The 56,392-nt window shown below is 72.4% G+C and carries 50 protein-coding genes, 2 pseudogenes and 1 riboswitch (1 of these 53 cut by a window edge); of the genes and pseudogenes, 31 read left to right on the top strand and 21 right to left on the bottom strand.

Going from position 1 to position 56,392, the window contains the following annotated elements:
* Both ACFZBU_RS28965 and ACFZBU_RS28960 read right to left on the bottom strand, forming a co-directional pair.
* A protein-coding gene (locus ACFZBU_RS28965; protein WP_391586620.1) for a cation-translocating P-type ATPase crosses the window boundary here: on the bottom strand, positions 1-523 show its 5' end (the start). It extends 1,826 nt beyond the left edge of the window; the window shows 523 of its 2,349 coding nt (coding positions 1-523); it begins with the start codon at positions 521-523; its stop codon lies off the left edge, out of view.
* Positions 524-612: 89 nt separating this feature from the next.
* On the bottom strand, positions 613-1,425 hold the full coding sequence (locus tag ACFZBU_RS28960) for a hypothetical protein (RefSeq protein ID WP_391586619.1): 813 nt from the start codon (positions 1,423-1,425) through the stop codon (positions 613-615).
* A gap of 179 nt (positions 1,426-1,604) precedes the next feature.
* Between ACFZBU_RS28960 and ACFZBU_RS28955 the strand changes: the two genes are divergently transcribed.
* The 4 genes from ACFZBU_RS28955 to ACFZBU_RS28940 all read left to right on the top strand — a co-directional run bounded on the left by ACFZBU_RS28955 (position 1,605) and on the right by ACFZBU_RS28940 (position 5,957).
* Positions 1,605-3,059, top strand: coding sequence for an NCS2 family permease (locus ACFZBU_RS28955; protein ID WP_391586618.1), 1,455 nt, complete (start codon positions 1,605-1,607; stop codon positions 3,057-3,059).
* A 167-nt stretch (positions 3,060-3,226) separates the two neighbouring features.
* Positions 3,227-3,658, top strand: a complete 432-nt coding sequence (locus tag ACFZBU_RS28950; protein ID WP_391586617.1) for a MarR family winged helix-turn-helix transcriptional regulator — start codon at positions 3,227-3,229, stop codon at positions 3,656-3,658.
* Between the two features lie 85 nt (positions 3,659-3,743).
* Positions 3,744-5,048: an MFS transporter gene (locus ACFZBU_RS28945; RefSeq protein WP_391586616.1), complete on the top strand. Its 1,305-nt coding sequence runs from the start codon at positions 3,744-3,746 to the stop codon at positions 5,046-5,048.
* A 108-nt stretch (positions 5,049-5,156) separates the two neighbouring features.
* Positions 5,157-5,957, top strand: coding sequence for a maleylpyruvate isomerase family mycothiol-dependent enzyme (locus ACFZBU_RS28940; protein ID WP_391586615.1), 801 nt, complete (start codon positions 5,157-5,159; stop codon positions 5,955-5,957).
* Positions 5,958-6,389: 432 nt separating this feature from the next.
* On the opposite strand, the gene ACFZBU_RS28935 is transcribed toward ACFZBU_RS28940, so the two are convergent.
* Complete coding sequence (locus tag ACFZBU_RS28935) at positions 6,390-7,136, bottom strand: 3-keto-5-aminohexanoate cleavage protein (protein WP_391586614.1); 747 nt, start codon at positions 7,134-7,136, stop codon at positions 6,390-6,392.
* 154 nt (positions 7,137-7,290) lie between these two features.
* Between ACFZBU_RS28935 and ACFZBU_RS28930 the strand changes: the two genes are divergently transcribed.
* Entirely contained in the window at positions 7,291-8,346 is a 1,056-nt protein-coding gene (locus ACFZBU_RS28930; RefSeq protein WP_391586613.1) for a hypothetical protein, read from the top strand.
* Between the two features lie 185 nt (positions 8,347-8,531).
* On the opposite strand, the gene serC is transcribed toward ACFZBU_RS28930, so the two are convergent.
* The gene (gene serC / locus ACFZBU_RS28925) at positions 8,532-9,650 is read right to left on the bottom strand and encodes a phosphoserine transaminase (protein WP_391586612.1); all 1,119 of its coding nucleotides are present in this window, start codon (positions 9,648-9,650) and stop codon (positions 8,532-8,534) included.
* Between the two features lie 220 nt (positions 9,651-9,870).
* On the opposite strand from serC, the gene ACFZBU_RS28920 reads away from it, so the two are divergent.
* On the top strand, positions 9,871-12,726 hold the full coding sequence (locus ACFZBU_RS28920; RefSeq protein ID WP_391586611.1) for an FAD-binding and (Fe-S)-binding domain-containing protein: 2,856 nt from the start codon (positions 9,871-9,873) through the stop codon (positions 12,724-12,726).
* A gap of 30 nt (positions 12,727-12,756) precedes the next feature.
* Complete coding sequence (locus ACFZBU_RS28915) at positions 12,757-13,188, top strand: PPOX class F420-dependent oxidoreductase (RefSeq protein WP_391586610.1); 432 nt, start codon at positions 12,757-12,759, stop codon at positions 13,186-13,188.
* A 121-nt stretch (positions 13,189-13,309) separates the two neighbouring features.
* Here ACFZBU_RS28915 and ACFZBU_RS28910 read toward each other — a convergent pair whose 3' ends face one another.
* Positions 13,310-16,384, bottom strand: a complete 3,075-nt coding sequence (locus ACFZBU_RS28910) for a sacsin N-terminal ATP-binding-like domain-containing protein (protein ID WP_391586609.1) — start codon at positions 16,382-16,384, stop codon at positions 13,310-13,312.
* Positions 16,385-16,598: 214 nt separating this feature from the next.
* Between ACFZBU_RS28910 and ACFZBU_RS28905 the strand changes: the two genes are divergently transcribed.
* Positions 16,599-16,856 (top strand): hypothetical protein, encoded by a 258-nt coding sequence (locus tag ACFZBU_RS28905; RefSeq protein ID WP_391586608.1) that lies wholly within the window; start codon positions 16,599-16,601, stop codon positions 16,854-16,856.
* A 121-nt stretch (positions 16,857-16,977) separates the two neighbouring features.
* Here the strand turns inward: ACFZBU_RS28905 and ACFZBU_RS28900 are convergent, their stop codons facing one another.
* Positions 16,978-17,829, bottom strand: a complete 852-nt coding sequence (locus ACFZBU_RS28900) for a DUF3027 domain-containing protein (protein WP_391586866.1) — start codon at positions 17,827-17,829, stop codon at positions 16,978-16,980.
* A gap of 134 nt (positions 17,830-17,963) precedes the next feature.
* On the opposite strand from ACFZBU_RS28900, the gene ACFZBU_RS28895 reads away from it, so the two are divergent.
* Genes ACFZBU_RS28895 through ACFZBU_RS28880 form a run of 4 tightly spaced genes read left to right on the top strand, consistent with a single transcriptional unit; the run spans position 17,964 to position 21,479 of the window.
* On the top strand, positions 17,964-19,523 hold the full coding sequence (locus ACFZBU_RS28895; protein ID WP_391586607.1) for an MFS transporter: 1,560 nt from the start codon (positions 17,964-17,966) through the stop codon (positions 19,521-19,523).
* Between the two features lie 10 nt (positions 19,524-19,533).
* Positions 19,534-19,992, top strand: a complete 459-nt coding sequence (locus ACFZBU_RS28890; RefSeq protein ID WP_391586606.1) for a DUF2771 domain-containing protein — start codon at positions 19,534-19,536, stop codon at positions 19,990-19,992.
* Between the two features lie 3 nt (positions 19,993-19,995).
* Complete coding sequence (locus ACFZBU_RS28885; RefSeq protein WP_391586605.1) at positions 19,996-20,646, top strand: futalosine hydrolase; 651 nt, start codon at positions 19,996-19,998, stop codon at positions 20,644-20,646.
* The gene (locus ACFZBU_RS28880) at positions 20,643-21,479 is read left to right on the top strand and encodes a 1,4-dihydroxy-6-naphthoate synthase (RefSeq protein ID WP_391586604.1); all 837 of its coding nucleotides are present in this window, start codon (positions 20,643-20,645) and stop codon (positions 21,477-21,479) included. The genes ACFZBU_RS28885 and ACFZBU_RS28880 overlap by 4 nt, the downstream gene beginning before the upstream one ends.
* Before the next feature lie 140 nt (positions 21,480-21,619).
* On the opposite strand, the gene ACFZBU_RS28875 is transcribed toward ACFZBU_RS28880, so the two are convergent.
* The gene (locus ACFZBU_RS28875; RefSeq protein WP_391586603.1) at positions 21,620-22,003 is read right to left on the bottom strand and encodes a cold-shock protein; all 384 of its coding nucleotides are present in this window, start codon (positions 22,001-22,003) and stop codon (positions 21,620-21,622) included.
* 203 nt (positions 22,004-22,206) lie between these two features.
* Between ACFZBU_RS28875 and ACFZBU_RS28870 the strand changes: the two genes are divergently transcribed.
* Positions 22,207-22,443: a hypothetical protein gene (locus tag ACFZBU_RS28870; protein ID WP_391586602.1), complete on the top strand. Its 237-nt coding sequence runs from the start codon at positions 22,207-22,209 to the stop codon at positions 22,441-22,443.
* A gap of 35 nt (positions 22,444-22,478) precedes the next feature.
* On the opposite strand, the pseudogene larE reads toward ACFZBU_RS28870, so the two are convergent.
* Both larE and ACFZBU_RS28860 read right to left on the bottom strand, forming a co-directional pair.
* A pseudogene (gene larE, locus ACFZBU_RS28865) lies at positions 22,479-23,255 on the bottom strand (ATP-dependent sacrificial sulfur transferase LarE); the annotation flags it as partial.
* A 60-nt stretch (positions 23,256-23,315) separates the two neighbouring features.
* Positions 23,316-23,903 (bottom strand): annotated as a pseudogene (locus ACFZBU_RS28860) (HAD family hydrolase); the annotation flags it as partial.
* 316 nt (positions 23,904-24,219) lie between these two features.
* On the opposite strand from ACFZBU_RS28860, the gene ACFZBU_RS28855 reads away from it, so the two are divergent.
* Positions 24,220-24,453: a hypothetical protein gene (locus tag ACFZBU_RS28855; protein ID WP_391586601.1), complete on the top strand. Its 234-nt coding sequence runs from the start codon at positions 24,220-24,222 to the stop codon at positions 24,451-24,453.
* A gap of 63 nt (positions 24,454-24,516) precedes the next feature.
* Positions 24,517-25,107 carry a VanZ family protein gene (locus ACFZBU_RS28850; RefSeq protein ID WP_391586600.1) on the top strand — a complete coding sequence of 197 codons (591 nt, stop codon included), beginning with the start codon at positions 24,517-24,519 and terminating at the stop codon, positions 25,105-25,107.
* 20 nt (positions 25,108-25,127) lie between these two features.
* Here the strand turns inward: ACFZBU_RS28850 and ACFZBU_RS28845 are convergent, their stop codons facing one another.
* Positions 25,128-26,792, bottom strand: a complete 1,665-nt coding sequence (locus ACFZBU_RS28845) for a DNA repair helicase XPB (protein ID WP_391586599.1) — start codon at positions 26,790-26,792, stop codon at positions 25,128-25,130.
* Between the two features lie 276 nt (positions 26,793-27,068).
* Between ACFZBU_RS28845 and ACFZBU_RS28840 the strand changes: the two genes are divergently transcribed.
* Together ACFZBU_RS28840 and ACFZBU_RS28835 are read left to right on the top strand one after the other, a co-directional pair.
* Complete coding sequence (locus ACFZBU_RS28840) at positions 27,069-27,953, top strand: ABC transporter ATP-binding protein (protein ID WP_391586598.1); 885 nt, start codon at positions 27,069-27,071, stop codon at positions 27,951-27,953.
* The gene (locus ACFZBU_RS28835; RefSeq protein WP_391586597.1) at positions 27,950-28,795 is read left to right on the top strand and encodes a hypothetical protein; all 846 of its coding nucleotides are present in this window, start codon (positions 27,950-27,952) and stop codon (positions 28,793-28,795) included. Before ACFZBU_RS28840 ends, ACFZBU_RS28835 begins: the two co-directional genes overlap by 4 nt.
* A 43-nt stretch (positions 28,796-28,838) precedes the next feature.
* Here ACFZBU_RS28835 and ACFZBU_RS28830 read toward each other — a convergent pair whose 3' ends face one another.
* Entirely contained in the window at positions 28,839-31,256 is a 2,418-nt protein-coding gene (locus ACFZBU_RS28830) for a helicase-associated domain-containing protein (RefSeq protein WP_391586596.1), read from the bottom strand.
* Positions 31,257-31,483: 227 nt separating this feature from the next.
* Between ACFZBU_RS28830 and ACFZBU_RS28825 the strand changes: the two genes are divergently transcribed.
* The 4 genes from ACFZBU_RS28825 (at position 31,484) to ACFZBU_RS28810 (ending at position 36,760) form a co-directional block, all read left to right on the top strand.
* Complete coding sequence (locus tag ACFZBU_RS28825) at positions 31,484-32,530, top strand: hypothetical protein (RefSeq protein WP_391586595.1); 1,047 nt, start codon at positions 31,484-31,486, stop codon at positions 32,528-32,530.
* 189 nt (positions 32,531-32,719) lie between these two features.
* Complete coding sequence (locus tag ACFZBU_RS28820; RefSeq protein ID WP_391586594.1) at positions 32,720-34,117, top strand: hypothetical protein; 1,398 nt, start codon at positions 32,720-32,722, stop codon at positions 34,115-34,117.
* 356 nt (positions 34,118-34,473) lie between these two features.
* Positions 34,474-35,535 (top strand): WxL protein peptidoglycan domain-containing protein, encoded by a 1,062-nt coding sequence (locus ACFZBU_RS28815; RefSeq protein WP_391586593.1) that lies wholly within the window; start codon positions 34,474-34,476, stop codon positions 35,533-35,535.
* Positions 35,536-35,581: 46 nt separating this feature from the next.
* On the top strand, positions 35,582-36,760 hold the full coding sequence (locus ACFZBU_RS28810; protein WP_391586592.1) for a hypothetical protein: 1,179 nt from the start codon (positions 35,582-35,584) through the stop codon (positions 36,758-36,760).
* A gap of 77 nt (positions 36,761-36,837) precedes the next feature.
* Here ACFZBU_RS28810 and ACFZBU_RS28805 read toward each other — a convergent pair whose 3' ends face one another.
* Positions 36,838-38,304: a trehalose-6-phosphate synthase gene (locus ACFZBU_RS28805; protein WP_391586591.1), complete on the bottom strand. Its 1,467-nt coding sequence runs from the start codon at positions 38,302-38,304 to the stop codon at positions 36,838-36,840.
* Between the two features lie 245 nt (positions 38,305-38,549).
* Here ACFZBU_RS28805 and ACFZBU_RS28800 point away from each other — a divergent pair, with 245 nt between their 5' ends.
* A complete protein-coding gene (locus ACFZBU_RS28800) occupies positions 38,550-38,954 on the top strand; it encodes a peptidase inhibitor family I36 protein (protein WP_391586590.1) in 405 nt (134 codons plus the stop codon).
* On the top strand, positions 38,939-39,883 hold the full coding sequence (locus ACFZBU_RS28795) for a hypothetical protein (RefSeq protein WP_391586589.1): 945 nt from the start codon (positions 38,939-38,941) through the stop codon (positions 39,881-39,883). Before ACFZBU_RS28800 ends, ACFZBU_RS28795 begins: the two co-directional genes overlap by 16 nt.
* 79 nt (positions 39,884-39,962) lie before the next feature.
* On the opposite strand, the gene ACFZBU_RS28790 is transcribed toward ACFZBU_RS28795, so the two are convergent.
* Complete coding sequence (locus ACFZBU_RS28790) at positions 39,963-40,940, bottom strand: glucosyl-3-phosphoglycerate synthase (protein WP_391586588.1); 978 nt, start codon at positions 40,938-40,940, stop codon at positions 39,963-39,965.
* Between the two features lie 192 nt (positions 40,941-41,132).
* Positions 41,133-41,285, top strand: a riboswitch (SAM riboswitch).
* 16 nt (positions 41,286-41,301) lie between these two features.
* Between ACFZBU_RS28790 and thrC the strand changes: the two genes are divergently transcribed.
* The 5 genes from thrC (at position 41,302) to ACFZBU_RS28765 (ending at position 46,358) form a co-directional block, all read left to right on the top strand.
* Positions 41,302-42,576 carry a threonine synthase gene (gene thrC / locus ACFZBU_RS28785; RefSeq protein WP_391586587.1) on the top strand — a complete coding sequence of 425 codons (1,275 nt, stop codon included), beginning with the start codon at positions 41,302-41,304 and terminating at the stop codon, positions 42,574-42,576.
* Complete coding sequence (locus tag ACFZBU_RS28780; protein ID WP_391586586.1) at positions 42,573-42,851, top strand: MoaD/ThiS family protein; 279 nt, start codon at positions 42,573-42,575, stop codon at positions 42,849-42,851. The genes thrC and ACFZBU_RS28780 overlap by 4 nt, the downstream gene beginning before the upstream one ends.
* Positions 42,852-43,274: 423 nt before the next feature.
* On the top strand, positions 43,275-43,478 hold the full coding sequence (locus tag ACFZBU_RS28775; RefSeq protein ID WP_020557826.1) for a cold-shock protein: 204 nt from the start codon (positions 43,275-43,277) through the stop codon (positions 43,476-43,478).
* Positions 43,479-43,951: 473 nt separating this feature from the next.
* Positions 43,952-45,580: a chaperonin GroEL gene (gene groL / locus ACFZBU_RS28770; RefSeq protein WP_391586585.1), complete on the top strand. Its 1,629-nt coding sequence runs from the start codon at positions 43,952-43,954 to the stop codon at positions 45,578-45,580.
* Between the two features lie 199 nt (positions 45,581-45,779).
* Complete coding sequence (locus ACFZBU_RS28765; RefSeq protein WP_391586584.1) at positions 45,780-46,358, top strand: Uma2 family endonuclease; 579 nt, start codon at positions 45,780-45,782, stop codon at positions 46,356-46,358.
* 193 nt (positions 46,359-46,551) lie between these two features.
* On the opposite strand, the gene ACFZBU_RS28760 is transcribed toward ACFZBU_RS28765, so the two are convergent.
* Complete coding sequence (locus ACFZBU_RS28760; protein WP_391586583.1) at positions 46,552-46,935, bottom strand: hypothetical protein; 384 nt, start codon at positions 46,933-46,935, stop codon at positions 46,552-46,554.
* 45 nt (positions 46,936-46,980) lie between these two features.
* On the opposite strand from ACFZBU_RS28760, the gene ACFZBU_RS28755 reads away from it, so the two are divergent.
* Positions 46,981-47,250, top strand: a complete 270-nt coding sequence (locus ACFZBU_RS28755; protein ID WP_391586582.1) for a DUF4031 domain-containing protein — start codon at positions 46,981-46,983, stop codon at positions 47,248-47,250.
* Positions 47,251-47,268: 18 nt separating this feature from the next.
* Here ACFZBU_RS28755 and ACFZBU_RS28750 read toward each other — a convergent pair whose 3' ends face one another.
* Positions 47,269-47,931, bottom strand: a complete 663-nt coding sequence (locus ACFZBU_RS28750) for a metal-dependent phosphohydrolase (protein WP_391586581.1) — start codon at positions 47,929-47,931, stop codon at positions 47,269-47,271.
* Positions 47,932-48,048: 117 nt separating this feature from the next.
* A complete protein-coding gene (locus tag ACFZBU_RS28745) occupies positions 48,049-50,166 on the bottom strand; it encodes a HelD family protein (RefSeq protein ID WP_391586580.1) in 2,118 nt (705 codons plus the stop codon).
* Between the two features lie 352 nt (positions 50,167-50,518).
* Here ACFZBU_RS28745 and ACFZBU_RS28740 point away from each other — a divergent pair, with 352 nt between their 5' ends.
* A complete protein-coding gene (locus ACFZBU_RS28740; protein WP_391586579.1) occupies positions 50,519-51,838 on the top strand; it encodes a M14 family metallocarboxypeptidase in 1,320 nt (439 codons plus the stop codon).
* Positions 51,839-51,898: 60 nt separating this feature from the next.
* Here ACFZBU_RS28740 and otsB read toward each other — a convergent pair whose 3' ends face one another.
* Genes otsB through ACFZBU_RS28725 form a run of 3 tightly spaced genes read right to left on the bottom strand, consistent with a single transcriptional unit; the run spans position 51,899 to position 53,804 of the window.
* Positions 51,899-52,753 (bottom strand): trehalose-phosphatase, encoded by an 855-nt coding sequence (gene otsB / locus ACFZBU_RS28735; protein ID WP_391586578.1) that lies wholly within the window; start codon positions 52,751-52,753, stop codon positions 51,899-51,901.
* A 10-nt stretch (positions 52,754-52,763) separates the two neighbouring features.
* Positions 52,764-53,456, bottom strand: a complete 693-nt coding sequence (locus ACFZBU_RS28730) for a LytR C-terminal domain-containing protein (RefSeq protein WP_391586577.1) — start codon at positions 53,454-53,456, stop codon at positions 52,764-52,766.
* A gap of 12 nt (positions 53,457-53,468) precedes the next feature.
* Positions 53,469-53,804, bottom strand: coding sequence for a DUF3263 domain-containing protein (locus tag ACFZBU_RS28725; RefSeq protein WP_391586576.1), 336 nt, complete (start codon positions 53,802-53,804; stop codon positions 53,469-53,471).
* 158 nt (positions 53,805-53,962) lie between these two features.
* On the opposite strand from ACFZBU_RS28725, the gene ACFZBU_RS28720 reads away from it, so the two are divergent.
* Complete coding sequence (locus ACFZBU_RS28720) at positions 53,963-54,307, top strand: cupin domain-containing protein (protein ID WP_391586575.1); 345 nt, start codon at positions 53,963-53,965, stop codon at positions 54,305-54,307.
* A 121-nt stretch (positions 54,308-54,428) separates the two neighbouring features.
* On the opposite strand, the gene ACFZBU_RS28715 is transcribed toward ACFZBU_RS28720, so the two are convergent.
* Entirely contained in the window at positions 54,429-55,355 is a 927-nt protein-coding gene (locus ACFZBU_RS28715; protein ID WP_391586574.1) for a carbohydrate ABC transporter permease, read from the bottom strand.
* Complete coding sequence (locus ACFZBU_RS28710; protein WP_020557696.1) at positions 55,352-56,263, bottom strand: carbohydrate ABC transporter permease; 912 nt, start codon at positions 56,261-56,263, stop codon at positions 55,352-55,354. The genes ACFZBU_RS28715 and ACFZBU_RS28710 overlap by 4 nt, the downstream gene beginning before the upstream one ends.
* Positions 56,264-56,392 lie beyond the last annotated feature (129 nt).

The following is a 56,392-nucleotide window of genomic DNA, read 5'->3' as shown; positions in this document are numbered from 1 at the left end:
CGGCCACGAAGCTGCCGGACATCACCTGGTCGCCGACCTTCTTGTGGACCGGATCGATCTCGCCGGTGAGCAGCGACTCGTCGAGTTCGAGTGCGTCCGCCTCCATCACCACACCGTCGACCAGGACCTGTTCGCCCGCGCCGAGTTCGCACACGTCGTCCAGGACCAGATCGCGCGCGGACAATTCGGCGGTGTGCCCGTCCCGGCGCACCCGCGGCTTGGCCTCGCCGACCACCGCCAGGGCGTCCAGGGTGCGCTTGGCGCGCAGCTCCTGGATGATGCCGATCGCCGTGTTGGCGACGATGACCAGGCCGAACAGGCCGTCCTGGATCGGGCCGACGATCAGGATCACCACGAACAACGTGCCGATGATCGCGTTGAACCTGGTGAAGACGTTGCCCCGGACGATCGCCGAGGTGCTGCGGCTGGACCGGGCCGGCACGTCGTTGACGCGGCCGTCCGCGACGCGTTCGGCGACCTCGGCGGTGGTCAGCCCGGTGATGGTGGCGGGGGCTTCGATCATGCCCTGAAGCTACGTCAGCGAATGTCGGATTTTGTGGCTATTCGCCATCAGTCGCGAGGATTGCTCGCACCGAGTGGCCGCCGCCCTGCTCAGTCCTCGTCGGCGCTTTGCAGTCGGCGGCAGTACCAGAGCCCGAACAGCCCGAGGCCCGACCCGGCCAGCGCACACCACGGCCACCAGCCCCGGTCGTCGTCCGCCAGCGTGTCGCGCATGAACCACGCGAGCACGAACAGCGCGAACCAGATCAGGCTGCCGACGGCGACGAGCCTGATGATGTTGCCCTCGTGCGGAGGCGGCGCGGGACGCATGCCGGTGTCCGCGTCGCGGGTCTCGGCGGGTCGGCGCTCGGCGGGTCGGTCCTCGGTGGACCGGCGCTCGACGGGCTCGGCCGGCTCGTCGACGACGGCGGCGAATTCGGCGGTCCCACCCATGAGCGCGGGATCGGTGGCCGGGTCGTAGGCACTCGCGCCGTAGCCGGCCGCGGGAGGCACCTCGGACGGGTACGACTCGCCCCCGCCGGGCGCCGGGTGGGCCGCGTAGCCGCCGGACTCGTACTCGGCGGGCTCGTACGCGTCCTGCGAGTACTGCGTCGGCTCGTGGTCCGCCTGCGCGTAGTCCCCCTGCGCGTAGTCCCCCTGCGCGTAGTCGGTCTGCGCGTGGTCCCCCTGCGCATGGTCGGTCTGCGCGTAGTCGGTCCGCGGATACGTCTGCGCTCCGTACGCCGCGTATTCGCCACTGCCGTACGGGCTCACGTCGTACTCGCCGCTGCCCGGGGAGCCCGCGTCGTACGCGTCCTCGACGTGCCCCGACGCCGGGTCCGCGGCCGCGCCCGGGTGCGGTGCGCCCGTGTCGTCCGGATCCGGCGAGGTGCGCCGTCGTTTCCCGCTCCCGTGCCTGCTCACGAAACCTAGGCTACTTGGCCGCCCGCACCGGCCCCGCGTGCGCCCCGACGAACGAACGCAGGGACCGGTTCCCGTTTTCGGTGTGGTGTCTGGCACCCTTTTCAGGGTCTCCCGGTACTTCGTCCCATCGTGCCGTGTGCGTGTCTCGACTACCCGTTCCCACGCTTCGAGGATTCCGCATGTCCCCCCAGGCCGCCGCCGCGACCACCCCCGAGGTCCCCGCCACGACGAGGAGCGGCCTCGACCGCTTCTTCAAGATCTCCGAGCGCGGTTCGTCGCCGCTGCGCGAGATACGCGGTGGTCTCGCCACGTTTTTTGCGATGGCCTACATCATCGTGCTGAACCCGATCATCCTCGGATCCGCGCACGACAAGTTCGGCAACCAGCTCTCCCAGCCGCAGCTGGTCACCGCCACCGTTCTGGTGGCCGCGGTGATGACCATCCTGATGGGCCTGATCGGCAACATGCCGCTCGCACTGGCCGCCGGGCTGGGCATCAATGCGATGGTCGCGTTCCAGATCGCGCCGCAGACCACGTGGGACGAGGCGATGGGCCTGGTCGTGCTGGAGGGCATCGGCCTGTTGATCCTGGCCGCCACCGGGCTGCGCGAGGCGATCATGAACGCCATCCCGCTGGTGCTCAAGCAGGCGATCGGGGTCGGCATCGGCCTGTTCGTGACCCTGGTCGGCCTGGTCAGCGCGGGTGTGGTGACCCGGGTGCCGGACAAGACGAACTCCACCGTGCCGGTCGCGCTCGGCAGTGGCGGCACGCTCCAGGGCTGGCCGGCCGTGGTCTTCTGCTTCGGCCTGGTGCTCACGTTCGTACTGGTCGTCCGCAAGGTGCCGGGCGCGATCCTGATCGGCATGGTCGCCTCGACCGTGCTCGCGGTGATCGTGCACCAGGCGGCCGGCCTGGACAAGGCGACCTGGGGCCTGACCGCCCCCGAGGCGAACGGTGTCGTGGACACCCCCGACTTCGGACTGATCGGCGACGTGGACCTGTTCGGCGCGTTCGGCCGGGTGGGCTTCATCACCGCGTCGCTGCTGATCTTCACGCTGCTGCTGTCGAACTTCTTCGACGGCATGGGCACCATCATCGGGGTCAGCCGCGAGGCCGGACTGCTCGACGAGCAGGGCAAGGTGCCGAACCTGGGCCGCATCCTCACCGTCGAATCGGTCGGCGCGATCGCCGGCGGCGGCACCTCGGCGTCCTCCAACACGGTCTTCGTCGAATCCACGGCGGGCGTCGGCGAAGGCGCCCGGACCGGGCTCGCCAATCTGGTCACCGGCGGCCTGTTCGCGCTCGCGCTGCTGTTCACGCCGCTGGCGAAGCTGGTGCCGGCGCAGGCCGCCACTCCCGCGCTGGTCGTGGTCGGCGCGTTGATGATGACGCAGGTCAAGCACATCGAGTGGGACGACATGACGGTCGCCGCGCCGGCGTTCGTGACGATCGCGCTGATGCCCTTCACGTACAGCATCACCACCGGGATCGGCGCGGGCTTCATCCTGTACGTGGTGCTGCGCACGGCGGTCGGCAGGGCTCGGGAGATCCCGCTGTTGTTGTGGATCGTGTCCGCGCTGTTCGTGGTGCACTTCGCGATCGACCCGATCGAGCAGGTGCTGGGCGTCAAGTAGCGCCGGGAGCGTGAGATGCCGGGTCGCCGTCGGGGGTGCGCATCTCCGTCGGGCCCGGGTGCGGCAGGCAGGTCACCGGCCCGATCGCGGCCCGGCGGCGGCCCCGGGAATATCCCCCGCGGGCAAACCATTGGAAGTTAGCGAGAGTAAAGAGTTAAGCTAACAACGTGTCCCCGTCCGAACCCGACCGTGCCACGGTGGCCGCCCTCCGTGCCTCGGTGCTGAAGCTCTCCCGTCGCCTGCGCAACCAGCGGGCCGACGAGACGCTGAGCCCCACCCAGCTCTCGGTGCTGACCGTGCTCGTCGTGCGCGGCGCCATGACCCCGGGCGAACTCGCCCGGCAGGAAAAGGTGCAGCCGCCGTCGATGACGCGGGTGATCGCCGGCCTGGAGGAGCGCGGCCTGGTGCGGCGCGAGCCGCACCCCGACGACCGCAGGCAGGTCGTGGTCTCCGCGACCGAGCCCGCCGCCGCCGTGGTGGAGGAGAACCGCAGGCTGGGCAACGCCTGGCTGGCGGAACACCTGTCCCGGCTCACGCCCGAGGAGAACGAGGCGTTGCGCGCGGCCCTGCCGGTGCTGGAGAAGTTGGCGCAGGCCTAGGCCGGCGCGGGAGCCCGCGTCGCGGTTCGGTTCGGGGACGGATGTTCATCCGGCCTCGGCCGACCGTACGACGAAAGGGGAGCCCGTGGCGGCGACAGCCGGCACCTTCTCATCACTACGAAACCGCAACTTCCGGCTGTTTGCCGCCGGGCAGACGGTGTCCAATACGGGCACCTGGATGCAACGCATCGCCCAGGACTGGCTCGTGCTCAAGCTCACCGGCAGCGCCACCGCGCTCGGGGTGACCACCGGTCTGCAATTCCTGCCCATGCTGCTGTTCGGCCTGTGGGGCGGCGTGATCGCCGACCGCTACCGCAAGCGCCTGCTGTTGATCGGTACGCAGACCGTGATGGGTCTGCTCGCCGCCGTGATGGCGGTCCTGGTGTTGAGCGATGCCGTCCAGGTGTGGCACGTGTGGCTGCTGGCGTTCGGCCTGGGCATGGCCACCGCGGTGGACAATCCCGCACGGCAGGCGTTCGTGATCGAGATGGTCGGCCGCAAGGACCTGGCCAACGCGGTCAGCCTGAACTCGGCCAACTTCCAGCTGGCCCGGATCGTCGGCCCCGCGGTCGGCGGCCTGCTGATCACCGCGATCGGCACCGGGTGGGTGTTCGCGGTCAACGCGGTCTCCTACATCGCGGTGCTGCTCGGCCTGCTGGCCATGCGCGAGTCCGAACTGCGCACGATGCCGGTGGTGGCACGCGAGAAGGGCCAACTGCGCGAGGGGCTGCGCTATGTGCGCGGCCGTCCCGACCTGCTCGTGGCGATCGCCCTGGTCGGCTTCATCGGCACCTTTGGCTACAACTTCGCGGTCACCCTCGCGACCTTCTCCAACGACGTCTTCCACGCCGGGCCCGGCTCGTTCGGGCTGCTCAACACGGTGTTCGCGGTCGGCTCGCTGGCGGGTGCCCTGTTCGCGGCCAAGCGCGGCCGGACCCGGCTGCGGGTGCTGGTCGGCGCCGCGATCGTGTTCGGGCTGCTGGAGACGATCGCCGCGCTGATGCCCGGCTACTGGAGCTTCGCGCTGCTGCTCGTGCCGATCGGGATCGCCGGGCTGACCTTCAACACCGCGGCCAACTCGACCGTGCAGCTCGGCAGCGACCCGGCGATGCGCGGCCGGGTGATGGGCATCTACATGCTCGTGTTCATGGGCGGCACCCCGCTGGGCGGCCCGCTGACGGGGTGGCTGGCGGAGAGCTTCGGGCCGCGTACCGGGCTGCTCGTGGGCGGCTTGATCTCGCTGGCCGCGGCGCTCGTGGTCGGTGTGCTGCTCGCCCGGCACGCCGGGGTCCGACTGCGGCCGGGCTCGGTGGTGCGCGCGATGCGGCCGGCGACGCCCGCCGTCTCGGCGACACGGTCGGAGTTCGGTAATCCCGTGGTCAAGATCTGACACAGCGTCAGCACTGGTGTGCGATAGACCCTTTCTTGACGCGGGATTCACGCCCTGGGGTGACGCAGACCATCGACACGTCACCCGAAACGCTGGAATCCTCGACGAATGGACTACGTGCGGTTCCAGCACCTGTTCCAGGCGGAGGGTCTCCGCTTGGGCCAGGCGGCCGTCACGGACATGGACGCGCCGGTACCGTCCTGTCCCGGTTGGACGGTCGCCGACGTCGTACGACATTCCGTGCTCATGTACACCGGCGCCGCCGGGCAACTACGCCCAAAGCAGCGCCCGGTCACGCCCAACGCGCGCCCGGGCGCAGGCAGTGCGCACCCGGTCACGAACAGCACGACCAAGGGGGATCTGCTCGACACCTACAACCGGGCGCACGCGGCGCTCGTGACCGAAATGGCCCGACGGGACCCGCTCGACCCGATCGAGGGCGAGGCCCTCGACCCCGGCGTCGCCGACGGCGTGGACGGCGACGGGCCCGACCCGGGCACCGCCGGCTTCCTGGTCCGCCGGATGGCGCGCGAGGCCGCGGTGCACCGCGCCGACATCGAGATGGCCGTCGGCACCCCGGGACCGCTGGACGCCCAGCAGGCCCTGGACGGCATCGACGAGGTGCTGGGTGTACTGCTCCCGGCGCACTACGACGGCGGCACGCGCGACGGCGCGAGCGGGCGCACCATCGGCGTGCACAGCAACCGGCACCACTGGCGGCTGACCATGCAGCGCTCCGGCGTGACGATGTCCCGCGACCGCGGGTTCGCCGACGCGGCGGTCAGCGGCGAGCCCGCCGAACTGCTGCTCTACCTGTGGGGTCGACGCCCCGGCACGGTCGTCTCGCAGACCGGCGACCGCAGCGTGCTCACCGCCTTCCGCCGCCGCCTGGCGGCCTCGATGGTGTGACCCGCGAGGGCGGGCGCCCGGCCGGGATTCGGCCGCGCGCCCGCGCCGCGTAGGCTCTGGGGCGTGAATCCCCGCACCAGAACCCGCGTCGTCACGGCCACTCTGGCCCTCCTGCTCATCGCCGTGATCATCGGCGCCTTGATGCGCTAGGCCGTGTCCGGTGGATCCTGGTGGATGAGGTCGCGTCGTCCGGTGCCGTGGCTCGGCGTGCCGGCGAAGCGGCCGCATGGTGGTTCCATTCGGCTGTTTCTCCGGTGCGGCGAGACGAGCGCAGCGAGGAGCCCGCGAAGGGCGGATGCCAGGCGGCGCGGCCCCACCAGGATCCACCTGACACGGCCTAGGGCCGGAGCGGCACCCGAACCGGCGCGCGCGACCGCGCACTCCCGGCACACGGGATCGGCGGGGCGGATCCGCGCGGACGCCGCCGTGCGGTCAGTGCGGATTGCCCGCCGAGCGGGCCGCGAGAGCTCGGTCCGTGGCGATCCGCACCAGCGTCGCGTTGCCCGACACCCGGCGGCCCTCCGGGTCCAGCAGGGTGTCCTCCAGGCCGATCCGGGTGTCCAGACCGGCCGCGATGGCCGCGTCCAGGACCGGCCACGCGGACTCGTTCGCGCCGTGCAGCAGGCGCGGCACCGCGATGTCGTGCCGGTCGAGCACCGCCAGGATGCGGCCCGCCTCGTCCAGCGCCTCCCCCACATCGGCGCGTTCGACCTCGATCAGGATCCGGGTGCACACCGCGGCCAGGTCCCGTTCGACCAGCAGTTCCGCGTCCGCCTCGGTCCACACCCCCGCCTCGACTCCCACACCCAGGTGCGCGAGCACGTACGCGAGGTCGACCGAGCCCTCCTCGGACAGGTTGACCGACGCCAGGTCGGGCAGCACCGTCCAGGCGCGCACCGCGGCCAGCCGGGCCGCGGCGTCGGGCTCGATCCAGGCGCCCGTGCTCACCCCGATCGGCACCCCCGGCGCCGCCCCGCGAATCGCCCGGACCACCGGCGCGATCACGTCCGGCGCCAGGCTCTCCCGGCCGCCGCGACCGCGCGGGTGCACGTGCACGATGGACGCCCCCGCGGCCACCGCGGCGCGGCTGTCCGCCGCGATCTGCGCCGGCGTCAGCGGGAGCGCCGGGTGCTCCTCGGGGCGCCGTGTGCCGTTCAGACATGCCTTGATCAGTGTCATGGAAGACTCCGAATGCCGACGCCCACGAACTCCCATCCCATCCCCGATGCACGGCAAACCGCAATGCATTCGACCGACCTGTCGCAAAGTGGTCCCCGACTCGGCGGCGATCGGGGTCGGGCCGGCAGGGTGGACCCATGACAGGACGGGACGGGTGAAGCGGGTGGGACGGGGGCGGATGCGCGGCTTCGGCGCCCTGACGGCGGCAGTGGCCCTGGTGGTGGCGGTACCGGCGTCGGCGGTGGCCGACGCGGACGTGTTGTTCACCATCAAGGACGAGCGGATCACCGAGTCCAGCGGCCTGGTGGCCAGCGCGCTGCACCCGGACGTCTACTGGACGCACAACGACAGCTCGGACGCGCCCAAGGTCTACGCGATCGGCAAGGACGGCACCACGAAGGCGACCATCACGCTGGCCGGCGTGGATGCCCGGGACTGGGAAGCGATCACCATCGGCAAGGACGACGCGGGCAAACCGGCGGTCTTCGTCGGCGACATCGGCGACAACCTGCACGGCAAGTGGCCCGAAGTGTGGATCTACCGCTTCGCCGAACCCGCGACGCTCGCCGACGCGACGGTCAAGGCGACCAAATTCCGGGTGAAGTACGACAACGGTCCGCGCGATGCCGAGGCGCTGCTGATGGACCCGCGCACGAACAGGCTCTACATCGCGAGCAAGGAGGGCGAGGGCGGCCTGTACGAACAGCCCGAACAGCTCTCCCCGACCGGGATCAACACGTTCAAGCGGATCGCCGCCGGCGGCCCGACGGTGACCGACGGCGCGTTCGCGCCGGACGGCTCCCGGTTCGTGCTGCGCGGCTACTTCTCCGCCACCGTGTTCGCCGCGCCCGGCAAGGAGTTGGCCGGGGTCGGCGTGCCGATCCAGCGCCAGGGCGAGTCGGTCGCGTGGAGCCGGGACGGCAGGGAGTTGTTGTTCGGCAGCGAGGGCAAGGGCAGCCAGGTCCGCCGGGTCGAACTCAAGGGCGACAACCGCCCGGACCTGGTGCGCAACGCGCCCGGCGGCGGTACGTCCGGATCCGGGTCGGACGGCGGCGGTTCCGCGGACCCGACCACGTCCGCCGGTGACGAGGGCGACGGCGAGTCCACCACGGACAAGGCCAAGACCTACGGCGCGGGGCTGCTGGCCGTGGCCGGCCTGGTGGTGCTGTTCTTCGCGTATCGCCGGCTCGGCGGCCGAAACCGGAACTGACCGACGACGGGACCGCCGACGACCCCGCAAGGGATGCCGAAGGGCCGCCTTCTCTACGCCGGTCGCCGCACTCGTGCCGAAGGGCCGCCTTCCCGAGGCCGGTTCGGCGCACGCGCGCCGAAGGGCCGCCGCCCCGGGACCGGTTCGGTCCGGAGCGGCGGCCCGTCAGGCGTTGCGGACGTGGGTCAGAGCTGCTCGATCACGTAGTCGACGCACGCGGTCAGCGCCTCGACGTCGGCCGGCTCGACGGCCGGGAACATCGCCACCCGGAGCTGGTTGCGGCCCAGCTTGCGGTAGGGCTCGGTGTCCACGATGCCGTTCGCGCGCAGCACCTTGGCCACCGCGGACGCATCCACCGAGTCGGCGAAGTCGATCGTGCCGACCACCTGCGAGCGGGCCGCCGGGTCGGCCACGAACGGGCTCGCGTAGGCGGACTTCTCGGCCCACCCGTACAGCCGGCTCGACGAGTCGGCGGTGCGCGCGACGGCCCAGTCCAGGCCGCCCTGCCCGTTGATCCAGTCGAGCTGGTCGGCGAGCAGGAACAGCGTGCTCAGCGCCGGCGTGTTGTACGTCTGGTCCTTGACCGAGTTGTCGATCGCGGTGGCCAGGTCGAAGAACGGCGGGATGTAGCGGTCCGACGCGGCGATCCGCTGCGCCCGCTCCAACGCGGCCGGCGAGAACGCCGCGAGCCACAGACCGCCGTCGGCGGCGAAGTTCTTCTGCGGCGCGAAGTAGTACACGTCGGTCTCGGCCGCGTCCACCGGCAGCCCGCCCGCCGCGGAGGTCGCGTCGACCAGCACCAGCGAGCCCACGTCGCCGCCGGCCGGGCGGGCGATCGGCATGGCGACACCGGTCGAGGTCTCGTTGTGGGTCAGGGCGTACACGTCCACGCCCGCCTCGGCCTGCGGCAGCGGGTGCGTGCCGGGCTCCGACTTGATCACCGTCGGCTCGTCCAGCCACGGCGCGGCCTTGACCGACGTGGCGAACTTGGAGGAGAACTCGCCGAACGACAGGTGCTGGGACTTGCGCTCGACCAGGCCGAACGCGGCGATGTCCCAGAAGGCGGTGGCACCGCCGTTGCCCAGGACCACCTCGTAGCCCTCGGGCAGGGAGAACAGGCTGCCGACACCTTCGCGAACCCGGCGCACCAGGTTCTTCACCGGCGCCTGCCGGTGGGAGGTGCCCAGGAGAGAGGTACCGGTCGCCGCGAGGGCGGCGAGCGCCTCGGGACGTACCTTGGACGGACCCGAACCGAACCGGCCGTCGGCGGGCATGAGCGCTGCGGGAATCTGGATCTCGGCCACGCGGAGAGCGTAGTCGTGTCCGTTTCGTGGGTGATGTGTATTCCGCACAATGAGACGATCGTGGCCGGCATGTGGCGGGAGGCGTCTCGGCGGGTGGACGGAACGCGACCGGGCCGGTGCTTCGTGCTCGGCCCGACGGACGGTAGGGGCCCGGGTCCGGAGCCCGGCGAGCGGGCGTGTTCGGCTCGGCCGGCGGGGCACGACGGATGAGGATGACGCGGTGACGGCACAGCTCGGGGACCTGGAAGGCGCGCTGCGGGCGCGGGTGCGCGGCGAGGTCCGGTTCGACCCGCAGGCCCGCGCGCTGTACTCGATGGACGCCTCCAACCACCGTCGGGTGCCACCCGGGGTGGTCGCGCCGCTGGACGCCGAGGACGTGCTCGCGGCGCTCGCGGTGTGCCACGAGCTGGGCGCGCCGGTGACCGTGCGCGGCGGCGGCACCAGCATCGCCGGGCAGGCCACCGGCAACGGCGTGGTGCTCGACCTGGCCCGGCACCTGAACCGGATCCGCCACGTGGACCCGGCGACCCGGATCGCGCATGTCGAGCCCGGCGTGGTGCTCGACGACCTGCGCCGGGAGGCCGGCCGGCACGGACTCACCTTCGGCCCGGACCCGTCCACCCACAGCCGCTGCACACTCGGCGGCATGATCGGCAACGACGCGTGCGGGTCGCACTCGGTCGCGTGGGGCCGGACGAGCGCCAACGTCGAATGGCTCGACATCGCGACCGTCGACGGCACCCGGATGCGGGTCGGCCGCGATCAGCCGGTGCCCACGACGGGCCGCGCCGCCGAGATCCACGCCGCGCTCGCCGAGCTCGCGGACGCCAACCTGGCGCTGATCCGGCGGGGCTTTCCCGCCCTGCCGCGCCGGGTCTCCGGCTATGCCCTGGACCGGCTGCTGCCCGAGCACGGGCGCGACCTGGCCCGGGCCCTGGTCGGCACCGAGGGCACGTGCGTCGTGGTGCTCGGGGCCGGTCTGCGCCTGGTCGAGGCGCCCAGGGCCCGCGTCCTGGCCGTGCTGGGCTTTTCGGACGACTTCGCCGCGGCGGATGCGGCACCCGGTCTGCTGCCGCACGGTCCGCTGACCGTGGAGAGCCTGAGCGCGGGCCTGGTCGCGTTGGCCGCATCCGCACGCGACGTCGAACTGCCGCCCGGCGCCGCCTGGTTGTTCGTCGAGGTCGGCGGGGGCTCGGTCGCCGAGGCGACGGCGCGGGCACACGCGCTGGCCGGCTCCGGACCGGCGCGAGTGGTCACCGATCCGGCGGGGCAGCGGGCGCTGTGGCGGATCCGCGAGGAGGCGTCCGGCACCGCAACCCGGATGGCGGACGGCTCGGAGGCGTGGCCGGGCTGGGAGGACACCGCCGTGCCGCCCGAGCGGCTCGGAGCGTACCTGCGCGCGTTGGCCGAGTTGATGGCGCGGCACGAGCTACGCGGACTGCCGTACGGCCATTTCGGCGAGGGCTGTGTACACATCCGGATCGACTTCGACCTGCTCACCACCCGCGGCGTCGCGGCGTTTCGGGCCTTCTCGTCCGACCTGGCGGATCTGGTGGTCGCGCACGGCGGCTCGCTGTCCGGGGAACACGGCGACGGACAGGCCCGGGCCGAGTTCCTGCCCCGGATGTACGGACCGGAGATCGTCGAACTGTTCGGCGCCTTCAAGGCGATCTGGGATCCGGCCGGGTTGCTGAACCCGGGCATCCTGGTTCGTCCACACCCCGTGGACGACAATCTGCGTTTCACCGGGATGCGCACGCCCGTGCCGGTGGAGTTCGGCTATCCGGCCGACGGCGGCGACTTCGCCGCCGCGGTGCGGCGCTGCGTGGGAGTGGGCAAGTGCCGCGAGACGGCGGACACCTCCTCGGGCGGCGTGATGTGCCCGTCGTACCGGGTCACCGGCGAGGAGGCGCACTCGACGCGCGGGCGGGCCCGGCTGCTGCACGAGATGCTGATCGGCGACGTGATCACCGACGGCTGGCGCTCCACCGAGGTCCGCGACGCGCTCGACCTGTGCCTGTCCTGCAAGGGTTGCCGCAGCGACTGTCCGGTGGACGTGGACATGGCCACCTACAAGGCCGAGTTCCTGCACCACCACTATCGGGGTCGGCTGCGGCCCGCGGCGCACTACGCGCTGGGCAACCTGCCGCTGTGGGCTCGCGCGGTGGGCGCCGTGCCGGGCCTGGCGGGGCTGGCCAACGCGGCGGCGGGGGTGCCGGCGCTGCGGCGAGCCGCGCTCGGCCTGGCCGGACTCGATCGCACTCGGGAGATCCCGCCGTTCGCCTCCGAGCCGTTCACCCGCTGGTGGCGCGATCGGCCGCGTGTGGAGGGGGGTTCGCGCCGTCGGGTGGTGCTGTGGCCGGACACCTTCACCAACCGGTTCCGGCCCGAGGTCGGCCGCGCGGCGGTCGAGGTGCTGGAGGCCGCCGGGCTGGAGGTGGTGGTGCCGCCCGGGTCGGTGTGTTGCGGCCTGACCTGGGTCTCGACCGGGCAACTGGGCGTCGCGCGCCGGGTGATGACCCGTACCGTGCGCATCCTGCGGCCGGCGATCGAGGCCGGGCTGCCGATCGTGGGCCTGGAACCCTCCTGCGCGGCGGCGCTGCGCACCGACGTACCCGAGTTGCTCGGCCGGGCGGCGGACGGCCTCGCGGACTCGGTCAGGACGTTCGCCCAGGCCCTGGAGGAGTACGCGCCGCACTGGTCGCCGCCGGTGCTCGATCGTGAGGTGACCGGCCAACTGCACTGCCACCAGCATGCGGTCCTGGGCGACGCGGCCGACCGCCGGTTGCGCACCCGGGCCGGGTTGACCGGCGAACTCGCGGGCGGCTGCTGCGGGTTGGCCGGCAACTTCGGCTACGAGGCGGCGCACGGCGAGGTGTCGCGCGCGGTCGCCGCGGACCGGTTGCTGCCGGCGCTGGAAGCCGCCGGGCCGGACGCGGTGACGCTGGCCGACGGCTTCAGCTGCCGCACCCAGATCACCCACGTGAGCGATCACCGCCCGGTACACCTGGCCGAACTCCTGGCCGCCGGATTGCCCGGGCGGGCCGGTCACCCGGGTGCGCGCGGCGGGGAATAGCCGGCGGGCGATCGGGGATTGGCTCCGGATATGACCGACACACCGTTCAACCCGCGCACGCTGCTCGCGGAGAGCCGGCTCGGCGTCCTGGCCACGATCAAGTCGGACGGCCGCCCCCAGCTTTCCCCCGTGATGCCGTACTACGACCCCGAGGCGGGTCTCCTGTACGTCTCGATGACCCAGGGCCGCGCCAAGACGGCGAACCTGCGCCGCGACCCCCGCGCCGCGCTGGAGGTGACCGGCCCCGACGGCCGCTCCTGGGCCACCGCCGAGGGCACGGTGACCCTGACCGGTCCGGGCACCGACCCCGACGGCCCGGAGGTCGAGGCGCTGGTCGCCTACTACCGGCGCGCCGCCGGGGAGCACCCGGACTGGGCCGAATACCGCGCGGCGATGGTGAGCGACCGCCGGGTGCTGATGACGATGACGGTCGACCACGTGTACGGCGCCGACCTGCGCTGAGGACGCGACGGGCGGACTGCGTACCCCGGCCCGCTCGCTCGTCGCACCGGCACGTTCCCCGCGTGGGAGCTGAGGCCGGCGAGCCGCCCGAGTCCGCCTCGGGCCGGGCGGCTCGCCGGACTCACACCCCGTCGAAGTCGCGTTCCGTCGCGAAGTGGTCCGCGTTCTCCGGGTGGGTGAGGAGTTGTTCCACCTCGAAGCGGCGGTGCCACTCGCCGGCCGCCCAGGCCAGGCCGCGGGCGACGCCCTCGAACGTGGTGGCGTGCACTCGACCGTCGATGTAGCGCCAGTCCGCGTCGAGTTCGGTCCCGTTCGGGCCGGAGACGATCAGTTCCTCGTGCTCGAAGTACTCCTTCGGCGCGTCCGGCATCGCCGCCAGCACGTCGTCCGGCACCTCGTGCAGCGTGCCCTCGGAGAGCACCTTGCCCGGGATCGTCTCGGACAGCAGCGGTACGTCGAGCAGGTCGGCCAGCGCCTCCGCGCGGTCCGGGCGCACCGGCAGCACCACGTGCGCCGCGTCGTCCGCGACCAACGCCGCCAGGTCCGGCGCGTCGCCCACCAGCGCGTCCGCCACGTCGGCCACGGTCATCCGCCCACCCGAGACGCCGCGCAGTTCGGTCGGCGCGGACAACCGCTCCGGTGCGACGTCGGCGAGCGCGGTGTACAGCGCCCGCAACTGATCGCGCGTCACGGGCCGCTCCGGGTCCGCCAGGCGCTCCAGGAGTTCGTCCGGGCCGTCCGGGTCGGCCAGCAGCGCCGAGAGCGTCGTACGCACGCCCAGAGCGGTCAGGAAGACCGGGTCCAGGCTCGCCCGCACCTCGTCGTAGAGCCCGTGCAGCAGCCGGTCCCCGTCGGCGGCGAGCAGACCCGCCGGCCGCCGGCCGTCCAGCACCGGGTGCCCGCGCAGCCACCACGCCGTGTACGAGGGCACCCGGGCGGTGCCGCCGTCCGGCAGCAGGGCGTGCGCCGGCTCGATCACCGCGGTGCGCAGCGGCGGCGTGGCGATCACCTCCAGCGCCTCGTCCCACGCGTCGTCCGCGACCAGGTCCAGGTCGCGCACCGCGACGAAGGTCGCCAACACCGGCGGCACGCCCTGGTCGGGCATGTGGTCGAGCACGTCGTCCAGCCAGTCGTCCTCGGCGTCCAGGTCGTGGTCGCAGCCGTCGTGGTCCAAGACCACGTCGTCCTCCTGGACCAGGCCGAAGGTGCCGAGCACGCCGACCGCCTCCAGCACGTCCTCGCCCCAGCGCTCGACCAGGTCCGGGTAGACGACGCCGAGCGCGCCCGGCTCGACCACCGCGGCGATCCGGCTGCCGGGCAGCATCAGTTCGCCGGCCGGGACCGCGTCGCCGTCCACGTCCGGCAACAGCAGCGCGGACAGCCAGGGCTCGTCGCCGGGGCCGATCCGGGCGGCCCGGACCAGTTCCAGGATCGCCTCGGCGATGTCGTCGCCGTCCTCGCTCTCGACGACCGCCGCCCGCACCGCCGGGTCCGCGAGCACCGCGCGCGGGGTGGCCCGGACCGCGCCCAGCCGCTCCAGGAGCGGGTGGGTCGCCTCCGGGTGGGCCACCCGCAGCCGGAGCACGTCGAGCGCGGCCAGGTCGGGGCTGTCCGGACAGGGCAGCAGGATCCCGCGCGGCCCGCGCACGATCCGGCCGTCCGCCAGCGGCACCGGCAGGGCGCCCAGCGCGTCCCGGGCCGCCGGGTCGAACGCGTCGTACAGGGCCCGCCACCAGGCCGGGTCCCGGTCCATGCCGGCCAACTGGTCGACCACCTCGGCCAGCGGCAGCCGGCGCACCCCCAGCACCCGCAGTGCCGCGCTGCGGTCCAGCCCGGCGGGCAGCAGCCCGGCCACCACCGGCGCGAGCGCGTCCACCAGGCCCGGGCTCGCGGTCTCGATCAGCACCGCGTCGCGCGGGCGCAGCAGGTCGCGGTCGCGCGCGGCGGTGCCGCGGTCGAGCAGCAGCGCGTCCGGATCGTCCGGCTCGGCCTCGGAGGCGGGCGCGGCGGCGGGCAGGAACGCGGTGTCGGCGAGCCGGCTCAGCACCCGGTGGCGCAGCAGTCCGTCCAGTTCGCCCTCGGCGGTCGGTCCGGGCACCAGGCTCAGGATGCCGGTGGTCGTGGTCGGCCAGGTGGCCAGCAGCGTGGCGTAGGTCTCGGCGGCGCGCTCGATCAGGAAGTCGCGCAGCGGGCCGGGCGCGGTGTGCCGGCGGGTCGGGTCGAGCGGGAAGGAGGCGACGAGCAGCGCGGGCAACCCGAGCGGCTCGTCCGTGGGTGTGGGGGCGTGCACCACGGCCCGTACGCTCGGCCGGCGCGGCTGGTCGGCGGCGTCCAGCGGGACCGCCCACAACACCGACCACGCGGCCCGGCGGCGCTCCTCGGTGGGCCGGTCGGCGAGCAGCTCGGGCTCCAGCGCGCCGCCGTCCTCGCCGACCCGCCAGCGGGTCTCCACGCCGTTGTCGGCCACCACGAGGGCACCGCCGTCGGCCCGGCAGGTCAGCGTGCGCACGCCGTCCGGGGTCTCGATCACGATCTCGGCGATCCGGCGCAGGGTGAGCAGCAGCGCGTCGTCGATCTCGGCGAGCAGCCGGCCGGCCAGGTCCGCGGCGGCGCCGTCGCGCAGCGGCAGCACGACGCAGGTGTCGTAGTCCTCGGGCGGGGTGCCCTCGGCCGGCATCGGCAACCGCAGCACCGGCACACCGCCGTCGCGCCGGGCCAGTTCGTCGGTCAGCCCGGCGTTGCCTCGGGCCGCGTCGGCGACCAGGTCGCGGGCCTCCTGGAGGGACCAGCGCACGCCGCCGGTGCGCGAGAGCACGCACGGCTCGTCGGTGACCGCGAGCACGGCGGCGAAGCCGACCCCGAACCGGCCGACCGCCTCGGGCCCGTCGTCGCGCTTGGCGGAGGCCCGCAGCGTGGACAGCGCCTCGACGCCCTGCGCGTGCAGCGGGTCGCCGGTGTTGGCCGCGACCAGGACGCCGTCGCGCAGGGTCAGCCGCAGCCGGCCCGGCACGCCCGCCCGGGCCGCCGCGTCGGCGGCGTTCTGCGCGAGTTCGACCACCAGGCGGTCGCGGTAGCCGCCGAGGGCGAGTTCCTCCTCGGCGTTCGCGTCCTCCCGGAAACGCGCGGGCGACGCGGCCCACGCGTCCAGTACGGCTCGCCGAAGCGAAGCGGTGCCAAAGCGGTCCTCGATGCCCATGCCGTGCGCCGTCCCTCGTTCGCGGATGTGGCCGGAACCCTATTGCGTTTCCGGGCACACGGCTTCCCGGTGATCCCACCGTGTGGACGGCAGTGGATCAACTCACACAAAACCCACACAAACAACTACCCCCGATTCGCCGGCGAGACCCGAGGACGCGGGAGTAGACACACGGGTGGGGGAAACCCCGCTCGGCTACGGAAGGGGAGACAACGTGGCTACCTATCGCACGCAGATCCAGTGGGGCGGCGCGGACGCCGCCTGGCACGACGACGCGGACCTGGTGATCGTCGTCCAGAGTCGCAACGCCGTGATTCCGGACAAGGCGCGCCCGGCGACGGGCACCCAGCTTTCCTGGTCCGGCCCCCAGGGCAACGCGACGATCACGTTCTTCGACGACGGCGCGCGCTTCCAGGGTTCCGCGCAGTTCCCGGGCGAGGGCCCGGTCGGTTTCCGCGGCACGGCCCGCTGACGCGGACCCGAAACGACCCGAAGCCGCCACCGGATCGGTGGCGGCTTCGGCATGTCGGTCGGGTAGGGGTCGAGGACGTCGGGCGTGTCGCGCGAGGTCGCGCACACGTGCACGGGATCGATCAGGAGTGACCCAGTTGGTCCTCGCCGGGCTGCATGCCGTCCTCGTCCACCGGGCTCTCGACCGGGCGGATCCGCACGGTCTCGATCCGGTACTCGTCCAGGGACAGCTCGGCGGCAGGCGTCGCGGCGGGCATGACCGCCGCTTCCGAGTGGCCACCGCAGCCGTAGGCGAGCGAGACCATCCGGCCGTCGGCGGGCGAGTACTCGTTGGCGCACACTCCGAACGCCTGCCCGAGCGGGCCGCCGATCTTGACCAGGAATCCACAACTCGTGCAGTGCGCCGGGGCGGCCTGGGCCATGGGCGTGCCCCGGCCGAACTGCTCGTCCCAGCGATCTGCGGCCAGATCGCGGCCGACCGGCGACAGGACGCGCGCGCGCCCCTGCCCCAGTTCGTACGCGACCGCCTTGGGACCGAACGCGATCGGTTCGGTCAGTTCCTCCTCTGTCTCGTCCGCTCCGGTGTAACCGAATTCGAGACGGGGGTCGTCGGCGTCGGTGGGCAACAGGTCGCCCACGCCGAGGTCGCCGGGACGAAGGCGCTCGTTCCACGGCACCCAGGCAGGCGCGAGCAGCGCCTCGGGTCCCGGGACGAGGACGGTTTCGTCCACGGTCACCAGCTTGGCGCGGGGCGCGCGGGCAACGGTCACCGCCCACCGCCAGCCGTGGTAGGCGGACTCGCGGCACGCGAACAGGTGGGTGACCAGGCGATCACCATCCACCTGAACACCCAGATGCTCGCCGACGGAGTCCTGACCTGCGGCTTCCTCGGCGGCAGCGAAGGCAAGATCAACCGCCTCGGCGCAGAGGCGGTCCGGGGTTCGACTACGGGTCGCGGCACTCACGAGAGTGATTCTCTCTCACGCGTCGAAGGTCTCCACCGCCGATACCCTCAAAACACGTCCGATTCCCGAACGGGCGCGCGGAGCGAGCCCTTCCTGGCGTGTCGCGACCGCATCAACCAAGGGAGCGAGGGCAGGATCCCGGCGTGGCAGCCTCCAAGACCACCACCGCATCACGGCGCACCATTCGTGCGCCGGGCTCGACCCGTGGGTCGTACGCCAAGAACCGGGGTCCGGCGCGTCGCGCGCTGGGCTGGTTCGGCGGACTGTTCACCGGCGGCTTCGGCAAACTACGCGGCGCGGCCCGGGCCAAGGGGGCCGGAGAAAGCGGCCTCGCCAAGCTGATCGAGCTGCATCTGATCAACAACGCGGGCGACGCGCTGGTGACCATGGCCCTGGCCACGACCGTGTTCTTCTCGGTGCCCACCGGCGAGGCGCGCGACCGGGTCGCCATGTACCTGCTGATCACGCTCGCGCCGTTCGCACTGCTCGCCCCGGTGATGGGTCCGATCCTGGACCGGATGCGCCGCGGTCGCCGCTTCGCGATGGCGGTGGCGATGCTGGTCCGGGTCGGCCTGTGCTGGCTGATGGCCGGCTCGGTGAACAACGGCGGCCTGGAGCTGTATCCGGCGGCCTTCGGCGTCCTGGTCTCCTCCAAGGTGTACGGGGTCAGCCGCAGCGCGGTGGTGCCCCGGCTCCAGCCGCGCTCGGTCTCGCTGGTCAAGGCGAACTCGCGGATCACCCTGTTCGGCCTGATCGGCACGATGGGCGCGGCACCGGTCGCGGGCGGTCTGAAGTACGCGTTCGGCACACCCGGGATCCTGTACGGCGCGTGCGTCGTGTTCACCGTCGGCGCGATCCTGGCCCTCACGTTGCCCGCCAAGGTCGACTCGGCCGAGGGCGAGGACCGGGCCTCCTTCACCGCCGAGGCGCCCGGCGTCGAGCACAAGCGCAAGGTGTCGCTGACCAAGCTGCGGGCGGGCCGGGACGGGGACACCACCGAGACACTGCCCGAGCCGAGGGCCGAGGAGACGGTCGCGGGCAGTGCCGGCGTGCGCGAGCCCGGTCGCAAACCGCCCCGGGTCAAGACCTCGCGGCGGCTGCGCAGCGTGGGCCCGTCCGTGGTCCAGGCGCTGTGGGCGAACGCGGCGATGCGCGGCTTCTCCGGCTTCCTGATCATGTTCCTCGGCTTCCTGATGCGACAACACCCGGTGGCCGACCTGTCCGCGACCCAGGCCACCATCGCGGTGGTGGTCGCCGCCGCGGTCGGCAACGCGGTCGGCACCGGGCTCGGGGCTTGGCTCAAGTCCCGTGCGCCGGAGGCGATCATCGTCGGCGTGCTGCTGGTGTCCGCGTCCTGCGCGGCCTGGGCGGCGGTGATGTACAGCCTGGTCACCGTGCTCGCGGTGGCCGCGGTCGCCGGTCTCGCCCAGGCGCTGGGCAAGTTGTCCCTGGACGCGATGATCCAGCGCGACATCCCCGAGGAGGTGCGCACCTCCGCCTTCGCCCGCACCGAGACCGCACTCCAGGTGGCGTGGGTGATCGGCGGCGGCATCGGCATCGCCCTGCCGCTGAACGGCACGCTGGGGATGAGCGTGGCGGCCGGCGTGCTCACGCTGGCGCTGGTGATCGTCGGTCGCAAACTGACGACTCGCCGAGCGCGTCGCAAGCGGTCCCCCGGCATCCGGCTGCGGGCCGCCCGGTAATCTTCCGATCATGAAGACTCGCCGCCCTGCCGCGCTCGCCGGCGCCGCCGTCCTGGGCGCGCTCGCCCTGACGGGTTGCAACATCGACAAGCCCACCCCGTTGGTGACCCTGGTCACCGGGAGTACGTCGGTCCACTCCGAGGCCGAGTGCTACAAGGACGACGGCACGATCGACGACGCGAAGGTGTCGGACTGCCTGAACAAGACGAAGCTCAAGACCATCTCGGTCGACGAGGGCGGCAGCTTCTCGGTCGGCGTGGACAAGAAGATCGCCGACGCCGGTTGGTTGCTCCTGTTCGACGGCAAGCCGCAGACCCAGTCCGTGATCAAGACCACGTTCTACTCCGACATTCGGCTGAAGTACGGGTCACCGCAGAAGGACGACGAGCCGATCCTGGTCCAGGTCGTGCAGCCGGACGGCGAGCAGGGCTACCGGGGCATCTGGGCGTTCAAGGTCAAGAAGAAGTAGCTCTTGCCCATCCTGGTGATCACCGCCGTGGCCGCCGAACGCGATGCCGTGCTCGGCGGTGCGCGCTCCTGGCGGACTCCCGGCCCGGACGTGCTCGCGGTCGGCGCGGGCCCGGCCGCGGCCGCCGCCGGAACAGCTGCGGCGCTCGCCCGGGGTGCCTACGACCTGGTGATCAACGCCGGTATCGGCGGCGGCTTTCCGGGCTCGGCGCCGGTCGGCTCGACGGTGCTGGCCACCCGCGTGGTGGCCGCCGACCTGGGTGCGCAGACCGCCGACGGGTTCGTGCCGATCGAGGAACTGGGCTTCGGGACGAGCGCGTTCGACGCCGACCCGCAACTGGTCGCCCGCGTGGGTGACGCCCTGCGGGCGGCGGGCCTTGCGCTCGCCACCGGTCCGGCGCTCACCGTCTCCACCGTGACCGGCACCGCCGCGCGCGCCGCCGAGTTGGCCCGGTGGCACCCGGGTGCCGCGGTCGAGGGCATGGAGGGCTTCGGAGTGGCCACCGCCGCCGCCGCGTTCGGCGTGCCGATGCTCGAACTGCGCACCATCTCCAACGCCGTGGGCCCGCGCGACCGCGCGGCGTGGCGCATCCCCGACGCGCTGCGCGCACTCGCCTCGGCCTTCGCCGCGCTCGAAGGGAGCCCGACCCGATGACCCTGTCGCTGGCCTACTCGCCGTGCCCGAACGACACGTTCGTCTTCCACGCGTGGACGCACGGCCTGCTCGCGGACGCGCCGCCCGTACAGGTGCGCTACGCCGACATCGACATCACCAACGGCCTGGCCGAGCGCGGCGAACTGGACCTGCTGAAGGTCTCCTACGCGGCGCTGCCGTGGGTTCTGGACGAGTACGCGCTGCTGCCCTGCGGCGGCGCGCTCGGCCGCGGCTGCGGCCCGCTCGTACTGAGCCCGGTCGCGAGCACGCCCGCGGCGCTGGCGGGCAAGGTGGTCGCGGTGCCCGGCGAACGCTCCACCGCCTACCTGCTGTTCCGGCTGTGGGCGGCGCGCAACGTACCCGGCGGCGTGGGCGAGATCCGGGTGTTGCCGTTCGACGAGATCATGCCCGCGGTGCGCGACGGCGTCGTGGACGCGGGCCTGGTGATCCACGAGGCGCGCTTCACCTACCAGCGCTACGGACTGACCTGCCTGGCCGACATGGGCGACTGGTGGGAGTCGGACACCGGGCTGCCGATCCCGCTCGGCGCGATCATCGCCAAACGATCGCTGGACCTGCCCGCCCTGGCCGCGGCGGCACGCGCGTCCGTCGAGCACGCCTGGGCGAACCCGGCCGCGTCGCGCGCCTACGTGCTCGAACACGCCCAGGAGATGGACCCGGCCGTCGCCGACCGGCACATCGCCCTGTACGTCAACGAGTTCACCCGGGACCTGGGCGAAGCCGGCCACGCGGCAGTGACCCACCTGCTCACCCGAGCCGCCACCGAGGGCCTGGTCCCGCCAATCCCGCCCGGCGCCCTGCAACTCCCCTAGCGCCGGACGGGAGATCGCCGGACGGGTGGAGCACAACGTCGGACGAACCACCAAGGTCCGCCGAAATCAGCCCGTCCGGCGCTTGAGGACACCGCGCAGGCCGCCAGGCCGAGCGCACCGACGCCACGCGAACGAGTGCGTCACGTGTCCAGTTCGTCGGCGACCGCGCGCAGGAGCTCGGCGACCTTCGTGGTCGCGCGCTTGTCGGGGTAGCGGCCGCGTTCGAGCGTCTTGTCGACGCCTTCGAGGACCTTGAGCAGGTCCTGGATGATCGAACTCATCTCGTCGGGCTTCTTGCGGCTCGCGGCGACGACGGAGGGACGCGGGTCCATGACCCGGAGCGAGAGGGCCTGTTCGCCCCGTCGCCCCTCGACGATGCCGAACTCGACCCGGGTGCCCGGCTTGAGCGTGTCCAGGCCCTGCGGCAGTGCCGACGCGTGTACGAACACGTCGCCTCCGTCGTCCCGGGACAAAAACCCGAAGCCCTTCTCGGTGTCGAACCACTTGACCTTGCCGGTGGGCACGGGAGACCTCGATCGTGTCGGGACGGCTTCGTCGGGACTTTTACGAGCATTTACCAGGCTGGGTGGGGCGCACACATCGAATCCGAGCAGGAACGCGTAGTGACCCCGTTCACTCGTCCAGGCTAATGGTCGCGTTCTCGGCCGGACATGGGGATCCCGCCCCGGGCGCATCGGGGCCGGATCGGGGCATCTACCCTGGGCGTGTGTACAACGCATCCGCAGGCCCCGGCGATCGGCTCGTCCGCATCGGCGCGGTGCTCTTCGCCATCGGAACGATCGCCACACTCGCCACCGTCACACCGCTGCTGATCGGCGCCGACGCGCTGCCGACGGCGGTCTATCTGGTCAGTGTGCTGATGCCGGTCGGCTTCGCGGTGGCCGCCGCCGGTCTGGTCAAATCGGCCCGCAGCAGGCGTCGCCCGGTGCCCGAGACGATCTGACGCCGCGACGCCCGACGCGGGATCGAGGACAGGCCCTAGCGGTACGGCTCCGGGTCGGCCAGGAGTTCGTTCATCGCGCCCTCGCGGTAGCCGAGCGGGTCCACCTCGACGCTCGCGAAGCCGGCCTCGCGGACCGCCGCCAGGGCAGCCGCGTGGCCGCCCACAGCGGCGCTGAGCGCCGCGTCCACCTCGATGCGCGCGGACTGCCCCAGGTCGCGCACGCGCAGGTTGCGGACCGGAATCCCGTCCCGGGCCAGGACCGCACGCAACGCGGCCTCGGCCCGCTCCACCCGGGCCAGTCGGGCCGGCGTGATCGCCACCCCGAAGGCGACCCGGCTGGACAGGCACGCCGCGGCCGGCTTGTCCCAGGTCGGCAGCCCCCAGGCCCGGCTGATCGCCCGCACCTGAGCCTTGGTCAGGCCCGCGTCCAACAGCGGGGTGACCGCCCCCGCCTCGGCCGCCGCGGCGATCCCCGGCCGAAAGCCCACCCGCGCGTCGTCCGCGTTGGTGCCGGTGGCCAGATGGGTCATCCCCGCCGCACGCGCCACCGGCCCGAGCACCGCCATCAACTCCGTCTTGCAGAACCGGCACCGATCGCCGTTGTTCGCGCGATACCCCTCGCGAGCCATCTCGTCGCTGGGCACCAGTTCGTGACGCACGCCAAGGTCCGCCGCGAAGGCCCGCGCGGCGTCGCGCTCGGCGGCCGGCAGGCTCGGCGACTCGGTGGTCAGCGCGAGCACGTCGGCCGCACCCAGCGTGCGTACCGCCGCGGCCAGCAGGAAGGCCGAGTCCGCGCCGCCGGAGAAGGCGACCGCGACGCTGCCCAGGCCGCGCAGCCGCTCGCGCAGGTCCGCCAGCCGCAGATCGGCGACGTGCGCGTCCAACCACGCGGGAAACTCGGTCAGATCGGCGAGCACGACATCGGCGCCGGCCGCGCGCAGGTCCTCGGCCGAGATCGGACCGGTGGCCACCCCGACCGCGATCGCGCCCGCCACGCGGGCCCCGATCAGGTCGCCGAGATGGTCGCCGACATACACGCTCGCTCCCGCCGCGCGCAGCGCCGCGCCCTTCTGCTCGCCCCACAGGTCGCCGACCAGGTGGTCCACGGCCAGGTCCAGATGGTCCAGGTGCAGGCGCGCATTGGGCTCGTGCTTGCCGGTCACCACCATCGTGCGCCCACCGTGTCGATGCACCGCGGCGAGCGCCTCGCGGGCACCGGGCAGCACGTCCGTGCCGCGCACGGCATGGTCCGGATACAGCTCGCGATAACGCGCCGCCACGGCGGTGATCTCGGTGGCCGGGAACCAGTTCGCGACCTCGGTCTCCAGCGGCGGCCCGAGTCGGGAGACGACCAGGGCGATGTCGATCGGGACGCCGGTCTCCTCGGCGAGCACGGCCCAGGCCGCCCCGATGCCGGGACGGGAGTCGACAAGCGTCATATCCAGGTCGAAACCAACCATGAGGGCATTCACCCGTTCAGCCTACGACGCGGTGCGTTGCGGGCCGATGTCCGCATGCGGACGATGCCGTGAACTGCGAAATCCTTGATCGTTTCGGCGTATTCGGGTCAAGGGCGCATCGGAAGCAGATGTCCCCGCCGGGGAACTCACGGCCACGCGCGACGTCGATCCGGATCGGCCCGGACCGGACCGCTCCCCCGACCCGCCGGGTCGGTCGCGCGGTCGACCCACGAGGGGCGGTCATCCGCGAGAGGTACCGCAGCGGGCGCCCTGGTGCTGACGCGCCCGTTATGTCGGTCCACCTAGCGTCGAGGACATGAGCACGATGACGCATCTCCCCGCCCCCCGATCGCTGCGGATGCCGACGCTGCGCGGCTCCTCCTCCGCCGGAATCCCCGCCGGGACCGCCACCGCGATCCCCTTCACCGACCTGGTCCGCGCCCGGCTGCGCCGGCCCGCGCACATCACCGCGACGGTCGCGCGCGGCACATGGGTGTTCACCAGTACGGCCGTTCGGGTCACCCTGCTCGGTCGACACGCCGTGCCGTGACCCCGCATGGTCCGGCCGCACGCGGGCAGACGCCCGCTCAGGCAGCCGAACCGACAGTCGGGAGTGGACACGGTGGATGCGCTCGGCACCGGGGACGCACGGCGCACGACGACCGCCGACCCCGCGGAGCACCCCCGGCCCACCCGCTCGCGCGGTGCCCGCGTGTTGCGCGCCGTCGCGATCGGGCTCGGGGTACTGGCCCTGGTCGCCTTCGCCCTGGTGCTGGCCCGGGTGACGTTCACCCCACAGCCCGATTCGCAGGACCTGGTCACCGGCAACACCGACCCGGGCGACTCGATCCGGTCCTACCTGGACCGCCCCGAAGTCCGGGACGCGGTCCGGCAGGTCGGCGGCAACCTGGTGTTGTGCACACCGCTGGGCGTGTTGCTCCCGGTGGTCTCCGCCCGGCTGCGCGGCCCGCTCCGGATCCTGCTCACCGTCGGCGTGCTGATGCTCGTGGTCGAGGCGGTGCAGGGCCTGTTCGTCGTCGGCCGGGCGTTCGACATCGACGACGTGATCCTGAACGCGACCGGCGCGTTCCTGGCCTACATATTCCTCGGCCGACACCTGGCCGCCCGGGTCCACCCCCGCCGCACCCCGTGGTGGCGGCGGGAGCGGACCACGAAGACGGTCGAGCAGCGCCCGACCGAGTGACCGAACGCCCCGGTCCCGGACTACCTCTGCTTGTCCAGGTCGTCGGAGTCGACGATCCGGTACGCGTATCCCTGTTCCGCGAGGAACCGTTGCCGATGTGCGGCGAAGTCCTGGTCGATGGTGTCGCGCGCGACCACCGAGTAGAAGCGCGCGCCCCGGCCGTCGGCCTTGGGCCGAAGCACCCGCCCGAGCCGCTGGGCCTCCTCCTGTCGCGAGCCGAACGAGCCGGACACCTGGATGGCCACCGTCGCGTCCGGCAGGTCGATCGAGAAGTTCGCCACCTTGCTGACCACGAGCGCCTGCACCGCGCCGGTACGGAACGCGTCGAACAGCCGCTCGCGCTCCTTGTTGGTGGTCTCGCCCTTGATCACCGGCGCGTTCAACACCTCGCCCAACTCGTCGAGTTGGTCGATGTACTGCCCGATGATCAGGGTCTGTTCACCGCGGTGCTGCTCGACCAGCTCCTTGACCACGCGGGTCTTGCTCGCGGTGGTGGCGCAGAAGCGGTACCGCTCCTCGGGTTCGGCGGTCGCGTAGGCCAGCCGCTCGATCTCGGTCAAGGTCACCCGCACCTCGACGCAGTCGGCCGGCGCGATGTATCCCTGGTTCTCGATCTCCTTCCACGGCGCGTCGTAGCGCTTGGGACCGATCAGCGAGAACACGTCCCCTTCGCGACCGTCCTCGCGCACCAGCGTCGCGGTCAGGCCGAGCCGGCGCCTGGCCTGCAGGTCGGCGGTGAACCGGAAGATGGGGGCGGGCAGCAGATGGACCTCGTCGTACACGATCAGGCCCCAGTCCCTGGAGTCGAACAGCTCCAGGTGCGGGTAGACGCCCTTCCGGCGCGTGGTCACCACCTGGTAGGTGGCGATGGTGACCGGCCGGATCTCCTTGCGGGTACCGCTGTACTCGCCGATCTCGTCCTCGGTCAGCGAGGTGCGCTTGACCAGTTCGGACTTCCACTGCCGGGCCGAGACCGTGTTCGTGACCAGGATCAGCGTGGTCGCCTTCGCGGTGGCCATCGCCGCCGCGCCGACCAGCGTCTTGCCCGCGCCGCACGGGAGCACGACCACGCCCGAGCCGCCGTGCCAGAAGCCCTCGACCGCCTCCTGCTGGTACGGCCGCAGTCCCCAGCCGTCCTCGGCCAGCTCGATCGGGTGCGCCTCGCCGTCCACGTAGCCCGCGAAGTCCTCCGCGGGCCAGCCGAGCTTGAGCAGCACCTGCTTGATCTGGCCGCGCTCGGAGGGGTGCACCACCACGGTGTCCGGGTCCACCCGCGCGCCCACCAGCGGAATCATCTTCTTGCTGCGCAGCACCTCCTCCAGCACCGCACGGTCGGTGCTGGTCAGCACCAGGCCGTGGGTGGGGTGCTTGGACAGCTGGAGCCGGCCGTAGCGGCCCATCGTCTCGGCCACGTCCACGAGCAGCGCATTGGGCACCGGGTAGCGCGAGTAGCGCAGCAGTACGTCCACGACCTGCTCGGCGTCGTGGCCCGCGGCGCGCGCGTTCCACAGGCCCAGCGGGGTCAGCCGGTAGGTGTGCACGTGCTCCGGAGCGCGTTCGAGTTCGGCGAACGGAGCGATCGCCCGACGGCAGTCGCCGGAGGCCTCGTGCCCCACCTCGAGGAGCAGGGTTTTGTCGGACTGGACGATCAGCGGGCCATCGGGCACGGGCCAACCTTTCCGCATGGTGGAGGGGACGGGACCAACAAGTCTCAACCATCCGCGCGGCGGCCGTGTTCCGAAAACCGTTTGTCATCGGCAGGAGCAGGCTTCAGGGGCAGTACTGCCCAGGGAGGAGCGCCAGACCCATCCTTACGGAGGAACACACAAACCGGCCCGTCTACCTACCCTGGATACTTGATGGCGCAACAAACGTCGTCGGCCTCCGACGATCGGGTTCCCCGTCCCGATCGCACCGCCGCCGAGACCCCCGAGCACGCCGGCGAACCGACTGGTCCCGCCGTGTGCACACGCGCCCTGACCCGGGACTACGGCGGTGGCACCGGGATCTTCGGCATCGACCTGACGGTGCCGCGCGGCTGCGTATACGGCCTGGTGGGACCGAACGGCGCGGGCAAGACCACGCTGTTGTCGATCATGGGCGGCACCCGCCGGGCGGATTACGGCGAGGTGCTCTTCGGGGTCGAACGGCGTCGCGTCGCGGTGTCCACGGACGTGCCCGAATTCGAACCGTGGCTGACCGCGTCCGAGGTGGTCGAACTGGCCGGAAACCTCGTCGACGGACGGCTGCCCCGGGAGAAGATCAAGGTCGCGCTGCACCGCACCGGACTGTCCGGGTGCGCCGATCGCAAGGCCGGCTCGCTCTCCCGCGGCATGACGCTGCGCCTGGGCCTGGCCGCCGCCCTGGTGGCCGATCCCGAACTGCTCATCCTGGACGAACCCACCTCCGCGCTGGACCCGCGTGGTCGGGCCGACGTGCTCGACCTGGTGGCGAGCCTGCGCGAACACACCACGGTGGTCTTCTCCAGCCACATCCTGGCCGACGTACAGCGGGTCTGCGATCACGTGGGCGTGATGCGCGCGGGCCGGCTGCTCTACCAGGGGTCGACCGCCGAATTGGTGGACACGCACATGCGGCCGAGTTGGCTGGTGCGGGTGCGCGGCGGCGGCACCGATCTGCTGCGCGCGTTCGCGGCGGAGCACTGGGTCGCGCGCGTATCGTCACTGCGACCCGGTCTGTTCCGGGTCGAGGCCCGGTCGCTGGAGGCCGGCGAGCGGCACCTCGCCGAGGTGCTCAGCCGCTGCTCGGCCCGAGTGGTCTCGGTCGCGCCGGAGGAGTCGGACCTGGAGGCGGCATTCCTGTCCATCACCGGCGGTCCGCGATGACGCGATCCGGCGCGGTGCAGGCGCCCGCCTCGACCCAACCGACCGTGCCCGCGGTGGTGGCCGGCGTCGACCGGGTCCCGCGCGGGCCGCGTCGGCTGGGCCTGTGGCGCCTGGAGTGGCTGCGGCTGGTGCGTACCCGGCGCTGGCTGCTGCTCTTGGTGGCCTATCCGGGCGTGGGCCTGATCGGCCCGGTGTTCGCCAGGCACCGCGACCGGATCGTCGAGGCGCTGCACATCGACGCGGTGGCACCGACGGGCGGGTTGCGGGCGGACAGCGGGATGGCGGTGTACACCTACGCCGCCGGCCAGATCGGCGTGCTGGTCGGGCTCGCGCTGATGGCGAGTGCGCTGGCGGTCGACCATCGACCCGGCCTGGCCGCGTTCCACCGCACCCGGATGCGCAGCCCGCGCGACCTGGTGTTGCCCCGGTACACGGTGACCACGGCGGCGGTCTCGCTGGCCTATCTGCTGGGCAGCCTGATCGCCTGGGCCCAGGTGCACTGGATGTTCGGCCCGCTGCCGGCCGAAGCCGTCTTCTACGGGTCGTTCTACGGGATCGTGGGTGTGGTGCTCGAACTCAGCGTGGTCGCCGCGATGGCCGCGTTCCTGCGCCGGCCGGTGGCGATCTTCGGCGCGACCCTGGTCAGCTTCGTGCTGATGCCGCTCGCGGCGCTGTGGCGGCCGGTGCAGACCTGGCTGCCGTCCCAGTTGTTCAACTCCCAGGTCGACCTGCTGCGCGGACACGACCCCGGGGAGTACGGCGACAACCTCGCGCTGTCCCTGGTCCTGTCCGCCCTGTGCGTATGGCTCGCGGTGTGGCGGATCGGGCGTCGGGAGATGTGAGGGGGCGCCGACGCGCCCGGGGTGGGGCCGGGCCGTGTCCGGCCTAGTTCGTTTCGGCGACGCCGGTGATGCGGTGCAGTGGGTAGGTGTGGATCTCGCCGGTGCCCTGTTCGTGGGCGGTGACGTAGCCGCCCTCCAGGCGCAGCGGGATCACGATGTGTTGGGTGGCCCGGCCCTCGCGGGTGACGTGCCCGATCCACACCGCCCGTCGGTCGGCGTGCGCGGCCTGGAGCGCGAGCAGCGTCTCGGCGGCCGAGGTGCGCGGCAGTTCGACCGGCTCGCCGTCGCGTTCCGCGCCGTCGTCGACCCGGCCGGTGGCGGCCGCGTCGCCCGCGCGGATCGCGGTGACGGCCGCGCCGAGCAGCGCCTCGCTCGGCGCCGGCGGTTCGCCGGCCACCCGAGGCGGTGCCGAGCGCGGCGGGGTGCGTCTGGTGTCCGGGCGGGTCAGCACCAGGTCGCCGGTGGCGGACTCGGCGACCGGCGCGAAGCCCAGCGCGCGCAGCTTCTCCAGCACCGTGTCCGGCGCGGATTCCGCCGCCAGCACGGTCGGGGCCAGTCGGCGCAGCCGCAGTCCGGCGGCGCGGCGGTCGGCGAGCAGTTCGCCCAGCAGCGCGTCGTCGTCGCAGCGCAGGAAGGCCGCCGCGGTGCCGACCCGGATCCGGCCGTGGCGGCGGGCGACGTCGTCCACGAGATAGCCGAGCGGTTGCGGCACCGGCGTGCGCGAGTGGGTCGCGAGCAGGTGGTGCAGGTCGGCCGCGGTGCGGCCGGCGTCCAGTGCGCGGCGCACCGACGACTCGGTGAAGCGGTACACGGTGGCGCCGCCGGTGGACTCCACGTCGGCGGCCAGGTGCAGTTCGTGCGCGAGGTCCAGGACCAGCGGGCCCGGGGCCACGGCGGTGAGGTCAGCCTGGAGGAAGACGTGGTCCAGCGGCTCCGGGAGCAGCGGGGTCAGCGCGTCGCCCGCCTCGTAGACCCGGCCCTCGGCCAGCGTGCGGGCGTATCCGGCGAGCGCGCCCCGCCCGGTGATGCCGAGCAGTTCGGCCTCGACCAGCATCGCCCGGAACAACGCCTCGGGCAGCCGCGCGGCCCGGATCGGCTGATGCCAGGTCAGGTGCGCGAGCAGCGAGTCGGCGTCGGTGGCCGAGCCCGGCGGCAGTGCGGCCAGCGTGGCCAGGATCCGGCGGCGCACCTCGGGCGCGGCGGTACGGTCCACCTGCAGTCCCAGTGCGCCGATCGGCCGGTCCTTGTCGTCGCGCGAGCCGACCAGCGCGGGCACCCGGGTGGTCTCCAGCCAGGTACCGGCGAGCGCGGCCCAGCGGGTGCCCACCGGGGTGCGCCGCCAGGTGTCGTAGGCGGGGGTGGGCAACCACTGCTCGTCCGGTTCGCCGTCACCCGCGACCAGGCCCATCGCGTAGGCCAACTCCAACCACAGCGCGACCTCGGCCTCGGGTGCGTCCAACTGCACCGCGGCGCGCTTGAACTCGCGCATGCCCAGGCCGCCGGCCCGCAGCACGGCCGGCCCGCCCGCGCTCCACGCCTCCAGCAGGTCCTCGACCCGACGCACGGCGGTGAACGCGGAGCCGGCCGCCAGACTGTCCACAGCCTGTGGATCGTGTGCGCGCGTCGGCAGCTCGGGAGGCGCGGGCTCCAGGGTCCGGTGCACTCGACCGCCGCGCAGGTGCAGCGCCACCTCGCGCGGCAGCACCACCGCGTCCGGGCCGGCCGGCACCAGCAGCGCCCGGGCCAGCAGCCACTCCACCGGGGTCCGCGCCGCGTCGGCGCGCACCGGCCGGTCCGCGCCGCGCACGCTGCCCGTGGGCGGGCCCCAGACCAGCTTGTCCAACACCTCGCGCGCCGCCTCGGGAGCCTGTCCGAGCAGTGCGTCCAGGCGGGCCGGGTCGGTGAACAGTTCGGTGATCGCCGCGATCGCGGAGACCGCGTCGTGGGTGGAGCCCAGACCGAGATCGGCGAGCACCTCCTGGAGCCGGGAGGGCGCGGTCGCGGCCGACGCGCCGACCAGCGTCGGGCCCAGCCCGGCCGGACTCGCGCCGACCAGGTCGCGCACCGTGCGCACCACCCGCAGCGCGTCGTCCGGGCCCCACAGCAGGGCCTGCTCGCGCAAATTGGCCACGGCCCGGGCGAGCGCCTCGGGAGCCGCGCCGACGAGGGGGTGCAGCCGGGCCACCGCGAATCCGTCCGGCAGCACCACCGCGGCGTCCACCACCTGGAGGGTGAACCGGTCCAGCCGCTCCAGGGCCCGGGCGATCGAGGCCCGCGTGGTGGCCCGGGTGGCCAGCTGGGTCAGGTCCACCGGGACCGGGGTGGTCAGATCCGGTCGGGCCCGCAGCAAGGCGGCGAGGGCCGCGTCGGTGCGCCCGCGCAGATCCTCGGCGAGCGTCCGGGGGCCGGACTCGGCGGGCCGATCCGCCTCGGCACGGGTGGGCGACGCAGCTGTGGTCATCCCATCAACGTTAGACGGTCCGCCCGCCGACGATCACCGCTCCCGAGATCCCGGTGCCCTTCGGCGACCGAATATCGGCCGTCGACGCCGCCTCGGGTGGTCCGGGCGATCACCATTTCGGTCAACCCCTCGCTCCGCTTCGCCCGGGCCCCTACGCTGAGTTGTCGCTTTACCGATGCAAGCGTCGTGCCGATGCGACGATCCTTCGGCGGGGGTGGGGTGGGGGCGTGAACTTCGAGAGCGATCATCTGGTTCTGCAGTACCTGGGCGAGGTCGGCGACGCCGCCCAGCGCAGACTGCGCCCCGCCGACCGGGCCCGACTGGTGGAGCGGTTGCGCAGCCAGATCAACAGCGAGCGCGAGCGGCTGAACGCACACACCCCCGGCACCGTGCAGGTCGTCCTGGATCGGCTCGGCAGCCCCGAGGCCGTGGTCGGCCACGAGTTGTACCGGCTCGGCGACCTGCGCACCGCCGGGGCCGACGACGGCGTCGGCGCGATGTCGATGCGCGGTTCGCGCTACGCCACGGTGGCGCGCCAGATGGGCTTTCGCGCGGACGCGACGCCGATTCCGGCCGTGCCGGATCCGTCCCGCCCGCAGCCGGCCGCCCCGCAGCCGGCCGCGCCGCCGCCCCGGGTCTCCCCCGAGGCGCCCCCGGCGGCCGGTCCGCCCACGCTCGCCGAGACCGCGGCCGGCGGCGCCGCGACCAAGCCGGTCCCGCTCGCGGATCCCGAGGAGGAGCCGCTGTGGTGGCGCACGCCGCCGGAGGGCGGGACGCCGGAGCGACCCGCCCCCGACGTGTACGGCGACGGCTCGCTGCACGCACCGGCCTATCCGATCGGCGTGGTCTCGGACACGTCGGCGACCTGGGACGACGAGGACTCGCTGACCGAACCCACGCCGGCACTGGGCATGTTCGGTCCAGGGGCGCTGCGCACGCAGGTGCGCGAGGTGTTCGCGATCGCAATGATGGCGATCGGTGCGATCGTGGCGTCGACCGTGGTGGTGCTGCTCGGCTACCTGGTGGTCTTCACGGCGGGCGCGTGGTCGCTCAAGGAACGCCGGTTCGCCGCGTTCTATGTCCCCGGCGCGACCGCCCTGGCGTTCGCGATCGGCATGTGGATGCGCGCCACCGGGCACCTGGGCGCGGATCTGACCCGGGACGAGGCGTGGGACCGCTTCGGCGAGCTGCTGCCCGGGATGATCCGGATCGCCGCGATCGCCGCGTCCCTGTATCTGCTGTGGCGACTGAATCGTCGTCAGATCACCGCGTAGGCACGGGAACACCACCCGTACTCGGACTTGTCCGGGTGTGACGCACTCCGCTGCCGGGGCGCCGCATCCGCTCTTTACGATCCCATTAATTAGGTTAGCCTTACCTCCTCTGCATCGGACGGCGCCCGGACCTACCGCTAATAGGTCCGGGCGCCGCACTGTGCACACTGCCAGATGGAGGAGCCAAGGATGACGAACGGAGCGCGGCCCCAGCCCGCGAACCGCTTGATCCGCTTCGGGGCGATGGGCGCAACCGCCGCGCTGGCGCTGGCCGGCGTGAGCCTGGCCTCGCCCGCGCAGGCCGCCACGACCCCGTCCGTGAGTGTGTCGCCCGCCGTCGACGTCGACCCGGACGGCGCCACGATCACCGTCAACGGCACGGGTTTCGACAAGGTGCGCAACTCGGGCAACGGGGTCTACGTCCTGTTCGGACCCAAGATCGACGACTACTACGGCAACGCGGGTGCCTACAGCGCCCAGGCGTGGGTCGCGGGCAGCAAGATGAGCGCCGACGGCGCCTTCACCACGACGCTCGACATCAAGGCGAAGTACACCGACGGCAACGGCAAGGAGGTGGACTGCCTGAAGCAGGAGTGCCGGGTCGTCACCTTCGCCGCGCACGGCGCGAGCATGACCGACCGCAGCCAGGACACCTTCACGCCGATCGCGTTCAAGAACGGCACGCCGCCCGTGCGGACACCCGGGCTCGCGGTGACCCCGGCCGCCGGCGCCGACCCGGCCGGCCAGACGTTCACCGTCACCGGCACCGGCTTCGACCCCGTCCGCGACGGCGGCAACGGCATCTACGTCGCGTTCGGCCCCAAGAACGCCGACTGGAACACCAACCCGGCGCCGTACCAGGCGACCAAGTGGGTGCGCACCAACCCGGCCGCCTCGCCGGGCCAGGCCAAGCTGAACGCCGACGGCAGCTTCACGCTGACCCTGGACGGCATGAAGGCCAAGTACAAGAACAAGGACGGCGTCGAGTTCGACTGCTCCGTCACCACGTGCCACGTGGTCACCTTCGCCGCGCACGGCTCGCCCGACCGCAGCCAGGACACCTTCCTGCCGGTCGCGTTCAAGGCCCCGACGGTCCCGCCGGGCCCCGGTACCGGCTACCAGGTGATCACCACCGACGTGCAGGGCGGCCCGCTGACCCTGGGCGTCGGCGGCACCGACGTCGCGCTCCCGGGCGTCACCCTGAACGGCAAGGACGCCTTCACCGGCGGCGCACTCAACCCGCTCACGGTCTCCGACGCGCGCGGCACCAACGCGGGCTGGACGCTGACCGGCCAGGCCAGCGACCTGACCGCGGCCGGCGGCCGGATCGTCGGCGACAACCTCGGCTGGACGCCCACCGCGAAGTCGGTCACCGGCACGCTGCCCACCGGCGGCGCCACCCCGCAGGTCACCGCGGGCGCCAAGGCCGAACCCGGCACCGGCCTGGGTCGACCGCGCACCCTGTGCTCGTCCGCGGCCGGCGCGAGCGCCGGTTCGTTCGAATGTGCGGGCGCCCTGAAGCTCGGCGTCCCCGGCATCACCGTGCCCGGCACCTACACCGGCACCTTGACCCTGACCCTCATCTGACCCCTTCCCGGACCGGACCATCCCCCGACTCGCCGCCGACGGCCATCCCCCGCCGCCGCCGAGTCGGGGGGTGCCCCACCGCGCCGCCCCAGCCCGTGTCCGGCGAATCCCGGCAGCGCCGACCCACCGCCCGGCGCGTCGGCGCCCCCGACCCGGCGGCCCCCGGTGATCGACGCGCGCAGCGCGGAGAGCGGCGGAGCCGCAAGCGTGGACTTCGTGACCCGGGGCGAAACGCAGGGACACGAAGTCCCGAGCGAGGGACCGCTTTTCTTCTCGGAGGAGCGAAGCGGGGGAGAGAACGAAGCGGTCCCTCGCGAGCCGGCGCCGAAGGCGCCCGACAAAGGAGCCCCACCCCCATGCGCGCCGCCGCCCGCCTGTTGTGCGCCCTGTTCGCCACCATCGCGCCCCTCACCGCACTCGTCGCACTCGCGGCACCCGCCCGGGCCGCCGACGAGTTCACCTGGGGCGTGCAACCGGCGGGCGGACGCGACCACTTCGTGTTGACCGCCGCGCCGGGGCAGACCCTGGTCGACGTGGTCGGCGTGTCCAACTTCGGGGACAAGCCGCTGACGCTGCGCGTGTACGCCACCGACGCCGTGCTCGCCGCCGACGGCGGGATGACCCTGTTGACCGCCGCCGAGCAACCGAAGGATGTCGGTGCGTGGATCGGCTTCGACGCCGAGTCGTACACGGTGGCGCCGGGCAAACGCGCGGACATCCCGTTCCGGTTGACCGTCCCGGCGGACGCGAGCCCCGGCGACCACACCGGCGCCATCGTCGCCTCGATCAAGGCCGAGGCGACCGGCCCGGGACAACAACGATTCGACGTGGACCGACGCGTCGGCGCCCGGATCTACCTGCGCGTGGACGGCCCCGCCGTACCGCGCCTGGCGATCGAGGACCTGCGGCTGTCCTACGACAACCCGATCGCGATGTTCGGCGGCGCCGAGGCGGTCGTGCGCTACCGGGTGCGCAACACCGGCAACGTACGCACCACGGCGGGCGTCGAGACCACCGTCTCCGGGCCCGGCGGTTGGCGACTGGGCGGCCCCGCCCGAGCCGCCCTGCCCGAGCTGCTGCCGGGGGCGACGCACGAGGTGGTGCAGCGCTTCGATGGCGTCTTCCCGGCCGGTCGACTCACCGCGGACGTCGAGGTCACCGGCAACCCGGCGACGGTGACCGCGAAGTCGACGAGCGTATGGGCGCCGCCGTGGCTGCTGCTCGGCGCGATCACGCTGCTGCTCGGCGCGCTGATCGCCTACGCCGCGACGGTGCTCCGCCGACGCCGCGCCGCGGCCGCCTCCTCCGCCGAAGCCGCCGCCGCCGCCGCCAACGAGGCTGCCGCCGCGAAGGACACCGACACCGCGCCGGACGCCGCCGCCTCCCCCACCGAAGTCACCGCCGACCCGACCGGCTGAACACCCGCCGTCGCGCGTCGCCGCCCCGACCCCACCAGGAGCCGACATGTACACCTCCCCCCGTGTCCGTCGCGCCGCAGGCTCGGCCGCCGTGCTCGGCCTGGCCGCCGCCGGCGTGCTGAGCGCCGCCGCCGTTGCCTCGGCCGCACCCGCCGACACCCGTGCCGAGAGCCCGGCCGGACCCACCGCGACCGTGTCGCGCAGCACCGCACTGGCCCCGGCCGGCGACGAGATCACCGTCGTGGGCCGCGGCTTCGCCCCCGGTGCCCGGGTCACCGTCGCGCTGTACGGCGGCGACACCGCCGACCGGGCGGGCAGCCGCACGCTCGCCGCCGACGGGCAGGGCGTCGTCGCAACGCCGCTGCGGGTGGGCACCGGATTCGCTCCGGACGCGCCCGCGTTCGAGGTCCGGGTCGGCGTCGAGGGCGGACCGACCGCCGAGGTCGCGCTGACCTTCGCCGCGACCGCGCCCGGCGGTGCCCCCCGATCGCTGCGCGCCACCGCACCGGCGGCACCGGCGCAACTCGCGCAGGCCGCACCGCGGGCGGCGGCCGGCGGCGCGAAGCTGACCGTCACGCCGAGCACCGGCCTGGACCCGGCGGGCACGTCGATCACGGTCGAGGGCTCCGGCTACGCGGCCGGCAGCGGCAACGGGATCTACGTGGTGTTCGGGCCCAAGGAGGCCGACTGGACCACCAACGCGGGCAACTACGGCGCCTCGAAGTGGCTCAAGGCGTACGGCCCGGACGGGATCAACCCGGACGGCACGTTCTCGGCCACCCTCACCGACGTCAAGGCGACCTACAAGAACGGCGCGGGCAAGGACGTCGACTGCCTCCGGACCGAGTGCTACGTGCTGACCATGGCCGCGCACGGCTCGCCCGACCGCAGCCAGGACGCGTTCGTGAAGGTCTCCTTCAAGGGCGGCTCGGCCACGACCGGATCCGGCGCGACGGCCGGGGCCGGCACCACGACCGGCGGCGGCACCTCGGGCACGACCGGCGCGACGACCACCGGCGGCGGCACAACCGCGGGCACAAGTGGGTCGAGCGGGTCGAGCGGGGCGAGCGGCGGCGCGGGCAAGTCCGGCGGCGGCAGCCTGCCGCTGACCGGACCGGCCGGCCTGGTCGGCGCGGGTGTCGCCGGTGTCGCCCTGATCGGCACCGGCACGGTGGCCGTGCTGATCACCCGCCGCCGCCGCGCCACCCCGCCCACGGCGGCCTGAGCCCGACCGCCCGCGCCCACCGGTCGAACCGGCGGGCGCGGGCGGGTGTCGGCACTGCGGGCGGCGGCCCGCAGTGCCTACTTGCCGAGCGCGTCCAACTGCTCCAGGAACCACTGCTGCGGGTTCAGCGCGACCGCGGCGGCGGCCAGCCGCTTGGTCCGCTGCAGCCGCTCGGTCGAGTCCATCGTGAGCGCCGTGTGCAGCGCCTCGGTGGTCTGCGAGACGTCGAACGGGTTGACCACGATCGAGTCCTCGCCGAGTTCCTCGCACGCTCCCGCCTCGCGCGAGAGCACCAGCGCACAGCCCCCGTGCGCCTCGTCCAGGAGCGAGACGACCGGCACCTCCTTGGCGACCAGGTTCATCCCGTCCCGGATCGGGTTCACCAGCGCGACGTCGGCCAATCGGTACGCCGCGAGCGAGCGCGGGAAGTCGTCGTTGACGTGCAGGATCAGCGGCTGCCAGTCGCCGGTGCCGAATTCGTCGTCGATCTCCTTGGCCACCCGCTGCACCGCCGCGGTGTACTCGCGGTACTCCGGCAGGTCGTGCCGGGAGGGGTAGGCGAACGCGACGTGCACCACCCGACCGAGCCATTCCGGTCGGGTGCGCAGCAGCTCGCGATAGGCGAGCAGGCCCCGGACGATGTTCTTGGACAGTTCGGTGCGGTCCACCCGGACGATCACCCGGCGATCGCCCACCGCCTCGCGCAGTCCGGCGAGCCGGGTGTCCACGTCGGCACGCGACGCCCGCTCGCGCAGGAACTCGGCATCCGCACCCAGGCCGTGCACGCCGATCTCGGTCACATGGCCCGCATGCGTGACGGTCATCGCGTCCCGGTCCACCGTCGCGCCGAGCACGTCGGCGCAGCAGTCCAGGAAGGCGAGCGCCCAGCGCCGGGTCAAGAAGCCCGCGTGGTCGGCGCCGAGCACGCCCTCCAGGACGAACCGCGCGATGTCGTCGGGCAGCAGCCGGAAGTAGTCCGGCGGCGCCCACGGGGTGTGCGAGAAGTGCCCGATCCGCAGATCCGGACGCAGCCGGCGCAGCAGCACCGGCACCAGGGTCAGGTGGTAGTCCTGCACGACCACCTTGGCGCCCTCGGCGGCCTCGTCGGCCAGCGCCTCCGCGAAGGCCTGGTTGTACGCCTCGTAGGAGGCCCATTCCTTGCGGAAGCGCGCGTCGAAGACCGGCTTGGACGGGGTGTCGTAGAGCAGGTGGTGGACGAACCACAGGGTCGAATTCGCTATGGCGTTGTACGCCCGGGCGAAGGTGCCGGGGTCGATGTCGAGCATCCGCACCGCCAGGCCGCCGGTGTCGTGACCGGCGAGATCCAGCCGGCCCGAGGGAGCGGCCCGGGTCGCGGTGCGATCGGCCTCGCCGAGCGCCGAGCAGACCCACACGGCGCCGGTTCCCTGCCCGGCGGTGGACAGTCCGGACACGAGTCCGCCGCCGCCGCGGCTCACCGAAAGCCTGCCGTCGTCCTCCAGGGAGAAGGACACGGGACCACGATTGGACGCGACCAGGACACCGGCGGGAGGGGGAGCACTCATGCCCCGACCCTAGCCACGCATCCCGGTGCGCAAACCCGACCCGCTCGCGCCTGCGACTCGAACGGTGTGGCGAGAATCACGTGTGCATGTCATTACCGGGAGTAGCGAAGGTGTGTTTTCTCTTGACTCGTCGGGCCTGTCCCGCTCGGATGCGACCGGGTGACTCGGCCCGCCGACTCGACCGACGAATCGGACCCGGGCCCGGAAATCGGGCCTGCGGGCAACGGGGCAAGGGGGAATCGGGTATGCGCAGCAATCGTGGCCTCGGTGCGGGTGCGGTGGCCGCCGCGCTGGTCCTCGCGGCCGGTGCGGCACCGGCGGTCGCCGAGGGGGACGGCGCGTGCAACGACGGGGACGCGTGTCTGTACTACAACTCGAACACCAAGGGTGCGCGCTTCGATCACCGGTACAACATGGCCAACTACGCCGGTTACACCTTCATGCGGTCCCCGGACGGCAGCAGCGGCACGGGGGTGCCGGTGAAGAACAACGCCGCGTCGGTGTGGAACAACGACCCGACGCACATCCTGCGGATCTACTACGGCAGCAACTACCAGGGTCCGGTCCAGGAGATCGGCCCGAAGTCGACGGCCAATCTCGACCCGGCGCTGAAGAACAACAACGCGTCCGGCAGTTGGACCGCGCAGTAGGGGGCCGGCGCCGCGGGTCGGCCGCGATCGCGGTGCTGTGCCTGGCACTGGCCGGGTGCACCGGAGCCGGCGACCGCGGCGACCGCCCGCCCGCGGCCGACCTCGCGTCGGGCGCCCCGCCGCCGGCGACGGCGACTCCGGTGAGCGGCGAGGTGACCGGGCTCGACCTGCCGATCGCGGCCTACCTGCCGACCCCGGAACAGCGCGCCCGGCGGGCCTCGGCCGAGTCCGTGCTGATCCGGGACTGCCTGGCCCGGCTGGGCCTGACCTACCCGACACCGCCGGCCGCCGACGGCGGACCGGTGTTGAAGTCGCGCACCGAGCGCCGCTACGGGGTGGGCGACCCGGTCGAGGTGGCCACGTGGGGCTTTCGGCCGCCGGGCTCCGTCGCCGGCGGTACGGCCAAGCCGAGCGCGCCGGCGCCGAGCCGGGAGCTGGCGGTGGCGCTGTACGGCGCGGCCGGGGCGGACGGTGAGCCGCCGGCGCCGACCGAGGGCACCGATCGGCCGGGGCCGGGCTGCCTGGGCCAGGCGCGGTTCGCGCTGGGCGTGGATCCGGTGCTGGAGCGCGCGGCGCTGCCGAGTCGGCTGGACGTGGAGTCGTTCGAGCGGTCGCGGGCCGACCCGCGGGTGCTTCGGGTGCTGGCGCGGTGGTCGACCTGCATGCGCGCGAAGGGGTTCGACTACCCCGACCCGTTGGCGGCTGGCGGCGATCCGGCGTGGGACACGCCCGCGCCGAGTGCGCGCGAGATCGCCGCGGCGAGCGCGACGGTGGCCTGCCGGACAGAGCACAACGTGGCGGGCACCTGGTACGCGGTCGACGTGGCCTACCAGCGGCAGGCGATCGAACGCGAGGCGGCGGCGCTGGCACGGGTGCGGGCGAACGAGGACGAATCCGCCCGTCGGGTCGCCGCGGTCCTGGGCGGCTGAGCCGGCGCGCCCGCACCGGGCCCGCCTCGCCCACGACGATGGCGCGAAACAGCCGTCCGGCGCCCGACCGGGACGACCGTCAGCGCCCGACCAGGCGGGTCCGCGCACGGTACTCGGGCACGGTCGCCATCGGCGGCCGCTCTCGGGCCGCGACGTCGTGCGTGCGCAGCCGGAAGCCGTCCTCGTCCCGCTCGAACTGGGTCAGCGCGGTGCTGAGCTCGACCGGGTGCGCGCCCGTGGGGCCGCGGCGCAGTCGGCGCTCCACGGCCTGGAGTATCTCCGCCGCCATCCGGCCGAGGCCGGCCTCGTCCTGGTGGCTGTGCCGGCGCACGCCCACGTCCACCTGGGCCATCGCGTCCAGACCGGCCAGGCGCAGGGTGTCCACGAGCATCGCGGTCTCGACGCCGTAGCCGCACGGGAAGGGCAGCTGTTCCAGGAGCGAGCGCCGGGCCGCGTACTCGCCGCCGAGCGGCTGGACGAAACCGGCCAGTTCCGGCCAGTGCAGGTTGAGCAGGGGGCGGGCGACCAACTCGGTGACCCGGCCGCCGCCCGCGGGCACGATCGTGTCGCCGATCTCCAGCGGCCGGTCGTACATGGCCTTGACCAGTCGAACCGTGGAGTCGGTCAGCAGCGGGCCCAGGATCCCGGTGACGAAGTCCGCCGAGAAGTCCTTCAGGTCGGCGTCCACGAACGCCACGATGTCGCCGTCGGTGACCAGGAGCGAGCGCCACAACACCTCGCCCTTGCCGCGTACGGCCGCCAGCGTGGGCAGGATGTCGTCGCGGTGCACGACCCGCGCGCCCGCGTCGGCGGCGACCCCGGCGGTGTCGTCGGTGGATCCGGAGTCGACCACCACGAGCTCGTCCACCAGCGGCGCGCGCTCGATCAGCTCGGTCCGGATCACCTTGACGATGTCCCCGACGGTCGCCGCCTCGTTCAACGCGGGCAGGACGACGCTGACCCGGGTGTCGCGTTTGGCGTCAAGAAGCTTGTCGACGGGCCAGTCCGCGGCGACGGAGGACCGTCGTCGAAGCCAGGCGCTCACCTCGGGCTGCACGTTCGAAATCCCCTGTCGTCGCCGGTGTTCCGGCCTCGGTCGCGGTCACCCTTTATCGTCTCGCGAGGTGGACCGGATGATCGACGCGGCACCGGTTCGGTTACAGTCGTCGTCACCGGATACGACGATCGCACGTCGAGCCGGACAAACGCGGACCGGCCACCCGGCGACGGGTGTGTCCACCGCCATAGCAGCTCATCCAGAGGGGCAGAGGGAACGGCCCGTTGAAGCCCCGGCAACCATCCGATCGTCATTCCTCGTGACGCGCTTTCGGCGCGAGCGAGCACCGGCGGATCGGACAGGTGCCAAGTCCGGCCCGTGGGACCCCACGGGTAAAGATGAGGACAGAAAGGCCCTCGCCATGGCGACACCCACCGCCACCCGCTCCACCAGCGCCACCTCCACCGCCTTCGGTCCGGCCGTCGCGCTGTCGTGTCGCGAGTGCGGCGAACGCACCGAACTCGGCCCGAAGTACGCCTGCGAGTCCTGTTTCGGCCCGCTCGAGGTCGCCTACGACTTCGGCACCGTCACGCGAGAGCAGATCGAGGCCGGCCCGCAGAACATCTGGCGCTATGCACCGCTCCTGCCGGTCGCCGCGGACGTCGCGTCCCGGCCCAACCTGAACCCCGGTTTCACCAAGCTCGTCCGGGCCGAGAACCTGGGCCGCGAGCTGGGCATCGCGAAGCTGCACGTCAAGGACGACTCGGGCAACCCGACGCACTCCTTCAAGGACCGCGTGGTCGCGATCGCCGTCGAGGCCGCACGCACCTTCGGCTTCACCACCCTCTCCTGCTCCTCCACCGGCAACCTGGCCGGCGCGGTGGGCGCCGCCGCCGCTCGGGCGGGCCTGCGCAGCTGCGTGTTCATCCCGGCCGACCTGGAGGCCGGCAAGGTCGTCACGGCGGCCGTCTACGGCGGCGAGCTGGTCGCCATCGAGGGCACCTACGACGAGGTCAACCGGTTCTGCTCGGAGTTGATCGGCGACCCGGCCGGCGAGGACTGGGGCTTCGTCAACGTGAACCTGCGGCCGTACTACGGCGAGGGTTCCAAGACGCTGGCCTACGAGATCGCCGAACAGCTCGGCTGGCGGCTGCCCGAGCAGATCGTCATCCCGATCGCGTCCGGTTCGCAGCTGACCAAGATCGACAAGGGTTTCCGCGAGCTGATCGCACTGGGCCTGGTCGAGGACACCCCGTACAAGATCTTCGGCGCGCAGGCCACCGGGTGCTCCCCGGTTGCGGCGGCGTGGAAGGCCGGCCAGGACGTGATCCGCCCGGTGCGACCGGACACGATCGCCAAGTCGCTCGCGATCGGCAACCCGGCCGACGGCCCGTACGTGCTGGACGTGTGCAAGCGCACCGGCGGCGCGGTGGAGGACGTGACCGACGCCGAGGTGGTCGAGGCGATGAAGCTGCTGGCCCGCACCGAGGGCATCTTCGGCGAGACCGCCGGCGGCGTGACCGTCGGCTGCCTGCGCAAACTGCTCGCGTCCGGCGCGCTGGACCCGGACGCCGAGACGGTCGTGCTCAACACGGGTGACGGCCTCAAGACGTTGGACGCGGTCACGCCGACCACCGGCGCCACCGCGACCATTCGACCCACTCTGGATTCCTTCCGAAAGGCCGGCCTGGCATGAGCGTCTCCGTTCGCATCCCGACGATCCTGCGCACCTACACGGGCGGGGCGGCCGAGGTGTCCGTCGAGGGGACGACCCTCGCCGAGGTCCTGGATGCCTTGGAAAAGGATCACACCGGAATTCGCGCGCGCATCCTCGACGACGAGGGCAAGCTGCGTCGCTTTGTGAATCTGTACGTGGACGACGAGGACGTGCGCTTCGCGGACGGTCTCGCCACGGCCACCCCCGACAAGGGCACCGTTTCGATCATCCCGGCGGTCGCGGGCGGTTGCTGACGCGATAGGCCGACGGTCCCGATCTTCATCGACTCGGGCACGAAACGGAACCGAGAAATCCGCCGCCCGGAGCACCGGGCGGCGGATTTCTTCGTCACCCGGAGAGGGTGATCGTTACACGTGTTTAACCGGGTCCATTTCCCGGCTTTGGCGGCGACGCGTCGGTAAACCCGTGGTCGGGATCACACCCGTTATGTGCGGAAGGTCGCTTTCCTGACGAATTGAAATACGGCTTTCCTGGTGACTCGCGAAGAATGCGGTCTTTATTCACTCGGGAATTCTCGTCCGATTGACCTGTTGCTCCGGGCATCCGTCCGGATACATTCAGCCGCGGTCGTAGCGGAAGGCCGGGTCCTTCTGGATACGAACCCGGAGCTGCGGCGTGCAGTATCCGTGAAAGGGCCAGTAACAGGGGAGTTAGGAATGGCTCAGGGCGCCGTCAAGTGGTTCAACGCGGAGAAGGGGTACGGCTTCATCGCGGTCGACGGTGGTGCGGACGTTTTCGTCCACTACAGCGCGATCCAGATGGACGGGTACCGGACGCTCGAGGAGGGGCAGCGAGTCGAGTTCGAGATCTCGCAGGGGCAGAAGGGGCCGCAGGCCGACATGGTCCGCGTCACCGCCTGAACCAGGGGGCAATCCGCTCCTCTGCTTGAAACGGTCCACACCACGGACTGCACGACACACCGCAGCACACATCTTGTCCGATCCTCCGATTCCCACCGATCCCTTGCCGGATCGTCGAATCGGGTCGATCGGTGACCGGGGCCCGGCCTTCCCGCCACGCGGGGGCCGGGCCCCGGTCGTTGCGCGTCCGGCCCCGGGCCCGCCCGCGACCCGTCGTCTCCGGTGCGGCCCGCCCCACGTGCGACACACGCGGGCGTGCACGCGGACGGGTCGAGACCTCCCGTTGCGCTTGCACTCGGCATGGTCGAGTGCTAATCATTGGCGTTAGCACTCTGGATGTGAGAGTGACAGAAACGGACCGGGCCGGTGAGGCTCGGCACCCGTGAGGGAGGGATCCTCGCGGTGGTCGGGTCGTCCGTCGCGGGCGCCAGTGCGGTCCGGCACTCACCCCCGTTCTGGGAGGACTTCACCACATGGCCAAGATCATCGCGTTCAACGAGGAAGCGCGCCGCGGCCTCGAGCGCGGGATGAACCAGCTCGCCGACGCCGTCAAGGTCACGCTGGGCCCCAAGGGCCGCAACGTCGTGCTCGAGAAGAAGTGGGGTGCGCCCACCATCACCAACGATGGTGTGAGCATCGCCAAGGAGATCGAGCTCGAGGACCCGTACGAGAAGATCGGTGCCGAGCTGGTCAAGGAGGTCGCGAAGAAGACGGACGACGTCGCCGGTGACGGTACGACGACCGCGACCGTCCTCGCCCAGGCGCTCGTTCGCGAGGGCCTGCGCAACGTGGCCGCCGGCGCGAACCCGATGGCCCTCAAGCGTGGCATCGAGAAGGCCGTCGAGGCCGTCTCCGAGCAGCTGCTCGCGCTCGCCAAGGACGTCGAGACGAAGGAGCAGATCGCCTCCACCGCCTCGATCTCCGCCGCTGACCCCCTGATCGGCGAGATGATCGCCGAGGCCATGGACAAGGTCGGCAAGGAAGGCGTCATCACCGTCGAGGAGAGCAACACCTTCGGTCTCGAGCTCGAGCTCACCGAGGGCATGCGCTTCGACAAGGGCTACATCTCGCCGTACTTCGCGACCGACATGGAGCGCATGGAGGCCGTCCTCGAAGACGCCTACGTGCTCATCGTCAACTCGAAGATCACCTCGGTGAAGGACCTCCTCCCGCTGCTGGAGAAGGTCATGCAGTCGGGCAAGCCGCTCATGATCATCTCCGAGGACGTCGAGGGCGAGGCCCTGGCCACGCTCGTCGTCAACAAGATCCGCGGCACCTTCAAGTCCGTCGCCGTCAAGGCTCCGGGCTTCGGCGACCGTCGCAAGGCCATGCTCGGCGACATCGCCATCCTCACCGGTGGCCAGGTCATCTCCGAGGAGGTCGGCCTCAAGCTCGACACCGCGGGTCTCGAACTCCTCGGCCGCGCCCGCAAGGTCGTCGTCACCAAGGACGAGACCACCATCGTCGACGGCGCCGGTGACTCGGACCAGGTCGCGGGTCGGGTCAACCAGATCCGCGCCGAGATCGAGAACTCGGACTCGGACTACGACCGCGAGAAGCTCCAGGAGCGCCTCGCGAAGCTGGCCGGCGGCGTGGCCGTGATCAAGGCCGGTGCCGCGACCGAGGTCGAGCTCAAGGAGCGCAAGCACCGCATCGAGGACGCGGTGCGCAACGCGAAGGCCGCCGTCGAGGAGGGCATCGTCGCCGGTGGTGGCGTGGCCCTGCTCCAGGCGTCCACCATCGCGTTCGACAAGCTCGAGCTGGACGGCGACGAGGCCACCGGCGCGAACATCGTGCGCCTGGCCGTCGAGGCCCCGCTCAAGCAGATCGCGGTCAACGCCGGCCTCGAGGGCGGCGTGGTTGTGGAGAAGGTGCGCAACCTGACCCCGGGTCACGGCCTCAACGCCGCGACCGGCGAGTACGTGGACCTCATCGCCGAGGGCATCATCGACCCGGCGAAGGTCACCCGTTCCGCGCTGCAGAACGCCGCGTCGATCGCCGCGCTGTTCCTGACCACCGAGGCCGTCATCGCCGACAAGCCGGAGAAGAACGCCGCTCCGGCCGGCGGCGGCGCCCCGGACATGGGCGGCATGGACTTCTGATCCACTGAGGATCGGTGGTCCCGACCCACGGTCGGTTGTTTTACGGAAGAGGCGGTCCCTTTCGGGGGACCGCCTCTTTCGCGTTTCCGCGTGTTCGAAGCCGTGTTCGCTCGTTCGAGTGGCGATGGCGACTTACCCTGAAACGGTCTCCGGGCGGCCGTAGCGTCGTTCTCGTACGACATGGATCGAGGTGGGCGAGGTGGACGAGTTGACCGCACCCGTGATCGAAGTGACCACCGCCTGGCGCGACATCGTGACCATGTGGAAGGAATTGGAGGCGCCCGAAGGCTGGCGCGCCGAGTTCGACGGAGAGAACATCACGATGTCGCCGCCTCCGGGACACAGGCACGAATTGATCGCGGACGACCTCCATTGGCAGCTGCGCCGGGCCGCCCCCGAAGGATGCGGTGTCTTTCAGCATCTCGGCGTGGAGATCATGTCGGTCGGTCGGCTGTGTATTCCCGACCTGGTGGTGGTGGCACGGGAAGACGTCGCCACGCCGACTCCGGCGGATCGGGTTCTTCTCGTCGCCGAGATCACCTCCCCGAGCAACGCGGACACCGATCGTGTCGACAAGCTGCGGGCATACGCACACGGGCCGATTCCGCTCTACCTGCTCGTCGATCGCTGGGACAAGGACGGCCCGGCGGCGACGTTGTACTCCGAGCCGGACGGCAAGGTCTACCAGCGCATCCAGCGCGTCGATTTCGGCGGATCGGTCGCCGTCCCCGGGCCCTTCGGTATCGAACTGGACACCTCGGACTTTCCCTCGAGGTAATACGGCGGAGAGGTCTTCGGACCCGCGCGCCGCCGACGCCGAGGAGCAGCGGCGCGCCGAGCGCACGCTGGACGACGCCGGCGCCCACCCGGTGGCGCCGGCCCCCGGAGCACTCGCACGCCGGTGTCACCGTGGGCCGGGCGCAGAGCGAGCGGCTGGTCGGCGCGTACGCGGTCGGTGGCGAACGGCCGATCTACGCGTCGTTGACCGCACGTTCGTTCGGTGGCTGAGTCGGGGCGAGGCCGCCGAGCGGGGCGATCACCTCGGCGTCGCGTTCGCAGACCCAGTGCGGGTCCTCCCCGAGCTCGGGTTCGAGGTAGAGCGGGTGGTCGTCGTGCCGCGGGCACGGCGGCCACACCGTGCCCTGTTCGGTCAGTGCCTCCTGGACGTCCTGCCCGATCAGTCCGGGGACGTACGCGGCGCCGTCGGGCCACTGCTCGACCCACCACTTGCGCTCGACCAGGGCGTGCTCGACCACGGTCACGGTCTCGGGGGTCTCGACGCCGTGCGTGCGCAGATCGGCCAGGACCAGGGCGCGGGCGGTCAACAGGGCGGCGTCGGTCGGATCCTTGCTCATGGTCCACAAGTGTGCGTGATCGCGACGTATACGAGAATCGAGCGTGTGGCTCTCCTCATCGATCCCCCGGCCTGGCCCGGACGCGGGCGACTGTGGTCGCACCTCGTCAGCGACGTCTCGCATGCCGAGCTGCACGCGTTCGCCCGCGCGCTCGGCGCGCCGGAACGTGCGTTCGACCGGGATCACTACGACGTCCCGGCCGACCTGTACGCGCAGGCACTGGCCCAGGGGGCCGAGCCGGTCTCCAGCCGGGAACTGGTGGTCCGGCTGACCGCGGCGGGCCTGCGCCGGCGCAAGCGGTACCGACCGCGCTGACGGTCGGCGGCGGGTCGGTCAGGACTGCTGACGCGGGATGGTGCCCTCCAGCCGCTCCAGCTCGGCGCGCATGTTGTAGCGGGCCGCCTCCTCGTACCGGGCCGCGCCCAGTCGGGTGTGGAACAGCCGGGGCAGCGACATCAGGTCGCGCAGTACCGCGGCGCGGGCGGCCCGGAACGCCTCGTCCGGGACGAACGCGTACTCCTCGCGGACCGCCGCCGTGTACGCCTCGTAGCGCTCGCGGTCGGCGGCCAGGATGGCCAGGTCCGCATCGCACAACACGTGCGCGTTGTGGTCGGACTCCCCGGGCGCGTGCTCGGCGGTCACCCGGACCAGGCGCACCGTCTCGGCGACCAGGGCCGGCGCCACGCCCGCCTCGCGCAGGCCGCGTTCGGCCAGCCGCGCGCTGCGCTCCTCGTTGTCGGCCCGGGCGGGGTCGTAGACCGCGTCGTGGAACCACGCGGCGAGCATGACCGCGTCGGCGTCGTCGGCCTCGTAGGCCAGCTCACCGATCAGGTCGAGCACGGTGCGCAGATGGTCGGTGTCGTGATAGCGGCGGTGCGGCTCGGCATAGCGCGCCAGCAGGCTCTCGACGACGGCGCCGGCCTCGGCGTGCTCACCGACGAGCCGGGCCCACTGGTCCCGCAGCGTCACGGTCGCGGACTCCTGGATGCGTTCCACCCGGCCAGCATGGCAGAACGAGCGAGCGAAGCCGACCACCAACCGTTCCGACACACGCGGTTCACTCGTATCGGATGCCGATCGCACGCCGAATCACCGGCCGGGATCGCCCGCCGATCAGCCGGTGCCCACCGATGCCGTCAGCGGCTCCGGGAGCGGGCGGGCGTGCAGCACGACCAGCCCGGAGACCGCGCGGGTGAGCACCACATAGAGCCGGCGCAGTCCCTGGGTCTCGGCGTCGACGATCTCGGCCGGTTCGGCGACCGCGACGTGGTCGAACTCCAGACCCTTGGCCAGCGACGCGGGCACCACGCTGATCCGGGCCTGTTCGCCGTCGCCGTCCGCGCCCAGGACCCGATGCGCGACGGCGCCCGCCCGCAATGCGGCGGCCACCTCGGCCACCCGCGCGTCGGCGCAGATCAGGCCGATCGAGCCCTCGTGGTCGAGCAGTTCGACGGCCGCCTCGGCGGATCGCGCGGCCAGTTCGTCGGCCGCGACCGCACGCAGTTCCAGTGCGCCCGCCGCCTGGCGGACCGAGGACGCGGGCACCAGGCCCGGTGCGATCAGCGGCAACAACCGACTGGCGAACTCCAGGATCTGCAGCGGCACTCGGAAGCCCCGGGTCAGCTCCTCGATCCTGGCCCCCTCGTGTCCCAGATGCCGCAACGTTTGTTGCCAGCCGGGGGTGGCCCACGGCGTGGTGCCCTGCGCGATGTCGCCGAGCACCGTGGCCGAGCCGGTGGAGCAGCGCCGACCCACCGCACGCAACTGCATCGGGGACAGGTCCTGCGCCTCGTCGATCACCACATGCCCGTAGCCGCCGGTGCGGTGGAGCAGGTCGGCGGTCTCGTCCACGAGCACCGCGTCGGCCACGGTCCAGCGGGCGGATCCCACCCCGCGCGGCGGCGTGGCCCAGCCGATCGCGGCCTGTTCCTCGGCGCTCAGCACGCCGTCCGCGCACGCGGCCCGGAAGTCGGCGTCGCCCAGCAGCCGGAACACCAGCTTGAGCGGGTCCACCGCCGGCCAGATCGCGTCCACCGCCGCCTTGACCGGCCGGCTGCGCGCGACCGCGTCCTGGACCCGGTCGTCCGGGGACTCGCCGCGCTCCTCCATCTTGGTCAGCAGCGCGTGTGCGATGCGCTGCCGGAGCATGTCGCGGGCCGCGCCGTAGCGCACGTCGCGCGTGCGCAGCGCGGCGACCAGTTCCTCGACCTCGTACACCGCGAGCCGCCAGGTGCGCGAGTCGCGGACCACGGCCACCGACTCGGTGGGTGCGCGCAGTCCCGACCACACCGCGCGGCGCAGCACCTCGGCCATCCGCGCGTCGCCCTTGATCGTGCCGGACACCGCCTCGTCCGGCGCCCGGACCTTGATCTTGGAGGTGCGGGTGACCAGGTCCTCGACGGTGGTCTGACCGACCTCGATCTCGCCGAGCGCGGGCAGCACCTGCTGGATGTAGTCGAGGAAGGACCGGTTCGGGCCGACCACCAGGGTGCCGGAGCGTGCGAGGCGGTCCCGGTAGGCGTACAGCAGCCAGGCCACGCGGTGCAGGCCGACGGCGGTCTTGCCGGTGCCGGGCGCGCCCTGCACGCACAGCGTGTGGCCCAGGTCCGAGCGCACGATCTCGTCCTGCTCGGGCTGGATGGTCGCCACGATGTCGCGCATCGGGCCCACGCGCGGGCGTTCGATCTCCGCGGCGAGGATGCCGCCGACGGTGTCGGTCTCGTTCGGGTCGGTCAGGTGCTCGTCCTCGAACGCGGTCAGCTCGCCGGCCGTCCAGCCGAAGCGGCGGCGCAGTTCGACACCGAGCGGCTCGTCCCGGTTGGCCCGGTAGAACGCGCGGGACAGCGGCGCGCGCCAGTCCACCACCATCGGGTCGCCGAGTTCGTCGTGCACGTGTCGGCGGCCGATCCAGAAGGATTCGACGGGCTTGCTCGGGTCGGCGCTCACCTCGACCGGTTCGACTCCCTCGACGCCGTCGGCGAACCGGCCGTCGACCCGGCCGAAGAACAGCGGTGAGCCGGCGTGGTCGGCCAGTGCGGCGATGCGCTTGGCGATCAGGTGCTGGGCGGTCTCGTTGGCGACGGCGGTGGCACCGACGTCGCGCAGGTCGAGCGCCTCGGTCTCCTCGCGCATCCGGCGCAGGGCGGCGCGGGAGGCGTCCAGGTAGGCGCGTTCGACGGCGAGCGCGTCGGAAGCGGGCAGGGCGGGGCCGGTGGTGGCGGGCGCGGACATGTTTCTCCGGTTCGTGGCGGCGACAAATCGGAGCCCGGCCGTGTGCGATGCCACGTCCTGGTGCGCCCCTGCGGAGGGCACGGGCCGATTGCCCGAAGGTGGCGGCCCGCGCGGCCCACCGGTGCCGGGCGCCGAGGACGGTTCCCGATCACTGCACTGGGTGGGACAGCGGAATCAGCGAGCCTAGGCGAGTCCGGCTCTGCCATCAACTCCCTTTGCCGGGCCATGCTCGGTTGCCGGCGGGCCGGCCGCCCGGACGGGCGCGAACGGCCCGACGGATCGGCCATCGTGGTGCGGCGGTCACGGCCCACGGTGCGGCGGTCGTGGCGAACAAGGGGACGGTGGTTCGGGGATGAGGCTGTGGGCGACGCGGACGGTGCTCGCGATGGCGCTGGTGGCCGGGGTCGCCCTCGCACCGGCCCCGGCGGGCGGTGGGCGCGGCGGGCGGGTGTCGACCGGATTCGAGCGGCGCGGCGGCACGGTCTGGACGACCGTGGCCGAGGAGCGGGACTACCTGCGCGACCTGGTCGCGGCGGCGCCGGGCCCGGAGCGGGCCGGGTGGGGAGCCGCGCGGGTCACGGTGACCCGGGTCGGCACGAGCGCGCGCGGCCGGGCCGTGGACCTGATCACGGTGGCCGGCACACGGTCGGTGCCCGAGCCGGTCCGGGTGTTGTTCGTCTGTGGCCAGCACGGCGACGAGCCGGCCGGTCGGGAGGCGTGCCTGAAGCTGGTCCGGGATCTGGCCGCGGACCGCTCGCCGGCGGGACGCCGACTGCTGGAGCGGGTCACCGTGCTGGTGCTGGCCACGCCGAACCCGGACGGATCGGCGGCGGGCACGCGCGCGACCGCCGAGGGGGTGGACCTCAACCGGGACCATGTGGCGGTGGGTTCGCCCGAGGCGCGGGCGATCCGCCGGGTGCTGCGCGAGGCGCGCCCGCACATCGTGCACGACCTGCACGAGTTCACCGTGCCGGCGGACACCGCTGCCCCGCCGGCCCTGTACCTGTGGCCGCGCAATCTCAATGTGGCTCCCGAACTGCGTTCCCTGTCAATCGAGTTGGCGCGTGATCGGATCGGCACGGCGCTGCCCGCGGCGGGCTGGGCGGCGGGCGTGTACGGCGAGGACGGCACCGCTCGACAACTCGGCGGCGACGGGGACGAACGGCTGCTGCGCAACGCGGCCGCTCTGGACCACGCGGTGGCGGTGCTGGTCGAGGTCGGCACCCGACCCGTCTCGGCGCTCGAGCGCGCGGACCCGGGTCTGCTGGGCCGGCGCCGGGTGGCCGCGCATCTGGTGGCCGCGCAGGCCACGCTGCGGATGGCCGCCGAGCGTGGGGACGCGATCACCGCGGCGGTGCGAACGTCCCGGGAGCGGGCCGAGCGCGGTGGCGAAGTGGTGTACTTCGACGGGGCCGACAACGTCCCGGCGGGCCGCGGCGCGGTCGGGCCGATGCCGTGTGCGTATCGGCTGACGCCGGACCTGTACGCGAGCGCCCGGGCCGCGCTGGCCGAGCACGGTGTCCGGGTGCAGCCCGACCTGCGGGTGCCGACGGCGCAACCGGCGGGTGTGATGGCCGCGTTGCTGCTCGACCCGCGGGCCCGCTTCGCGGTCGCGATGGCGACCACCGAGCCGTGTGCGGGCACTTCGGCGCCGCATGCCGACGCGTTGTGAGCGGGCGTACGGGCCCACCGATCCGAGTGCGGGTGCGATGTCCGTCGGGACGACCGGGAGTTACCGGGCCGGTTCCACGTGGTCGGCGAGGGCGGTGAGCAGGTCGGCGATGCCCTCCGGGCCGGCGACGACCAGGTCGGCGCGTTCGGCGAGGGCGTGCACCTCGGCCGAGCCGCTGCACACGGTGACGCCGGCGGTGCCCTGCTCGCGCAGTCCCTCGACGGCTTCGAACGCGGCGAGGTCGCCGAGGTCGTCGCCGGCGAACAGGACCGAGCCGGCCTGCTTCTCGGCCAGGAAGCCGGTCAGTGCGCGGCCCTTGTCCATTCCGCGCGGGCGCAGTTCGAGCACGTAGCGGCCGGGCTCGACGGCCAGGTCGTGCCGCGCCGCGAGGTCGTCGAGCGGGTCGCGCAGCAGCGCGAAGGCGGCGTCCGGGTCCGGTGCGCGGCGGGTGTGCACGGCGAGCGCGCTGCCCTTGTCCTCGATCCGGGTGGTGTCCCACAGGTCGAGCTTTCGGAGCAGGCCGGGCAGGGCAAGGCGCACCTCGTGCACCCCGCGCGGCGGCTCGGGCGCGCTGATCCGGTCGGTCGCCGCGTCCCAGCGCTCCAGGCCGTAGTGGCCGAGCACGACGAGGTGTTCGAGCCCGGGCACGCCGCGAAAGCGGCCGTACTCGACGGCGACCGCCGCCGGGCGGCCGGTCACGATCACCACCGCGGCCAGGTGCGGGGTCAGTCGGGACAGTGCGGCCACCGCGCGCAGGTCCGCGCGCGCCTGCTCCGGGCGATCGACGATGGGGGCGAGAGTGCCGTCGAAGTCGAGCGCGACGACGGCTCGGGCCGGCTCACCGAGCAACGCGGCGAGGCCCGCTCTGCCGGCCGGCGTGGTGGGTGCGGGCAGCGTGGACCGGTTCGTGGACATGCCGTCCAACCTACCCAGTGGTCAGCGAACCGAGCAGGCGATCCGCCAGCGGGACCACCTGGTCGTCGACCACGATCACGGTGAGCCGATGCCGCGGAATGCCGGCGAAGGTCGGCTTGATCCGGCCGATCCCGGGCAGCGCGGCGGCCAGCGCGCGGGCCTGCTTCTCCTGCCCGACGGGGTGGTAGACGGTGGTGGCCGGGACCGAGCCGCGGAACACGTCGGTTCCGGTGACCTCCCAGCCCGCCGCCTCCAGCCGCCGGGCCATGCGCTCGGCGAGCGCGGGCACCTTGCTCTGATCGAGCAGCACCACCTTGCCGTGCGCTCCCCGAGGCACCGCGGGCGCCCGGGCGGGCGGCACCGGGCGGGCGGAGCCGGCCGGTGCCGCGGCCGGCGCCGGCCCGGACGGGAGCCGGGCCCGGTCCGCGGCCACCCGGGAGGCGGGTTCGTCCCGGCCGATGGCGAGCACGCCGGCCACGACGCAGATGGCCAGCAGCGCGGCCACCGGGATCAGGCCGCGCCGCGAGCGGGCCCGCGCGGGTGCCGTGTCGGCGCGCAGGCCGGCGATCAGGTCACGCTCGGGCGCCGGGGAGTCCGGCTCCGGGTCGGCCTCCTCGGCCCACGCGTCCTCGTTGGTCCAGATCAGGCCGTACCGACCGAAGCCGGGGAACACGTCGTACTCGTCCCTGCGGCGCGGGAACATCGGGGCCGCCGCTCAGTGCCCGGAACGGCGCACGGTGGACCGGGCCTGTTGCCGGGCCTCGCGCAGCCGCCGCAGCCGCTGGACCAGCATCGGATCGTGCTCCAGGGCCTCCGGTCGGTCGAGCAGGGTGTTCAGCACCTGGAAGTAACGGGTCGCGGAGAAGCCGAAACGATCGCGCACGGCGCGTTCCTTCGCGCCGGCGTGCTTCCACCACTGGCGCTCGAATTCGAGGATGTCCCGATCCCGGTCGGAGAGCCCGCCCGCGGGCACCGCTTCCGGCGAGGTCGGCGCGCCGGCCTGCCCGGGAATCACGGGCGGCTCGGGCCGCGCGTCGTGTTCCTCGCCCATCGCTCACCCCTTCGGTACCTCGCCGGGCCCGTCGACCCGCTTTCGGCATTGTGCCCGCCCGTGCCGACGGACCACCGCACCGGCACGATGATTCGCCGGAAAAGCCCATGAATCACCCGAGGGAGGGGGGCACCGGAGAGACCTATATGCTCCGCCGCATGTCTACTTTTGCCGTCCATATCCCCGCCGCCGAACTCGAAGCCGACCCGCTCGACCCGGCGCAGATCGTCTCCGGCACGCCCGAGGTCTCGGGCAAGGTCCTGTGGGAGTCCGAGGACGGCAAGCAGATCCGCGGCATCTGGCAGATCACCCCGGGCGTGGTGACCGACACCGAGGCCAACGAGCTGTTCGTGGTCGTCTCCGGCCGGGCCACGATCGAGATCCGCGGCGGCGCGACGATCGAGGTCGGCCCGGGCGACGCGTGCGTGCTCCAGGAGGGCGACGAGACGGTGTGGACGGTGCACGAGACGCTGCGCAAGGCGTACCACATCACCCTGCCGTAGCACCGCGCCCGGCGACGGCGGCAGGTGTCGCCCGGCGCCGCACCGACCGCCGGATCCGCACGCGGCGAAGCCCACAGGCCCCGAGACCTGTGGGCTTCGCGCTTCCCGGAGTCGGTCGGACCTACTTGACCGATCCGGCGGTCAGGCCGGACACGACGTGCTTTTCGATGTAGGCGAACAGGATCACCACGGGCACGATGGCCACCACGGATCCGGCGAACAGGTACTGCCATTCGACGCGGTAGGCGCCGAGGAAGCTGTTGATGCCGACCGTGAGGGGTTGCTTGTCCGGTGTGGTCACCAGCACCAGCGCGACGGTGAACTCGTTCCACGCGGCGATGAAGGTGAAGATCACCGCCGTGACGATGCCGGGCATCGCCAGCGGCAGGGTGACCCGACGCAGTGCCCCGAGACGGGAGGCACCGTCGATCATCGCGGCCTCCTCCAGCTCGACCGGGATCGCGCTGAAGTAGGCGGTCAGGATCCACACCGAGAAGGCCAGGTTGAACGCGCCGTTGACGAGCACGAGCGCCCAGTACGAGTCGAGCAGGTCCAGGATGTAGAACTCCCGGTACAGCCCGACCAGCAGCGACGTCGGCTGGAACATCTGGGTGACCAGCACGAGCAGCAGGAACACGCCCCGGCCGCGGAAGCGCTTGCGGGCGGTGTAGTAGGCCGCGGGCAGCGAGACCACCAGCACGAGCAGCGTGGACATGCCCGCGACCAGCAGCGAGACCTTGAGGTTGTCGCCGAGCGTGGACTTGTCCCACACGTCGACGAAGTTGGCCCACTCGAACTTCGACGGCACGTAGCCGTCGCTGGTCAGTTCGTCCTTGGGGCGCAGGGCGGTGATCGCCATCTCGATGTACGGCAGGACGAAGACGATCGCGATCACCCAGGCGAGCGCGCCGAACCACAGCTGCTTCTGGCTGTACTTCGAGCCCCCGAGCTTGCCGCGTCCGGGTCGCTTCCCGCCGCCGGGGGCGCCCGCGGGCTGCTTCGCGGCGCCGGTGCCCGGCTTGCGGCCGGCGGCGGTGCTCGTGCTCATCGGTCGGTCTCCTTGTTACGGCTGACAACGAGGAAGAACGCGACCAGGATGATGATCATCGCGAAGTTGGCCACCGACATCGCGGCGCTCTCCCCGATGTCGGACGCCTTGAGCTGGTACATGAACACCGTGGTCGTCGCGGTCTCGTAGCCCGGACCGCCGTTGGTCATCGCCCAGATGATCGGGAACGAGTTGAAGACGTTGATCAGGTTGATCACCACCGCAACCAGGATCGCGGGCTTGAGCAGCGGCAGCGTGATCGACAGGTAGGTGCGCCACGTGGACGCGCCGTCGATCTTGGCCGCCTCGTACACCTCGCCGGGAACCGTCTGGAGCCCGGCGAGCAGCGTGTACGTGGTGAACGGGAGCGAGACGAAGACCGCGACCGCCATCATCCACGGCATCGCCGTGGAGGGCCTGCCCAGCCAGTCCTTGCCCGCGTCCATCAGGTGCAGGTCGACCATGAGCGTATTGATCGCACCGTGGGTCTCGTGCAGCATCCACTTGAAGACGACCGCGGTCATGAACACCGAGGCCGCCCACGGCACGATCATCGCCCAGCGGGCGAACCGCCGGCCGGGGAAGTGCTGGTTGAACAGTTGCGCCAGGAACAGCGACAACACGAGCGTGATCGCGACGACCACCAGCACCCACACCACGGTGTTCCACAGCACGGCCACGAAGTCCGGCTCGTCGAACAGCTTCTTGTAGTTGTCGGTGCCGTTGGATCCCACCACGATGCCGGTGCGGCGGATGCGCTGGAACGAACTCCAGACCATCACGACCACGGGCCACAGGACCACGACACCGATGAGGAGGACGGCCGGGCCGATCCACGGCAGCGGGGCCAGCGCCTTCTTGACTCTGGTGACGACGGTAGGCGCTCTGCGTACGGCGGTTTCGGCCACGGGGCCGTCCTCCTCCTTCGGTGCTCGGACGTATCTGTGGTGCGTCAGCTCTTCTGCTGCGCGACCGCCGCTTCGGCTTCCTTCTGGAGCTGGTCCAGCACGTCCTTGGGCGACTTGCCGGAGACCGCG

Origin of the sequence: Embleya sp. NPDC008237, from assembly GCF_042956465.1 — a bacterium.
GTDB lineage: Bacteria > Actinomycetota > Actinomycetes > Streptomycetales > Streptomycetaceae > Embleya.
This window is presented reverse-complemented; position numbering and strand designations above follow the sequence as displayed.

What these genes read in the sequence shown, in the direction of transcription:
- ACFZBU_RS28780 (WP_391586586.1), top strand. Translation starts at nt 42,573, where the DNA reads ATGAGCGTCTCCGTTCGCATCCCGACGATCCTGCGCACCTACACGGGC.
- ACFZBU_RS28810 (WP_391586592.1), top strand. Translation starts at nt 35,582, where the DNA reads ATGTACACCTCCCCCCGTGTCCGTCGCGCCGCAGGCTCGGCCGCCGTG.
- ACFZBU_RS28815 (WP_391586593.1), top strand. Translation starts at nt 34,474, where the DNA reads ATGCGCGCCGCCGCCCGCCTGTTGTGCGCCCTGTTCGCCACCATCGCG.
- ACFZBU_RS28935 (WP_391586614.1), bottom strand. Translation starts at nt 7,136, where the DNA reads ATGACACTGATCAAGGCATGTCTGAACGGCACACGGCGCCCCGAGGAG.
- ACFZBU_RS28800 (WP_391586590.1), top strand. Translation starts at nt 38,550, where the DNA reads ATGCGCAGCAATCGTGGCCTCGGTGCGGGTGCGGTGGCCGCCGCGCTG.
- ACFZBU_RS28915 (WP_391586610.1), top strand. Translation starts at nt 12,757, where the DNA reads ATGACCGACACACCGTTCAACCCGCGCACGCTGCTCGCGGAGAGCCGG.
- ACFZBU_RS28835 (WP_391586597.1), top strand. Translation starts at nt 27,950, where the DNA reads ATGACGCGATCCGGCGCGGTGCAGGCGCCCGCCTCGACCCAACCGACC.
- ACFZBU_RS28855 (WP_391586601.1), top strand. Translation starts at nt 24,220, where the DNA reads ATGAGCACGATGACGCATCTCCCCGCCCCCCGATCGCTGCGGATGCCG.
- ACFZBU_RS28740 (WP_391586579.1), top strand. Translation starts at nt 50,519, where the DNA reads ATGAGGCTGTGGGCGACGCGGACGGTGCTCGCGATGGCGCTGGTGGCC.
- ACFZBU_RS28940 (WP_391586615.1), top strand. Translation starts at nt 5,157, where the DNA reads ATGGACTACGTGCGGTTCCAGCACCTGTTCCAGGCGGAGGGTCTCCGC.
- ACFZBU_RS28720 (WP_391586575.1), top strand. Translation starts at nt 53,963, where the DNA reads ATGTCTACTTTTGCCGTCCATATCCCCGCCGCCGAACTCGAAGCCGAC.
- ACFZBU_RS28725 (WP_391586576.1), bottom strand. Translation starts at nt 53,804, where the DNA reads ATGGGCGAGGAACACGACGCGCGGCCCGAGCCGCCCGTGATTCCCGGG.
- ACFZBU_RS28745 (WP_391586580.1), bottom strand. Translation starts at nt 50,166, where the DNA reads ATGTCCGCGCCCGCCACCACCGGCCCCGCCCTGCCCGCTTCCGACGCG.
- ACFZBU_RS28820 (WP_391586594.1), top strand. Translation starts at nt 32,720, where the DNA reads ATGACGAACGGAGCGCGGCCCCAGCCCGCGAACCGCTTGATCCGCTTC.
- ACFZBU_RS28955 (WP_391586618.1), top strand. Translation starts at nt 1,605, where the DNA reads ATGTCCCCCCAGGCCGCCGCCGCGACCACCCCCGAGGTCCCCGCCACG.
- ACFZBU_RS28775 (WP_020557826.1), top strand. Translation starts at nt 43,275, where the DNA reads ATGGCTCAGGGCGCCGTCAAGTGGTTCAACGCGGAGAAGGGGTACGGC.
- ACFZBU_RS28805 (WP_391586591.1), bottom strand. Translation starts at nt 38,304, where the DNA reads ATGAGTGCTCCCCCTCCCGCCGGTGTCCTGGTCGCGTCCAATCGTGGT.
- ACFZBU_RS28730 (WP_391586577.1), bottom strand. Translation starts at nt 53,456, where the DNA reads ATGTTCCCGCGCCGCAGGGACGAGTACGACGTGTTCCCCGGCTTCGGT.
- groL (WP_391586585.1), top strand. Translation starts at nt 43,952, where the DNA reads ATGGCCAAGATCATCGCGTTCAACGAGGAAGCGCGCCGCGGCCTCGAG.
- ACFZBU_RS28830 (WP_391586596.1), bottom strand. Translation starts at nt 31,256, where the DNA reads ATGACCACAGCTGCGTCGCCCACCCGTGCCGAGGCGGATCGGCCCGCC.
- ACFZBU_RS28715 (WP_391586574.1), bottom strand. Translation starts at nt 55,355, where the DNA reads ATGAGCACGAGCACCGCCGCCGGCCGCAAGCCGGGCACCGGCGCCGCG.
- ACFZBU_RS28910 (WP_391586609.1), bottom strand. Translation starts at nt 16,384, where the DNA reads ATGGGCATCGAGGACCGCTTTGGCACCGCTTCGCTTCGGCGAGCCGTA.
- ACFZBU_RS28760 (WP_391586583.1), bottom strand. Translation starts at nt 46,935, where the DNA reads ATGAGCAAGGATCCGACCGACGCCGCCCTGTTGACCGCCCGCGCCCTG.
- otsB (WP_391586578.1), bottom strand. Translation starts at nt 52,753, where the DNA reads ATGTCCACGAACCGGTCCACGCTGCCCGCACCCACCACGCCGGCCGGC.
- ACFZBU_RS28890 (WP_391586606.1), top strand. Translation starts at nt 19,534, where the DNA reads ATGAAGACTCGCCGCCCTGCCGCGCTCGCCGGCGCCGCCGTCCTGGGC.
- ACFZBU_RS28880 (WP_391586604.1), top strand. Translation starts at nt 20,643, where the DNA reads ATGACCCTGTCGCTGGCCTACTCGCCGTGCCCGAACGACACGTTCGTC.
- thrC (WP_391586587.1), top strand. Translation starts at nt 41,302, where the DNA reads ATGGCGACACCCACCGCCACCCGCTCCACCAGCGCCACCTCCACCGCC.
- ACFZBU_RS28845 (WP_391586599.1), bottom strand. Translation starts at nt 26,792, where the DNA reads ATGCGGAAAGGTTGGCCCGTGCCCGATGGCCCGCTGATCGTCCAGTCC.